This window comes from Staphylococcus sp. FSL W8-0304 (assembly GCF_038006565.1).
Taxonomy (GTDB): Bacteria; Bacillota; Bacilli; order Staphylococcales; family Staphylococcaceae; genus Staphylococcus; species Staphylococcus epidermidis.
In genome coordinates this window covers 2,422,203-2,479,873 of sequence record NZ_JBBOVL010000001.1, presented here as the reverse complement: position 1 = coordinate 2,479,873, position 57,671 = coordinate 2,422,203, and the positions used below count along the sequence as shown (strand labels likewise).

Below are 57,671 nucleotides of genomic sequence, written 5' to 3'. Positions count from 1 at the left end.
ATTAATCAACAAACAAGTCTAAATCCTAATATTGTCTACACTACTTATACAGGGTCAGCGACTCACACAGGACCTCTTGGTAATGAATTACCTAATTCTAGTGAAATTCTTTTGTTGAACTTAACCAGCCGTATTATTGGTAAAGATGCAAACAAAGAAATTAGACCGAATGATGGTGTAGTTCCAGTTATATCATCACAACATCCTTCTAATCAAGCCTTTAAAAAAGTTGATGATCATACACCAGCTACTGATAAAGGTGTTTGGCAAGTGAGACCCGTTCAACATGATTGGGACCATTTAGATTTAGTAGGTATGGATGCATTTGATTTAACACATACAGGTAGAGAATTAGGTCAATTCTATCTAGGTATTATGGATAATATCATGAGAATCGAAGAAGCAGACGGTATTACAAATAAATAAATTTATAGTGTAAGGAAGCCCTCAATAGGGAGGTCACACTGACCTCTATGTTGAGGGCTTTTGTATTATGGTTATTTATTTTTCTCTTCACGTCTCTTTAGGATATATGCACCACCGAGTAAACCCACAGGTATACCAATAAGCGGTGTGACAATGTTACTTAAAATAAATATGATTACAGTTAAACTGAGTACGTTAAACCAATTAATTGTTAAGTTTTTTAAATCCTCATATGATTGTTTGATTAATTCTTTGAATTTCATAATAAAAACCGTCCTTTATTAAAATAATTTTGTGAATTGAGTTACTAAATAGAATGCTTAATCATACGACTCGAGTGTATAAATGAAATCATAGCAAAAATGAAATAAACAATTGTATATATAATCATTACTATGAATATAGGTGACATTGAGACATTTCCTAGAAGTTTCATAAATGCAAGTGCTGCAAATAATGCATGTAATAAAGCAATAAGAAGCGGTAATCCAAAATTAAATGCAATTTTTAATAGTAAACCTTTAGACATATCAGTGTAGGTAAATCCTATACGACGTAATATCTTAAAGTTATCAAGTTCATCCTCAGTTTCATCCATTTGTTTAATGTAAATAATACAACCAGCAGCCATTAAAAATGCTATTCCTAAGAATGATGTTACAAAGATAAGTATGCCATTGCTTTGGTTTATAAATTTCTTATATTCATCGTGCGATACAATATTACGATTAACTTTTGAGGCAATTTTTTCTGCTTTTTTCACATCTTTGTGAGTGTTGAAATTAAAACCGTACATCTTATTAACAATATTGTCAGTTTTTAATGTGTTATATACCTCCGGACTCACCTCAACTATAGGAGCTCCAAATGATAATTGGGATGGATATATTTTAGAGTTATCTTTGTCTTTAACGATAATAGATTGTTTAGATTTTCCTTTAACTGTAATCTTATGATTTAAATGAATATCTATTAATCCTGTTGATGATTGTATATTCGTTATTTTAGCTTCATGACCTTTGAGATGTGAGTTCATCATTAGTGATGTTGTATTAGTAGACATATCAGAACCATTTTTACTCTTCATGACGTGGTCGCTTAATGTTTTTGGATTGATTACTTCATAAGTCCGCTGATGATATTTTAAATTTCCTTGATCTAGTTTATGTTTAAATTGCGCAGCTATTTTATTCTGGCTTATATTAAAATCATCTGGAGAGGTCATTTCTAAAGTTGTATTAGTATTAGATTGTGTAATTGCCGCGAAGCAAAGAATACTAACCGTGAAAGCTGAAATGATAGCAATAACTGTGAGAGACATCGCATTTTTCTTCATTCTGTGCATGATAGATGATGTAAAGACAACGTCTGTGATATTTACACGACCATGTTTAATATGTTTTAGTGTTTTAAAAATAAGTGATACAGAACTTCTAAAGAATAAGAAAGCACCAACAATAGTTAAAAAAAGTATGCTAAAAGGTGTAATCAAAGCAGTTGTTAAGGCTTTAAAAACACCAAACATTTCAGTAGACATATAATATCCAAATACTATCATTATAATTCCTAAAATGCCGCCGATTGCTTCAAACGTAGTTATCCGTTTTTGGGTAGCTTCCGGGGTATAATTGTCTTTCATCAAAGCTAAAATGCTGTGTTTTTTTAAGAAAATGTAATTTTGTATCATTATCAATAAAAAAGCGACAGCTAACATTACGATAGTAATAAGTATAGCTTGGGGTTCAAAGCCAATAGAGATATGTGTGTTTAACTTCATTAATTTAGAAGCGATAACAAGTAAAAGTTTTGAACCAAAAATACCAATTAAAGTGCCTAAAATTCCTGTTACAATAAAAAATACTAGTTGTTCTATATTGAGCATTCTTAGAATATTTCCACGTGTTAAACCTATCAGTTGGTATAAGGCAAACTCTTTTGTACGCCTTTTAATAAATAAATGATTTGCATACATTAAGAAAACAACAATAATGATAAAAAGAATTGTGGCACCAATTGTGGCACCATTTTTAATAATAGTTGAAGAATCTGAGTTATTAATACTATGTGAATATTTTAAAGTTGAGAAACTAAAATAAAGTATAATGCTAATCAATAATGAAAATAGAAACATTCCATAATGCTTAATATTTTTTCTTAAATTTTTAAGGATAAGTTGGTTAAATGTCATGACTGACACCACCTAATGCGGTTTGAAGTTTCATAATTTCTTGGTAAAATGTTTGTTTTGAATCGTTACCCTGGTAGATTTCTGAGTGTATATCACCGTCTTTCAACATAATGACTCTCTCAGCGTAACTAGCGGCTGAAGGATCATGTGTCACCATCATAATGGTTGAATTAAATTGTTTATTCATATCTTCTAGACGGTGTAACAAATCTTGAGCACTTTTAGAATCTAATGCGCCAGTAGGTTCATCTGCGAAAATAATTGTTGGTTTATGGACGAATGCCCGGGCTGCCGCCGTACGTTGTTGCTGACCGCCAGAAATTTCACTTGGATATTTATTTCCCAGGTTATAAATACCTAATGCCTCAGCCACTTCTTTATAATTTTGTTCCATTTCATATTTATGGAATTTTTGTACTGAGAGTGGTAGCATAATATTTTCTTTTACTGTTAATGTGGGTAAAACGCTATAATCTTGAAAAATAAAACCGAGATGTTGTTTTCGAAAATTTGCCACTTCTTTGTGGCTCAGTTTATTAATTTCTTTACCTTCAACTTCTACAGTTCCTCCTGAAATAGTATCTATTGAACTTAACACATTGAGTAAAGTCGTTTTACCTGATCCAGAAGGACCCATGACAGCTACAAATTCCCCTTTTTCAACTGAAAAACTTATATTATTTAAAGCTCGATATTTTTGTTTGTGACCATATACTTTTGATAATTGATTTGCTGTTAAAATAGCCATCCTCTCACTCCTTTAGTTATCTATATTTAAATTGTAGGATGGTTGGGATATCCTTGCCTTTATCTAAACTTACATTTATAGACATGAAACTTACATGTTTGAAAGATACTTGTTTTATAATTTATCAAAATAAATATAAGTGAATGCTTTTGGTTTAATTTTCCGGATTATCCATGGCGCTTAATTTAAACTGAATTTTTAAAAATAAGGTTTTAGTTAATCATTAATAATAATTTAAAAATTGTTTGTTATAATTTATTATGAATTTATGAATGGAGAAAAGGAGTATTAATATGAAAAAAGTATTTATGATCATAAGTATACTTACCATAACTGTTACTTTAAGTGCATGTGGAGGTTCTGGAAAACAAAAAGAGCCATCTAAGGAAAGTCAAAAATCTGATAAATATGATTATGTTTATTATGAAATATTAAATGATGGAGATTCTGAAACGCCAAATGTTGAGATTAAATATAAAGATAAAAAAGGTAAATCACATATAGAAAAAGCTGATTTAGATCACGTGTATGAACATATACTAGGTGATGGTAATAAAAAACCATATATTGTAAAGGATGGGAAGAAAATTCATGTATATCGACCACCATATATGATTTATGGTGATGATGATGTTGAAGGCAAAGCCGTTTCGAAAGATGAAGTTACGAAGTAAAAGAAAGGTGACAAAATGAAACAGCTATTATTTAAAACAAGTTGCGTAATAATGGTACTTCTCACGTCTTCTTTAAGTATTGTCAGTACATATTCTCATGCAACAACGTCAGGAGGAACGAGTAGTTCCAGTTCGGCAAGTTCTAGTTCAAGTAGCAGTGCAGCTTCTGCATCTAGAGGTTCAACTTCTTCAAGTACAAGTATGAGTCGTTCTAGTGCAATAAATGCGTATCGCAATGCACAACAATCTAGTCAGCGTGCTGCCCAACAAGCAACAAAATCAAGTCGTGTAACAGCAACCAAAAATAAAGGACAACAGAGTGTATCAAGCCAAAAAGCACAATCTCGTTCTTTAATGCCGTCTCAAAGACCTTATGATTCAAGTGCACCATATTCATCTCAATATATTGCTACAACTTATTATAATAATTGGTTATTCTATTATATTTTTGCACATTCGTTTTTAAATCAACATGAAAAGAAAAACAGTGTAGATGCTCAGTTTAATATGTTGAAACAACAAATGAAGCCTCATGAGAAACTTTATACTGTTACTGTAAAGACTAAACAAGGAAAGCGTGTCGTTGTTGTACCTAAAAAACAATATGACAAAATTGAAAAAGGAAAACACATTAAAGTTAAAAATGGTGTTGTTCAGTAATCTTTTATGAGCCCATGTAAGCTCAGTGATAAATGACATAAAAACATATCAAGGGAGCCATAATAATGAAGAAAGAAATAATAGAATGGATTGTAGCCATAATCGTTGCAATTGTTATCGTCACACTTGTGCAAAAGTTTTTATTTGCTTCTTATACAGTCAAAGGAGCATCTATGCATCCAACATTTGAAAATCGAGAAAAAGTGATAGTAAGTCGTATAGCAAAAACGCTTGATCATATTGATACAGGAGATGTAGTGATTTTTCATGCTAACGCGAAGCAAGATTATATTAAGCGACTTATTGGTAAACCAGGTGATTCAGTAGAATATAAAAAAGATCAACTATATTTAAACGGTAAAAAAGTAGATGAGCCTTATTTAAGTGAAAATAAAAAACATAAAGTTGGAGAATATCTAACGGAAAACTTTAAGTCTAGAGATCTTAAGGGTACGAATGGCAATATGAAAATTCCTAGTGGTAAATACTTGGTTTTAGGTGATAATCGTCAAAACAGTATTGACAGTCGCATGGATGAAGTAGGTCTTTTAGATAAAAATCAAGTTGTTGGAAAAGTAGTTTTGAGATACTGGCCATTTAATCGGTGGGGCGGTAGTTTTAATCCTGGAACATTTCCTAACTAATTAAATAAAACCCCTTAGTGCATATTTTCAATGACATACGTACTAAGGGGTTTTTTAATGCTTATTCTACTTCAATATGCTTACCGACAGCTTCCCATTTTATAGATACTGTTATGATAATTCCGAGTAAAGGGACAATGGACAAGATTAACATAGTATTCGTTAGACCTACTGCAGCAAGAATGATTGGAAAGACAAAAGTACCTATGATACTACCAGTACGACTTACAGATTCTACAAAGCCAGTAGCTTGTGAACGTAAATGAGTCGGAAATGATAAGGCACCAATTGTTTTTCCTTGAGTACCAGGACCTCCTGAATGGCCAAATAAAAATAATCCAATAAGGAAAGTGTTAAGAAGCATTGGTAGATGATGATAAAAGAGTCCTACACATACCATTGAAAGTAATACAAGTGTGAAGCCTATCATTGTAAGCTTGCGTGTACCTAATTTATAAGTCAATTGAGCACCTAAATATGCGCCTAGAATACCTGCTATATTGACTATAGCAGTACCTAATAATACACCTATTTTATCCTTACTAATAAGATAAGTTGCAATAATAGGTATGTATAAACCGACACCATAGTACTGCATACCTTGTAATGTTGAAATCGCAGTCGCCAGGATAATTCTTTTTATATATCTCGGTTTAAATAAGTCTGTCCAAGAATTATGTGGCGAAGTCACATCAGAATTTAAATCATCTTCAAGCGTTCCCTCTAGGTGGATGTCTTTATGATAATATTTTCTTATAAATTCAGTTGCTTTTTCTAAAGAATAATGATTAATCACCCATGTCGGACTTTCGTGTAAATATTTAATTCGCAAGATGTACAAGACAAAAGCAATAAGTGCACCAAATCCAACTGCATATCTCCACAAATGTGCACCAGCCCCTAGCATAAAGAACGCAGTGACCACTAAAGCAGAAGTAACTATTGCAACATACCAAACGACTTGCCAATAGTTAACATTTCTTCCTTTGTGCTTTAAATTACTTATTTCCGCAATAAAAGTGAAAGCAACTGGACTATCCATTCCAATAGCAAACCCCATTATACAACGACATATTATTAGAATAATTACATTTGGTGCGAGTGCCGCACCAAGAGAGGTTACAGTGAGTGTTAGTAAGGCAATTGATAAAATACGCTTGCGTCCAAACTGATGTGCTAATGTACCACCAAGTAATGCACCAAATAATGCACCAATAGGTAAAGAGGTCATTACTATAGATAGCGTTGATGGTGATAAGTGAAACTGTTGAGTGAGTTGATCAGTCATTGTACCTAAAATAGTAATATCATATGCATCTAAAAATATAGTTCCTAATATTAAGAATAAAACCATCTTAGATGTCGATGTTTGCGCTTCATTGTCTATGAGTCTAAATAAGTCAGTTTTTGATTTAACGAAATCCATATTTTCATCCCTTATTTTCATTTTCTTTTCAATCGTAATCCAAGGTCATTAATTCAATATAAAATTAAGATTAAAAAATTATTAATGTTTTTAAAGATGAGAAGTGATTTGTGGATAACTAGATAGGTAAAAAATAGAAAAGTTGTTATAGCAACGTTTTAAGTTAGGGTGTAATTATCCACAGCAGCTGGATTATATGTGTATAATTTACAGAATTGTGTGACAATCATAGCTGTTTATTTGCTATCAACAGTTTTAAATGTTGGAGATATAGATTGTATGATAAATTACGTTTAATTTATTATTAAAGTTAAAGGTTGTATATTTTTTTATAATTTCAAATAATCTAATTAGAAAATTCTTTTGATTAAATATAATTTGTTGTATTATTTAATGAATGAAAAGCAATTAGATTTTTGTAATAGTTTAGAAAATATTTGGTGTTTGAGAAAGTTTTATTTTTAAAATGAATAAATATATAGAATATCCTCTCAATTGAAACAAATTTTATCACTCGAATTCCTCAAATTTCTTAGGATCTTCTTCAAGAGATTGACTAGATATCATTTTAAACGTATTAGATAATTTCAAAAATTTCTTAACTTAAAGATTTTCTACAGGAGAGTTGTGAAAGAAAAATCATTTAGCTCAATCGCTTTATCTTTGGGTTTGAAAAATTAGATAGAGTTTTTGTATAAAATTGACTATCACTATTTTGAGGTTTCTAGCACTTACAGCTAATAGTCTTCTCTATGATTCATATTTCCAAACAATCCTATAATTTAAGCTTTATTTATGAATACATTTGGTAAATATTAAAAATTTATAGTTAAGACTGTATCGAAATTTGATAAAGATTAATTTAAATATGTGGTGGTTCAATTTATTTTGCAAGATGTTTGTAAAAACCTTGTTTTAACTCTCTTACCAACGAAAATTCTATAGAAAATGTAAAGTTTTTAAGATATCTATAAAAATAAATTACATAATTTTATTATTAAATCATCATTCTTTTAAAGTTTTTATAGAAATAAATAATTATTTAATTTTTCATCTGTTTTGTACTGCTAATTTAGAATTAGTAGCAAAGATTATTAGTTTCTAACCTCCATTATAGAGCATTTTTACTCCTAAAAGTTAAATGCTTTTATACTTTTATAATAAAGCATCTTTAAATTTTATTTATAGAAATAAAAGCCGAAAAATGAAAGGAATTAAAAGTAATTATAAAAATAATTGGGGTAATTTATATTATTATATTAATTTATTTTTTAAAAAGTATTGTTTTGCTTTATTGGATAAATTATGCTTATAAAGTATTTACATAAAAATGTAAATGCAATTTACAAGTAAATATTCAAATTATTTCCTTGTAAAATATTTATTTTAACTGGAGGTATAGTATGAAAAAGAGAAGACAAGAACCAATTAACAAGAGAGTGGATTTTCTATCCAACAAGGTAAACAAGTACTCGATTAGGAAGTTCACAGTAGGTACAGCTTCAATACTCGTGGGTGCTACGTTAATGTTTGGTGCCGCAGACAATGAGGCTAAAGCGGCTGAAGACAATCAATTAGAATCAGCTTCAAAAGAAGAACAGAAAGGTAGTCGTGATTTTGAAGTCGTTCTCTGTCACCTCTTTATCGAAGAATTTCAGTGAACCATTATCTTTATGTCTATTTCCTACAAGTGTATTAATGAGGGTAGACTTACCTGAACCATTTTTCCCAATTAAACCCACTACCTCGCCAGGTTTAACAGAGAATGTGATGTCAGTAAGCTGGAATTCTGAATTCTTATATGATTTATTGAGTTGCTGAACTTCTAATAAGTTTTCCATAATTTACTCCTTTTCTTTAAATTAGTTTTAGGATTTCTGTTCTGATTTATAAAAATTACTGACTTTCAGTAAATATCCCAATGAATTATAGATAAATAAAATGATAAACAAAATTATGCCTAGTGATTGATTCATGCCTGTAGTTATTGAGAATATCCCCAGGGTCATAATTCCTATAAAAAGTAATACAATATTCTGCTGGTGCACTTTATACGAGGAAACGAGTGTGATGTATCGCTCTCCTTCGTCCATAATATTAAATGCTTTTTCAGTGTAACGTTTCTCTCCTAATTTAGGGTATCGAGCATCAAATTTTCTATAAAATATCCCAATCATTATGGATGAAATGATTGTAATAATGAAAGGAATCATTATTAGAGCGATGTGATTCTCAGATGCATTTCCTATGACGGGTATTAAAATTGCAATAAAAGCGACAATTAATTGCATTGTGTAAATAAATCTTACTTTCAATGATTTGATGTATGATTTATTTTCATATGTATCTGCTAAATCATCTGAAATATTTGCGTCAATTTTAGCTTTATAGTGAAGTGACGCATTTTGGACTATAAATAAATACACAGTAAGTATAATATTTATTAATGATGCTACGATGGTTGTATAAAGCACAACTTTAAAGTTAGCGAACTGTGCATAATTAAATAACTTCTCCCAGTTAATAGCTCCTATGATGTATCCGATGATGCCTCCAACTAATCCTCCTAATAAACATAGAAGTGCATACCTTTTTATTTTCAAAAGTCTTCCTCCTCCATAATAAAGATATCTTCAACAGGTTCACCAAAGATTCTTGCAATTTTTATTGCGGTTAATATAGATGGTGTAAAATCGTTGCGTTCTATTAAAGACACCGTTTGTCGTGATATTCCAGCTTTTTTAGCAAGCTCTGTTTGGTTATATCCATCACGGGCTCGTAATTCTTTAAGTCTATTGCGCAAATTGTATCACTTCCTTACATATAAACTATATAATATATTTGTCATTATGACAAGTATATTAGTCAAAATGACAAAAATAATAGACTTTTTAGGGATTGTATAAAATTGATTTTTAGTAATACAAGTTTTAATAAAATTTATTAGTTTTTAAAAAAGAAATACTTTTAACATATAAATAAGACCTCAACTATTAATTTTTTACTTAAATTTAAACAAATGTATTTTGTAAATGCCTTCATTTTGGTAATATATACCTATTGTTGCAAAATATAGGAGGTTAGGGTATTGAGCTTTTATCGTTTTATGAAGAATTTTGAAGGTGAAAAAAGTCATTTTGGAGATTTGTTTGAAGGTATGAAAGATATTAATTTTCCTGAAAACATTACGACTCCAAGGGAAATTATGGAAAAGTTCCAACATTGGTTACAAGAACCTAGTTTACACGATACGATACAAGATGCGATTAAGCAGTATCAAAATAAATAACTTTCATCTATATTAAAAGGTTGTTGAATAAATCAGGGTTTTAGTCAAAATCTTTTAATGTAATTTTTATAAATATACGTTGATAGGATTCATTTTCGGAAAAATAGTGCAAATAAATCAATGATTTCGTGTTTTGAATAAATAATCAAAATAATAGATGATATGTCTCAACTGTTTTTTAACAATGGCGATTGTTTTATACTTATTCATAAAAGTCTATGGGACATCAAGACGATTAAATATGGCTTCTTAATCTATTATCAATGATTTTGGTGATTCTAAAAAACACTTTACCAGTGAATTGATAGGAAAGGTAAGTTTAGATTACTTGCTTCTATTATGAAGCATGGGTGACAAATATAAAGGAAAGTAAGTACTGATTGCATAATAAAATTTAGAAATGTAAATCATCGTAGATATAATAGTAGATGTTAAGGAAATCTTATAAAGATGACTTGTGTTAAGTGGGACGGTTAGACTACCCCGTTTGTATAGACATGAGTATTTCTTTTATGGTTTCCTCTTTTTTTACAACAATGGATTAACTATATTTAGTGAAGTGAGAGTGATTATGAAATTAAAATTGATCATTGCTTAGAAAGAAAGTGATGCATTTGATGATGATAGATCATAATGGAATTTTTCTATGTAAATTTGGTAATATAATGTGGAATGTGTTTACTGCAATTAAAGTATGTAATACTCATTTAAATACAATGAAGGTAAGAGATAAACTCTTAAATAATAGATTTGAATATCCAAATATAATGACAATAAGAAAAGAAGGTTTGCTTCTTCCCTCATTTTTAGAAAAGTATAAGTTATATTAAGGAGATGAATATGACATGTCACGCATAGTATTAGCTGAAGCATATCGAACACCTATAGGCGTGTTTGGTGGTGTATTTAAGGATATACCTGCCTATGAACTAGGTGCAACAGTTATTCGTCAAATTTTAGAACATAGTCAAATAGATCCTAATGAAATCAATGAAGTTATTCTAGGAAACGTATTACAGGCAGGTCAAGGACAAAATCCTGCTCGTATTGCTGCGATTCATGGTGGTGTGCCAGAAGCGGTACCTTCTTTTACTGTAAATAAAGTTTGCGGTTCTGGATTAAAAGCGATTCAACTTGCCTATCAATCTATTGTAGCGGGAGATAATGAGATTGTTATCGCTGGAGGCATGGAAAGTATGTCTCAATCTCCAATGCTTCTTAAAAATAGTCGTTTCGGTTTTAAAATGGGAAATCAAACTTTAGAAGATAGTATGATAGCTGATGGTTTAACTGATAAGTTTAATGATTACCATATGGGTATCACAGCCGAAAATCTAGTTGAACAGTATCAGATTAGTCGTAAAGAACAAGATCAATTTGCATTCGATTCTCAACAAAAAGCATCACGTGCACAACAAGCTGGTGTATTTGATGCTGAAATTGTACCTGTAGAGGTACCACAACGTAAAGGCGACCCCCTAATTATTTCTCAAGATGAAGGCATTAGACCTCAAACGACAATTGATAAGTTAGCACAACTCCGTCCAGCATTTAAAAAAGATGGATCAGTAACTGCTGGTAATGCATCCGGTATCAATGACGGTGCTGCTGCTATGCTCGTTATGACGGAGGACAAAGCGAAAGCATTGGGCTTACAACCTATAGCTGTATTAGATAGTTTTGGTGCGAGTGGTGTGGCGCCTTCAATTATGGGTATTGGTCCAGTTGAAGCGATACATAAAGCTTTAAAACGTTCTAATAAAGTGATAAATGATGTTGATATTTTTGAATTAAACGAAGCTTTTGCAGCGCAATCAATTGCTGTAAACCGTGAGTTGCAATTACCGCAAGATAAAGTCAATGTTAATGGTGGTGCGATTGCACTAGGACATCCGATAGGGGCTTCGGGTGCGCGTACTTTAGTTTCATTATTACATCAATTAAGTGATGCTAAGCCAACAGGTGTGGCATCTTTATGTATCGGTGGCGGTCAAGGTATCGCTACGGTTGTATCTAAATATGAAGTTTAACATTTAGTGGAGCACGGTTTTTATATCATAAAAGTGTGTATTAAAAAAGCTATAAACGAAGTCGTTTTAAAAACTTCGTTTATAGCTTTTTACTTAGTTAGAAAGAGTTCATTGCTATTCAAATATTATGATGATGAACATTGATGGAATAATATCATAGCGGTTGTGCACCACTTGAACCACCACGTGGTTGAGAACGCTAGATGAAAGACATCAATTAAGGTTTTATTGCGAATGCACGAACTGGAAAGCCTGGTGCATCTTTTGGTTTTGGGCTGATTGCATAGATAATTGCACCTCTGGTAGGTAATTGATCTAAATTGGTAAGTAATTCGACTTGGAATGTGTCTTGACCTAAGATATATCTTTCGCCAACAATATCACCATTTTTAGCTGTATCAATTGAGGCATCAGTATCAAATGTTTCGTGACCTATGGATTTAACACCACGTTCTTCAATGAGAAATTTTAATGCATCAAGGCCCCAACCTGGAAGATGTTGATGGCCATCTACATCTTTATTTTCAAATTTTTCTATATCTGGCCAACGTTTTGACCAATCAGTACGTAATGCGACAAAAGTACCTGCTTCAATGCGACCGTGTTGTTGTTCCCAATCTTCTAAATGTTTACGTGATACGATAAAATCTGAATTTTGTGCAGCTTCTTTAGAATAATCTAAAACAATTAATGGTAAAACAAGTTCTTTTAAATCTAATTCTTCTAAATATCTTCTATTTTCAACGAAATGGATTGGAGCATCAATGTGTGTTCCATATTGAGTTACGATACTCCAACGTTGTACATAAAACCCATGATCTTTAACATTGAATAGCGTTGAGACTTCACCTTTTTCAAATTCGCTAAAACGAGGGATATTTGGGTCGAAAGTATGTGTTAAATCGACCCACTGAGCCTCTTTTAAAGTATTTAATTGATTCCAAAGTGGATACTGTGACATTTGCCTCACCTCTAGCTCGTATTATGCTGTTGTTGATTCAGATTCTTGACGTTTCTTTTTAACTGCATTGACTAACACTGTTAATGCATCTTTCACTTCATTTTCTTTACGTGTTTTTAGACCACAGTCTGGGTTAACCCAGAATAGAGAACGATCAATTTGTTGTAATGAACGATTAATTGCAGTAGTAATCTCTTCTTCGGTTGGAATACGTGGACTGTGAATATCGTAAACACCTAATCCAATTCCTAAATCATAATTAATATCTTCGAAATCTTGAATTAAGTCTCCGTGACTACGAGAAGTTTCAATAGAAATAACATCTGCATCTAAATCATGGATAGCATGAATGATTTGTCCAAATTGAGAATAGCACATATGTGTATGAATTTGTGTTTCATCATGCACAGATGATGTCGCTAATTTAAATGAATGTACAGCATCTTCTAAATATTGTTCGTGATATTCAGAGCGTAGAGGTAAGCCTTCACGCAACGCTGGTTCGTCAACTTGAATGACTTTGATACCTGCTTCTTCTAAAGCTAACACTTCTTCATCAATGGCTAAGGCAATTTGATCTTGAACAACCTTTCTAGGTACGTCTACGCGTTCAAATGACCAGTTTAAAATAGTAACTGGACCTGTAAGCATACCTTTTACTGGTTTGTCAGTTAAGCTTTGCGCGTATACTGTTTCTTTTACAGTAAGTGGGGCAGTCCACTTCACATCTCCATATATAACTGGTGGTTTAACTGCACGAGAACCGTAAGACTGTACCCAACCGAATTTTGTTACTAGGAAACCTTGAAGTTTTTCCCCAAAAAATTCAACCATGTCGTTACGCTCAAACTCACCGTGTACAAGTACGTCTAAACCAATATCTTCTTGGATTTTAATCCAACGAGCGATTTCATTTTGTAAAAATTCTTGATACTCAGCATCTGTAATGCGATTATTTTTCCAATCTGCTCTAAATTTACGGATTTCACGAGTTTGAGGGAATGAACCAATCGTAGTCGTAGGTAAATCTGGTAAATTTAGACGTTGGTTTTGTAATTGCTTGCGTTTAGCAAATGGTGATTTACGATGTGTCGGTACACTTTCAAAATCGTATTCAAGATTTTTAAATGATTGGCTTTGGAAGCGTTCATAACGTGCTTTGTAATGTTCATATTTTGACAGGTCATTATCATTGAATAAGCGACGCAATGCATCTAATTCGTCTAACTTTTCAGTAGCAAAACTTAATCCTTCTGCAATAGATTCATCAAGTGTTTCATCATCTAGTGATACTGGAACATGTAGAAGTGATGATGAAGGTTGAATGACTAACTGTTGTGTGTGTTGTTGTAATGTTTCGATTAATTGTTTTTTTGCTTCAATATCAGCCGCCCATACATTTCTGCCATCAATGATTCCTGCATAAAGTGCTTTACTTTGATCGAAATCACCATCTTCAATTTGTTTTAAGTTATAGCCGTTATCGTGTACCAAATCTAATCCTAAACCGCCCACTGGTAATGAACTTAAGAATTTTAAGTGAACACGTTCAAAGTAAGTTTGAATGACGAGATATTTTCCTAAACCTTCATTTGCGAAATAGTCGTATGCTTTTCTAGTAATGTCTTCATAACTTTCGCTGTCATCAGTCACTAGAATAGGCTCGTCAATTTGAATATACTCAGCACCTGCATCTACAAGTGACTGTAAAACTTCTTTATATAAAGGAAGTAATGTTTCAACTTTTTCCTCGAACGATTGATGACCACCTTTTGATAATTTTACAAATGTGATAGGACCAACAATTACAGGATGCGCATTTACATTAATTGATTGTGCATATTTAAAACGTTCTAATAACGTATTTTTTTCAACTTTAGGTTCTACGTTGTCCCATTCAGGTACAATGTAGTGATAGTTGGTGTTAAACCATTTAATAAGTGCACTTGCAACATGCTCTTTGTTACCACGAGCAATATCAAATAATAAATCATCATTGACTTCGCGTCCTTGGAAACGTTCAGGGATAATATTGAACAATAAAGACGTATCTAAAATATGATCATATAAAGAGAAATCCCCAACTGGAATGCTATCAAGATGATAATTTTTCTGAAGTAAAAGATTTTCTTTGTGTAAATCAGTCAGTGTTTGATCTAATTCTGCTTTGTCAATTTTATGTGCCCAATAATTTTCGATTGCTTTTTTCCATTCTCTTTTTCTACCTAATCTTGGGAATCCTAAGTTTGAAGTTTTAATTGTTGTCATAATATTGCCTCCTTGTTGGCAGTGATTGATTTAGAGTATGCTGCGAGTTCCAATGAATAATCTACCTTTTGGAAAGGTGTAATAATGTACAGACCGTTGAAGTATTCATGTACTGTATCAATGAGTTCTTTGGAAAGTCTTAAACTTAATTCTTTAGTCTTTTCTTTATCATCTTTAACAGCTTTGAATTGGTTAAGTACATCGTCTGACATTTTGATGCCAGGCACTTCATTATGTAAGAAAAGTGCGTTGTTATAACTTGCGATTGGCATGATACCTATGAAGAAAGGTGTATTTAAATGTTTTGTTTCTTCATATACTTGAATAATTTTTTCTTTACTATAAACGGGTTGAGTTATGAAATAACTCATGCCACTTGCTACTTTCTTTTCAAGTCGTTTAATGGCTCCATCTAATTTTCGTACGTTAGGATCAAACGCACCAGCGATGTTAAAGTTAGTATGTTTTTTCAGCGCATCGCCGTCAGTGTTAATACCTTTGTTAAATCTTAGTGCAAGTTCTGTAAGGCCTTTTGAGTTCACGTCATAGACATTTGTAGCTCCAGGCAAATGGCCTACTTTAGAAGGATCTCCGGTAATAGCTAGTATTTCATTGACACCAATGAGTGATAAACCTAGGAGATGAGACTGTAATCCTATTAAATTACGGTCACGACATGTTACATGTACAAGAGGCTCAATATCGTAGCGTTGTTTAATTAAACTTGCCGCTGCGATGTTACTCACTCTTACGGTAGCTAATGAATTATCCGCCAATGTAACAGCATCTATGCCAGCTTCATCTAATTTTCCTACATTATCGAAAAATGTATCAGTATCCAAATGTTTAGGTGTATCAAGTTCTACGATGACTGTTGGGCCATTTTTAACTTTAGAAGTAAGGTTTTGTTTAAGAACTCGCGTTTGCTTTTGAGATGAAGCTTTATTAATAGGGATTACCTTTTTATCTTTAACGGGTTTTAAATGTTTAACTGCTGATTTAATATAGCGAATATGTTCAGGTGTTGTACCACAACAACCACCTATCAATCTGACTCCCTCATTAATTAATTCTTGAGCTATATCTCCGAAATATTGAGCATTATCACTATATTTGAATTCACTATTCTCGATATCTAATAAACTAGCGTTTGGATAACACGATAAATACGCATGTTTAGGAAGTTCTATATGTGAAAATGATCGTTGCATATGGTGTGGGCCATGGTGACAATTTAATCCAACTACATTGGCGCCACATTCAACTACGTATTTCAATGCCGCATTAATTTCAGTGCCATCAACTAAGTAATTCGTATTTGAAGCGGTGAGTTGAGCGATGATTGGAATATCGTATTTTTGTCGTGTAGCAGTGACGATGCGAGTTAATTCATCTAAATCGTAATAAGTTTCAAATAGAAGGGCATCTACACCTTCATCAATTAATGTATCGATTTGAAGTTCTGTATGATATTGAATTGTTGAAAGACTGATATCCTCTTGCCGGACGCCTCTGAATCCACCTACCGTTCCAAGTATAATTGTGTCCTCATTTGCTGCATGTTTAGCAATTTGAACTGCAGCTTGGTGAATTTCTTTAACTTTATGTTCAAGACCAAAGGACTTTAATTTTTCAAAGTTAGCACCATACGTATTCGTTTGAATGACGTCTGCACCAGCTTCGATATAAGAACGATGAATCCGCTCGACCTTATCTGGATGAGTAAGATTGTAGGATTCCGGACAAGTATCAAGACCTTCCGAGTAGAATATTGTTCCAATAGCGCCATCAGCTACTAAAACGTTGCTCTTTAATTGGTTCAGTAAATGACTCATTGAAAGCCTCCTTTAAAGCGTAGTTAAAATCTGCGATGAGTTCTTCTGGATTCTCAAGACCTACACTTAAACGGAATAACCCGAAAGTGATGCCACGTTCACGTCTCACATCTTCTGGCACTGCTGCATGAGACATTGTTGCGGGATGTGATAGGATAGTTTCTACACCACCGAGACTCACTGATACAAGTGGTAAAGTAAGAGAATCGACGAACTTTTGTGCTTTAGATTCATCTTTAAGTCGGAAACCTATCACTGCACCTCCAGTTGAAGCTTGCTTGAGATGTGTAGGATTATTTCCTGGGTAATACACCTCAGAAATCTCCTCTCTTTGACTCAAAAATTGAACAAGACGTTCAGCATTATGAACAGATTGTTTAAAACGAACTGGTAATGTTTTAAGATGTTTTGCAAGTGCCCAACTATCATATGCAGAAAGGGCTGTGCCCGTGCCGTTCTGTAATAAGTACAATGCATTTGCAACCTCTCTATTATTAGTAATTGCTGCACCTGCAATTAAATCGCTATGTCCACCTAGAAATTTAGTTGCACTATGAATAACTATGTCAGCGCCTAGTGCTAAAGGTGATTGACCCAAAGGTGTCATAAACGTATTATCAACAGCTAATAGTATCTTATGTTCCTTTGCTAGCGTTGCTACAGCATGAATATCTGTAATTTTGAAAAGTGGATTTGAAGGCGTCTCTACATAGATGAGTTTTGTGTTTGATTGAATAGCTTCAGTGATATGATCTATATGTGTAGCGTTAACTGTAGTAAATTCAATATTGAATCGATTGAGTATTTGTTCAGTTAATCTAAATGTGCCCCCGTAAACATCATCAGGTAAAATAACATGATCCCCTGCGTTTAATGTGAGTAAAACGGCTGAAATTGCAGCAATGCCTGAAGCATAAGCAAATGCATATTTACCACCTTCTAAACGTGCAAGTTTCTCTTCAAGTAAAGTTCGGTTAGGGTTACCACTTCGTGCATAATCATATTGAGTCTCACCGCCTAACACTTTTTGATGGAATGTAGATGAATCGTAAAGTGGCGGGTTAGCTGAGTCGTAGTCTTTACCTCTACGCACATCGAATATTACTTCTGTTTCTTTAGATAAACTCATGAAATCACTCCTACTTTAGAATTCTCTAATGCTTGAATTATGTCAGCTTCTATATCGTTATAGTCTTCTATACCTACGGACAATCTGATGAGATATTCATCAATTCCACGTTTGTCTTTTTCCTCATCTGGCATATCCACGTGTGTTTGTGTATAAGGGAAGGTGATAAATGTTTCTGTACCACCTAAGCTTTCTGCAAATATACAAATTTCTAAATTTTCTAAAAATTTAGCGACGCTATATGCTTGGTTCAGTCTTAAACTAAGCATGCCTGTTCGTCCACTATATAAAACTTCATCAATTGAATCTGACTGGCGACATCGTTGTGCAAGTTTTTGAGCATTTTCTTGGGAACGCTCTATGCGAAGATGTAATGTCTTTAGACCTCTTTGTAAAAGATAACTATCAAGAGGTGATAGAGTTGCTCCAATCATATTATGGAATTGATTCAATTGTTCAGCTAATTGAGCATCCTTAACAGTTACAACTCCAGCTAACACATCGTTATGTCCGCCAATATATTTTGTTGCTGAATGCAGAACGATATCTGCACCTTCTTCGAGTGGTGTCGAAAGATAAGGTGTTAAAAAAGTGTTGTCGATAATTGTTAATAGTTGATGTTTTTTGCTAAGGATATAATATGTTTCTACATCAATTTCAATCATTTGTGGATTTGAGATTGGTTCAATAAATAATGCTCTAGTTTGTGGAGTGATGTTTTTTTCCACTTCTTCATAATTTAAAAAGTCTACATATTTAAACTTCAAACCATATTGTTTTTCGTAAAAATCGAATAACCGAAATGTTCCACCATATAGGTCAAATGCAACGAGAATTTCATCACCTGGTTTGAATATATTACATATTAACTGAATCGCCGCCATACCACTGGAAGTAGCAAATGAAGCAATGCCTTTTTCAAGTTGTGCAAAAGCTTCTTCAAAGGCTGTTCTTGTTGGATTTTTAGTTCGTGTATAATCATAGCCTGTTGATTCACCTAGGTGAGGATGCTGATATGCAGTAGATAAATATATTGGATTGGCAATTGCGCCAGTGTGATCTTGTGTTAAAGCAATTTGAGCTAAATCTGTATCCTTCATAGCTAGCTCCTCCTATTCAGTAAAAATAAAAAAGCTTCCGTCCTTTAGACCCGAATGATTCGGATGTAAAGGACGAAAGCTTAAACTTCGCGGTACCACCTTTGTTTGCTACTTTATTGCTAAAGTAACCTCAATCAGTACGCCATAGTGTTAAAACAGTATACTGAAAATAGCTGATACACAATCTTTTTATCGTAACATCATTAAATAAAACAAAAACTCATTTAATCCATATGTGAATAAATGAGTATTAACGATAAATTGTGACGTATAAAATTTCCAGTACGCCATTTAACATCAATGTTAATACTGTATCGCTATAACGGGCGAACCCGTTGATACCTCATATTGGCATCAACACTCCAAGGCCATTTTCAAACTTTCTTTCAATGCCTTCTCTCAGCGTGTGAAGACTCTCTGTATAAGCAGTGTAAGTTTTACTTTCCTTTTTACAGTGTGTAAAATGCTTTTAAAATTGTTAATACATAGATTACATAGTTTGAATTTATTTGTCAATGATTTTTCTGAAAATTTTGATTTAACAATTAATTTATTATCAGAAATACATCTGAAAATATGTGACGTAATAAGCTTCATATTAAGCCATTAGTATTAATTTGAAAGGCTTGTATTATTGGATTGAACTTTTTTAAAATAAGTAATGAATCAATGAGGATTGATTATTCATTAGAGATACTTAAATTAAGATAGAAAGATGTGGAAAAGAGATGGTATATACAGATGATCAGAGGTTGAAAATGAATAATGATGATAGTGTGCAATTTATTGCACTAGAATTAATTAGACCTAATCCTTATCAGCCACGTAAGACGTTTGAAGAAGAACGACTCAATGATTTAGCTTCATCAATTCAACAACATGGTATATTACAGCCTATTGTATTACGTCAAACTGTTCAAGGTTACTATATTGTTGTGGGTGAGCGACGATTTAGAGCATCTAAGTTGGCGGGATTAACAGAAGTGCCAGCTATTATTAAAGAACTATCTGATGAAGATATGATGGAATTGGCAATTATTGAAAATTTACAGAGAGAAGATTTAAATGCCATTGAAGAAGCAGAAAGTTATAAAAAAATGATGACAGATTTGAATATTACACAACAAGAGGTTGCGAGACGATTAGGTAAGTCACGTCCTTATATTGCCAATATGCTTAGGTTATTACAGTTACCTAAAAATGTTGCTCAAATGGTTCAACACGGGGCGTTATCTAGTGCTCATGGGCGTACGTTATTAACTTTGAAAGACGCCAGTAAAATAAAAAAGACGGCAAAACAAGCCGCTCAGGAGTCTTGGAGTGTAAGGTATTTAGAGGAGTACGTCAATGGTTTAGTCAGTAAAGACATCTCAAGGAAAGTTGACAAAGAGACTAAGGAAAGTAAACCTAAAATGATTCAACAGCAGGAAAGATTTTTAAAAAAGCAATATGGTGCGAAAGTAGATATTTCGACATCTAAAAATGTCGGGAAAATCACGTTTGAATTTAAATCTGAAGCAGAATTCAAACGCTTGATTCGTCAACTTAATAAAGATTATAAGGAATATTAAAAAGTTAGCCTTTATAAATAGAAATAGGAAGCATATACATAGTTTTATAAATATACCTCAAAAGGATAGTATTTTAAAACCATAGACGTATTATCTAAATGAATAAATTAAGTTATAATAAATGAATTATGAAAAAAATGAAAGGGAGGGCATATTTTATATGAATCAACTTAAACATATTTTATCTTCATTGTTCGAACCTTTAACAAAGGTTGAAACATATGAAAATTTAATTACTAAAGTAATAATGATTTTAATTTATATCCTTGTAGCGATTGTTGTTATAGCAATTTTGAATAAGATTATTGAGCAAGCATTTAAAATTCAAAATAAAAGCAAAAAAGGAAATAAAAAACGTTCAAAAACACTGATTTCTCTTGTACAAAACATAGTAAAATATATCGTATGGTTTGTTGTTATCACAACAATTTTAAGTAAGTTTGGTATTAGCGTCGAAGGTATCATCGCTAGTGCTGGAGTTGTAGGTATTGCAGTTGGTTTCGGTGCGCAAACGATAGTAAAAGATATTATTACAGGTTTCTTTATTATCTTTGAAAATCAATTTGATGTGGGTGACTATGTTAAAATCAATAGTTCAGGAACTACGGTAGCAGAAGGTACTGTGAAATCTATTGGTTTAAGATCAACGCGAATTAATACAATTTCGGGAGAACTGACTATTTTACCTAATGGTAGCATGGGGGAAATTACGAACTTTTCAATTACAAATGGGACTGCTATTGTAGAACTACCAGTATCAGTTGATGAAAATATAGATCAAGTTGAAAAGAAACTCAATCGTTTATTTGTTTCTTTACGTAGTAAATATTACTTATTTGTCAGCGATCCAGTTGTTGATGGTATTGATGCGATAGAATCTAATAAGGTTACTATACGAATTTCAGCAGAAACAATTCCTGGTGAAGGATTTTCAGGCGCTCGTATTATTCGTAAGGAAGCTCAAAAAATGTTTAGACAAGAAGGTATTCGCATGCCACAACCAGTCATTTCAAATTATAATGAAGGAAAAAGCTAATCATCATTGGAGGTCATTTCATGACGTCAAAGTATGGAATAAATGATATAGTAGAAATGAAAAAACCACATGCATGTGGAACGAATCGTTTTAAGATCATTAGAATGGGCGCTGATATTCGTATTAAATGTGAACATTGTCAGCGCAGTGTCATGATTCCACGGCAAGTGTTTAATAAGAAAATGAAAAAAGTTCTTGAATCTCATCAAGACAAAGAAAGTTAGGAGAATGAATAATGGCTTTAACAGCAGGTATCGTAGGTTTGCCTAACGTAGGTAAGTCTACCCTATTTAATGCAATTACTAAAGCTGGCGCATTAGCAGCAAACTATCCCTTCGCAACGATTGATCCCAATGTTGGTATCGTTGAAGTGCCAGATTCACGTTTAATAAAATTAGAAGAAATGGTTCAACCTAAAAAAACAATTCCTACAACTTTTGAGTTTACTGATATTGCAGGTATTGTTAAAGGTGCATCTAAGGGCGAAGGTTTAGGAAATAAATTCCTTTCACATATTCGTGAAGTAGATGCTATATGTCAGGTGGTTCGTGCGTTTGACGATGAGAATGTAACACATGTATCAGGGCGTGTTAATCCGCTTGATGACATAGAAGTCATTAATATGGAACTTGTTTTAGCAGATTTAGAATCTGTTGAAAAACGTTTACCGAAAATAGAGAAGATGGCTCGTCAAAAAGATAAAACAGCTGAGATGGAATTACGTATATTAACACAAATTAAAGAAGCGTTAGAAGACGGTAAACCAGTACGCAGTATTGATTTCAATGAGGATGATCAAAAGTGGGTTAATCAAGCTCAGTTATTAACATCTAAGAAAATGTTATACATTGCTAATGTTGGTGAAGATGAAATTGGAGATAAAGATAATGATAAAGTGAAAGCAATTCGTGAATATGCAGCAAACGAAGATTCAGAAGTTATCGTTATTAGTGCAAAAATCGAGGAAGAAATCGCTACATTAGATGATGAAGATAAAGAAATGTTCTTAGAAGATTTAGGCATCGAAGAACCAGGTTTAGACAGACTCATTAGAACAACATATGATTTGTTAGGTTTATCTACTTACTTTACTGCCGGTGTGCAAGAAGTGCGCGCTTGGACATTTAAACAAGGAATGACCGCACCACAATGTGCTGGAATTATTCACACTGATTTTGAACGTGGTTTTATTCGTGCAGAGGTAACAAGCTATGAAGATTATGTACAACATGGTGGCGAAAATGGTGCTAAAGAAGCGGGAAGACAACGTTTAGAAGGTAAAGATTACATCATGCAAGATGGGGATATTGTTCATTTCCGTTTTAATGTTTAACTTAAAGCATGTATTTATATTAATGAGGCACTCTAAAATTAGAAGCAAATTCTAGTTTTAGGGTGTTTTTTTGATAATAAAATTGAAAATTAGGAGATAAATTAGTCAGCATACTACAATGATAATTACTAATGATGCAATCATTTGTAGTTAGGAAATAGAATTATTTATTAATAGAGCAATGAAGCTTTCCATCAAACTTTCATTGCTCTTATGTAAGGATTCCAAATTCTTAAAAAAATGGAATGATTTTGCTTGCTTTAATGATGTCTTGTGTACTAAAAAATTGTTTGCCTTCACCAGTGTATGCGGGTTCGAGAACTAAATTTGCTTTAGCGCAGTATAGCCATTCTGGGTGAATGCCACTATTTAAGATATCTTGAAACTCTTGGAAATCTTTATTCCAATCTAAATTTAATCTCATGAAAAACACCTCATATGTATTTTAGAACAAACGTTCGTTAAAGTGAAGTGTTTTTGTTCGTATGTGTTCGTATTTATGAAGTGAACCAAGACGAATTCACATTTTCGTCAATATAATTTGCATCGACATTTTGATTTAATTCAGGAGAGTAGTAACTATCTGTATATTGCCATAGCACTTTCTCTCGTTTTGGTTCCTCAGCTTGATATGCTGCTAACCAGTAGCCATCATATGAACTGACAGCATTTGATGCATGATTTAACATGAAATTTTCATATGAATAAAAAAGGATCTTCTTGTTTCCAGCAAGCTTTCTCATTTCGTTTGCCCATGCTTGTGTCGCTGTTTCATCATCTCCGGATTTAACGGTTTGTTCTTCATAATCATTAATGTAAAAGGCGGCTTTGGGAGCACGTTGAGATAAAGTTTTAGCTTCATAACGTGCATCTTTTGGACTTTCGTACATGCTATAAGAGTACACGCCGTATTTCATTTTATTTTGTTCTAATAATTCTGCATTTTTTTCAAAAGTCTTATCAACGTATTCTGAACCGTACTGTGCTCTTAAAATAATAAAATCATAATTTTTCTTTAGTTGTTTTATTTGTTCATTAGTTAAAAGTCCTTGCCATTCAGAAATATCTAAGACTCTTTCACCATTATTTGTTTCAGTAATATTAGATTCAGCAGAGAAAGTAGAACGATTTTGTGTTTTATGAGTTTGCTTTTTAGGATGGTCTTTTAAGTATTGTTGATAGCCATACCCCATTGTACCTTTTTCGCTTACAGAAGATGAAGACGCTTGTGCTTGAGTATCTATAAAATTAAGGCTAGTAGCGAAAATTGAAAGTGAAATGATTGAGTAAGAAAATTTCTTTAACATAAACGACTCCTTTATAATGAATTTAATATTAAGTGCAATTATATGAAATATAATTTTGATGTTATTATAACTAAAATGAAGTATCAACTATCTATTAAGTAACATTAATATAATTTGAATATAAAGTAATGTATAACATAAATAGGATGATTGCGTTTGAACAACGAGGGCAGTCTCAGAGGAGTCTTAAACCAATAATATGTATTGATATTTTCAAAAATAAATAATGCTCATCAATATTTAAGGGTAAGATTCATCTGAAATTGATTGTAAAAAGTAAAGCTCTATGCTATAATTCTTTTCTGTGAGTAATGAAAATTATTCCTTGCTTATCACATTAAATATTGATAAGCCGTATAGACCACAAGGAGGTGCAAATAAACTATGAGAACATATGAAATTATGTATATCGTACGTCCTAACATTGAAGAGGATGCTAAAAAAGCGTTAGTTGAACGTTTCAATGGTATCTTAGCTTCAGAAGGATCAGAAGTTTTAGAAGAAAAAGACTGGGGTAAACGTCGCCTAGCTTATGAAATCAATGATTTCAAAGAAGGTTTCTATAACATCGTACGTATTAAAACTGATAACAATAAATCAACTGACGAATTCCAACGTTTAGCTAAGATTAATGATGATATCATTCGTTACATCGTTATTCGTGAAGACCAAGATAAGTAATAATTTAGATGGGGGCGTTTAAATGTTAAATCGAGTTGTATTAGTAGGTCGTCTAACGAAAGATCCAGAATACAGAACCACACCCTCAGGCGTAAGTGTAGCGACATTTACTCTAGCAGTTAATCGTACTTTCACGAATGCTCAAGGGGAACGAGAAGCTGACTTTATTAACTGTGTAGTCTTCCGTAGACAAGCAGAAAATGTAAATAACTACTTGTCTAAAGGTAGTTTAGCTGGCGTTGATGGTCGCATACAATCACGTAGTTATGAAAATCAAGAAGGTCGTCGTATTTTTGTTACTGAAGTCGTATGTGATAGTGTTCAGTTCCTTGAACCTAAAAATGCACAACATGGTGGCCAACGTTCACAGAACAATAATTTCCAAGACTACGGTCAAGGATTTGGTGGTCAGCAATCAGGACAAAATACATCTTACAACAACAATAATTCATCAAACTCAAATCAGTCGGATAATCCGTTTGCAAATGCTAATGGACCGATTGATATCAGTGATGATGATTTACCATTCTAATAATGAACGAATAAAATAAAATGAGTCAAAGGAGGCAGTTAACCATGGCAGGTGGACCAAGAAGAGGCGGACGTCGTCGTAAAAAAGTATGCTATTTCACAGCAAATGGTATTACACACATCGACTATAAAGACACTGAATTATTAAAACGTTTTATCTCAGAACGTGGTAAAATTTTACCACGTCGTGTAACAGGCACTTCAGCGAAATATCAACGTATGTTGACTACAGCTATCAAACGTGCTCGTCATATGGCTTTATTACCATATGTTAAAGAAGAACAATAATATATTATTTATTGTAAAACCCCGTAAGTATAGGCTTACGGGGTTGTTTTTGTGTTTTGGAATATTTAAAAAGGGCAGAAAAAGCAGTGAATTTGAAAGCTAGATTTTTAGATACATATCCTTCGACGATATTTCAGTAATGTTATGAGATTGAATCCCAAAATGAGTTAAGATTATGCGTTGAAAAATGGTTAGGTGCATAACATCTTTAAATATTGATTGATGATAATAGTTTACCATTCCCAAATTTGAAGAGGTTTGTTATGCGTGCCATTTTTCTTGTTAAGTTGAGTAGTTAATTCTTCAATCTCTATATGTCTTTTAGTTCTTAAGTTATATAAAATATGTAAATTTATGTGCCACATCTTCTATTCATGATGAAAGTATCTACGTTGACATCAAGATGTCATTTTATCAATTAGTATACCTATGGGGTTATACTTTGAAGTTGTAGCACCATCATTAACATTTAATGTTTGTAATTTTGTTTTTTATTAGAAAGCATGTTTAGAATAGCTGATAATATAGTACAGATGATTGTAACTATGATTAGTGTCGTTACTACATAGACTTGATTACTTTGAATATTAAAACCTATTTCAAAATGACCTTGTAAGTGTCCTTTTATAAAAAAGTTAAGTGTAATGATAGTGAGAATTGCTAAAAATGAAAGGAAACCTATAACTTGTATAATTTGGTTAATACGTTGAAATTTATTTTTATGTTGCATGTAAAATACCTACTTTAAATATTTTTATAAATAGTTCATTTTAGTCATCTTTAATAGCTTAACATAATAGGATTGAGGTTGATAATAATAAATATTGAAAAAATAAAAACAAAATAGCTTGTATCAGTAAACTAAAAATTCCTACAAAACGTTTAATCATTTTTGACATGGGGTATCTCATACTAGTGAATAAAATATATAAGTAAAGGAGACAATCAATTATGTTTGGATTAATAGGTATGATTATTGTCGGCGGTATCATTGGATGGATCGCAGGTTTAATTTTAGGTAAAGACGTACCAGGAGGTATTCTAGGAAATATTATTGCTGGTATTGTAGGATCATGGGTTGGTACTATGATTTTAGGTGAATGGGGACCACAATTAGGTAAAATTCACATCTTTCCAGCATTATTAGGTTCAATTATTTTAATCTTTATTATTTCATTAATTTTAAAAGCACTAAGAAAAAAATAATAAGTATAGATTAAGTTTAATTTAGGTAGAAAATGTGTTGCTTGATTATTTGAAAGTAATCAATTAACACAATTAAAGCATGTGTGTTTATCTATACGCACGTAACTCAATGATAGATGTTGATGATGTCTAATCGTTTGAGTTACATTAATTATAGTTATCAAAGCATCCAAACCAATAAAAATGGTGTGGGTGCTTTTTTCATGTTATAAAACATAAAAAAGGATGGCGCTGGGTTACGCCATCCAGGAGTATTATGTTCATGAATATAAAAGACTTTGTAGTTACTAAATAACTACAATTTAATATTATCAGATTGCTATTTATCTGACAACATTAAAGGTTTTGATTTTTAAAATTTCCAACAAAATTGAGAAAATTATTACTTTGATTTAAAGGCATCTGTTCGGTTTCATTCGCCATTGGTGATATGTAATAATGAATTGTAAAACGACATCGAGGAGGTTTCTTATGGACGGTTTAATTACATTTATCATTATCACATTATTGATTATTATAGTACCTGGGCCAGATTTCATTATTGTAATGAAAAACACTATTAATTCAAGTAAAATGAATGGTTTTATGGCTGCATTTGGTATTACTACGGGGCATATTTTATACTCTTCATTAGCTATTTTTGGAATTATATACATACTTACGAGTTTACACTTTGTTTTTTTAACAATAAAAATATTGGGTGCTTGTTATCTTATTTATCTCGGAATCAAAAGTATTTTGAGTGCGCACAGTTCTGTTGATTTTAGTAAACAAGCTTTAGCTGATGTCAGAAATGTGAGTTATATCACTTCTTTTAGACAAGGTTTTTTAAGTACAAGTCTTAACCCTAAGGCTTTATTATTTTATGTTAGTATATTCCCGCAGTTCCTTTCTAACGGTAATATACATATGAAATCTGAAGTTGCGTTATTTGCTTTTTCAGTTGTTGTAGTTATATGCTTATGGTTTTTATTTTGTGTATTCATCTTTCAATATATTAAATTATTATTCAGCAGACCGAGATTCAAGGCTATATTTGATTATATTGTAGGGTTTGTTTTAATTGGCTTATCTATTAATTTATTATTAAGTAAAAGTAGCTAAGTCAGAAATGAGGAGACAGAATGGAAATTTATTTAGTGAGGCATGGTGAGTCACAGTCCAATTATGATAATAAACACGGGTATCTATATTTTTGTGGACAGTTAGACGTCCCTTTGACGGAAAGGGGTATAAAAAGCGCTAAAGAACTATCTGTTTATTTTAAAAATAAATACATTGACAATGTATATGTATCAGATTTAAAAAGAACAAGGCAAACGTATGAGGAGCTATTTCCTTATGATATTCCAACAATATATACAAAGACGTTAAGAGAGCGTTCGTTAGGTGTTTTTGAAGGTAAAAATAAAGAAGAAGTTTGTAAAGACAAACGGTTCGAAAAATATTTCCGTGATCCTAATTATAAATACTTTAGACATAGCTTTTCGCAAAAAGCACCACAAGGAGAAAGTTATCAAGATGTCTATGATAGAGTGGTTACTTTCATTGAAAATGAGCTTAATCAACAGCAGAGACGTGTAGTGATAGTTGCGCACCAAGTTGTAATTAGATGTTTTTTCGTCTATTTTAAAATGATAACTAAGGAAGAAGCCTTAACGACGGAAATTCATAATTGCTATCCATATTTAATTAAAGAAGAAATGAAGTTTTGAATACATATATAATCATTTGAGTTGTAAAATTGTAATTGCTGGCTAAATTGATATTAATTCTCTATCAAAAGATATGATTGATGTCTATAAACAACCGTAGCAATATTGTTATATATAATATAGGATTGTGAGTGAAGCCTGGGGCATAGATTATCGATGTCCCAGGCTTTCATAACATACAATCAGTCAAATGATAGAATTAAAAATATACACACATATCAAACCATTTTTTACAAGAGGATGGGGCCCCAACAAAGAGAATTTCACTGAGAAATTCAACAAGCAAAGCAAGTTGGGGATGGGGCCCCAACAAAGAGAATTTCACTGAGAAATTCAACAAGCAAAGCAAGTTGGGGATGGGCCCCAACAAAGAGAATTTCACTGTAAATTCTACCTTTCTTGCCCCTTTATTTGATTAATTTATTTTATCTGAAGTAGATGGGTGCACTGAAAGTGTGACAATAGAACTAACAAGTAATGCAAGTATCGTTAAGGAAGCCATAAGCATAATGACAATTTGTCCCATAATTAAGCTAATGATTACTAAAAACCCCCACATCATCAGTGCACTTATTTGTAATATCGCCGATATGATTCTACATGCAAGATGATTAAATATACCTAATATGAGTGCTGGTAAAGCCATTATAACTATTGTCGTAATGGCTATGAGTACTGTATAAGGTTCGTTATAGTTGATTGTGTGTGGGCCTGTTGGATATTTTGCTAAAACAAGTACTAAGCCGATGGTGGATAGTATTGCTAAGATAATAAATGTTAAACGTATCTTCATAATGATTTTCCTCATTTCTTTTTATTTAGAAAAAATATATATGCTATATTAATTTTATTGTGTAATAAATATATTGAATTGTCAAAATAGCGAAGGCATGTTTCAAAAAGATGGGGTGATGAAATTAACTCGAATATCAAAAACAAGCCCAAAAAAGATGTTAGTACAACATCTTTTTTGGGCAAGTAAAATAATGTGATATAGAAAAAACATTTTGTTTTATTTATTAAATACTTCTGTGTCTATTCCTTTTTTCTTAAGGAAAGTAGTAATTTTATCTTGTTGTTTTTTATTTACATCACCTGAATATTTTGTGGCTACATCAACAACGTTAATTGAATTTTGTGGTTGGTAGTTTAATTTCTCAATGTCTTCATCTACATTTGAAATGGTACTATTTAAAGCGTGAAAATAATTAATTATGCGATCTGTTGGATCTTTATATTCTTCAGGGATGTGATTGTTTTTTATAAATTTTTTGAAATGTAAATCGTTCTTAACTGCTAAATTGGATAACTTGCTAAGACGATCAGCTTGTGATTCTGTGATTTTAGGATTACTATCACTTTGTTTATCTAATTTATGTTGCATGACATACTTATTATCAAGTACATCGCTATTCGCTTGTAAATATTTTTCTAAAGCTTGCTTCATCTCTTTTTCGCTAATTTTTTGTCCCTTTTTGTTTGAAGAAAAGATATCTTTTTCCTTTAAAGTTTTAGCGTTTTTAGGTGCATGAGCGTTGCTGTGATGCTCTTGATTATTGTTATCGTTCGTATTTGAGCATGCTGCAAGTGTTAAAGACAACGCTAGTATCAAGTATGTAATGACTCTCTTTTTCATAGAATTGAGTAACTCCTTTTACGTCTCTATCATTAAACAGTGTTTTAAATTTATACATCTATTAGAGTATCATTTATCGAAAAATATTTGAATATTTTAGAACTACATTTACTGTTAGATATGACTAAGATATGACTAAATTATGGCGGATTATATGAATGATATACCTGTTTCAATAGGCTTTTTTATAATAAAAAACAGAGCTCCAACATGGGAACTCTGTGAAGTTAAAATATTTATGATAAATAACGTTTTAAAAATTAATTTCTAATTATATAATCGAATGCATTAAGTGCGGCATTAGCACCAGCACCCATAGAAATAATAATTTGCTTATTTTTTTGATCGGTAACGTCACCAGCTGCAAAGATACCAGGAACGTTTGTTGCGTTATCGCGATTAATCATAACCTCGCCACGTTCATTTAATTCGACAGCATTTTGCAACCAAGATGTATTAGGAACTAATCCAATCTGTACAAATATTCCATCTAAATTAACTACTTGTGACTCTCCGGTAGTCATATCTTCATAGCTAATACCTGTAACGTAATCGTCACCAATTACTTCTGTTGTTTTAGCACTCGTTTTAATATCAACATTAGGTAGTGAGCGTAAACGTTCTTGTAATACGCTATCAGCTTTTAATTCAGAAGCGTATTCAAATAATGTTACGTGTTTAACGATGCCGGCTAAATCAATAGCTGCTTCTACACCAGAGTTACCACCACCGATGACAGCAACATCTTTATTTTCAAATAAAGGTCCGTCACAGTGAGGGCAGAAAGCCACGCCTTTATTGATTAGACGGTCTTCGCCTGGGATGTTTAGTTTACGCCAACTTGCACCTGTGGAAATGATGACAGTTTTACTTTCTAAAACAGCATCATTTTCTAAAGTTACGCGAATAGCTGAATCTGTTTTTTCGATATTTGTAGCACGAATACCAGTCATTGTATCAATATCATATTGTGCAATATGTTCTGCAAGATTTGATGAGAACTCTGAACCTGTCGTTTCTTTAACAGTGATGAAGTTCTCGATACCAGCAGTATCATTAACTTGACCACCAATTCGATCAGCGACAATACCTGTACGTAGCCCTTTACGTGCTGTATAAATTGCAGCACTACCACTTGCAGGTCCGCCACCAACGATTAACACGTCATAAGGATCTTTATCGTTGAATTCAGAGGCATCTTGCGTGCTTCCTAATTTAGTTAAAATATCTTGAACTGTCATGCGTCCATTACCAAATTCTTGACCATCTAAGAAGACGGCAGGAACTGCCATAATGTTTTCAGATTCTTCACGGAAAACAGCGCCATCAATCATAGTATGAGTAATGTTAGGATTAATAACACTCATTAGGTTTAATGCTTGAACGACGTCAGGACACTTTTGACAAGTAAGACTTACAAAGGTTTCGAAATGAAATGGACCTTCGAGCCCTTTAATTTGATCAATAATGGATTGCTTTTCTTTAGGTGCGCGACCACTCACTTGTAGTATAGCTAATACTAAAGAGTTGAATTCATGGCCTAAAGGTATGCCAGCAAAGGTAATACCTGTTTCTTCACCAGGGCGATTAACTGAAAAACTTGGTGTACGTTTTAAAGATTTTTCAGTTATTGTTATGTGTGCTGACATCTCAGCCATCTCATTTAATAATTCTTTGAGTTCGTTTGATTTATCATCAGAGCCTAGGCTGGCAACGAATTCAACGTCGCCTTCCATAAGCTCAAGTAATTGTTGTAATTGTTGCTTTAAATCAGCATTAAGCATATTTTAATGCCTCCTTAGATTTTACCTACTAAGTCTAAACCAGGTTGTAATGATTCTGAACCTTCTTCCCATTTAGCTGGGCAAACTTCACCTGGATGTTGACGTACATATTGAGCGGCTTTAATTTTGTTAACTAATGTACTTGCGTCACGTCCGATTCCGTCAGCATTGATTTCTGCTGCTTGTACCACACCATCAGGGTCGATAATGAAAGTACCACGTTGTGCTAGACCAGTTTCTTCATCCAACACATCGAAATTGCGAGTGATTGTTTGAGAAGGATCACCAATCATGCTGTATTCTAGTTTGCTGATTGCATCAGAATGGTCATGCCAAGCTTTGTGTACGAAGTGTGTATCTGTTGATACTGAGTACACGTTAACACCTAATTCTTGTAATTTAGCGTATTGATTTTGTAAATCTTCTAATTCAGTAGGGCATACGAATGAGAAGTCAGCAGGATAGAAACATACAACGTTCCAAGAACCTTTAAGATCTTCTTGAGTAACTTCTTTAAACTCATCTTTTTTTGGATCGTAAGCTTGTGCTGTGAAAGGTAAAATTTCTTTGTTAATTAAAGACATAGATAAATTCCTCCTGAAAAGTTAAGTGTTAATTAGAATTACTTAAAAATAATTGTTTGTTTATAATAATTCTAATCTCTTGTTTAGTATTATTACATCTTGGCATTGAATAGTCAACTTTAGAAGTTCTTAAAATCTATGAAAGTATAAAAAAGCTATAATTAAGCCATTTTAAATCCTTCATTAATTAAAGAATAACGAGTGAAAAAAGTTGAAAATCCAATGTGAAACTGAAATTTTCAAATGTGTATGACATTGAATCTCAGTTATCATTCTCAACTATGGTTATTTTATTGATAATGAAGTGTAATTTTATTACTACTTCATATATATAATAACATGTATCATACATGGATTTCCCTTTTTAGCATCTGTATAAAACAGAAAGAGTTATTTCCACAAGTTGTTATGACTTTCTGTGAAAATAACCCTATTAAACTTACTTTATTTATTAACCGAAAATGACACCTTACCGATACCACTATATTCAGCACGGTACGTGCCATATTCTAATTTTAATGGAGATATAAAAGTTCCAGATGAAATGATATCTCCTTTTTTAAGTTGTTTGCCGTGCGTGTGTAGTTTTTTAATTAGCCAATGAATAGCGTTTAAAGGATTTCCGAGTACTTCGGATGATTCTCCTGTGGCGATACATTTATCATCTTTATATAAATTTAAATGTACATTAGCAAATGCATCATTATCAAGGCCGTCTACAGAGTCACCTACTACGACAAGTCCTGTTGCGGTATTATCTGATATTAAATCTGATAAAGTAAAATTTGGAAACCAATTTTTATATCTTGCATCTGGAATTTCAATGCCTGGCGCGATACGGGTATGATATCTAATTGTTTCTAAATCAGCATCATAAGGTAAGTCTTCCTGCACTATAAAGATAATTTCTGGTTCTAGTAATGGTGAAAATAATTCAGAAAGAGAGACTGAGGCACCATCATTAACAATTTGGTTAGATAAGAGTGTTCCATATGCTGGTTCGTTAGTGTTAGCAATTGCTTGCGTTGCCTTGCTAGTCATACTAACTTTATACCCTGTAACAGTCGAACGGTCTTTGAAAGTTAATTGGTCAATTAGTTCTTCTTGTACATGATATGCTTCTTCTTCGTTTAATTGGTAGTTCTCGCTAATGAAATCGATGGGTTTTTTATATCTATAAGCTTTAAATAAAACCTTAGCAACTTCTTTATTTGTTAGTGTCATATTGTATCCCCCTAAATTATCTGAAAATTGATACTTTTATGATAACTTCTAAATATGAAGTGTGCAAATCTATTTAAATATACTTCATTTAGGGTATAAAATAATTAATAACGTAAATTTTGATAGGAGTGGGTATAGTGTCAGATTATGTTTATGAGTTGATGAAACAACATCATTCAGTTAGAAAATTTAAGGATCAACCACTTAGTTCTGAGACGGTAGAAAAATTAGTAGAGGCGGGACAGAGTGCTTCTACATCCAGTTATCTTCAAACTTATTCTATTATTGGTGTTGAAGATCCAAGCATTAAAGCGCGTTTAAAGGAAGTGTCAGGTCAACCTTATGTTTTAGATAATGGTTATTTATTTGTATTTGTTTTAGATTATTATCGTCATCATTTAGTAGATGAAGTTGCGGCGTCAAATATGGAGACATCGTATGGTTCTGCAGAAGGACTATTAGTGGGTACAATAGATGTTGCATTAGTTGCACAAAACATGGCAGTTGCTGCCGAAGATATGGGGTATGGAATTGTTTATTTAGGGTCATTGCGTAATGATGTTGCGCGAGTGCGTGAAATTTTAAATTTACCTGATTATACGTTTCCGTTATTTGGTATGGCAGTTGGTGAACCTTCTGATGAAGAAAATGGGTCACCTAAACCGCGCTTGCCATTTAAACATATTTTTCATAAAGATCAGTATGATGCAAATCATCACCAACAACGTAAAGAATTGGAAGCATACGACCAAGTAGTGAGTGAATATTATAAAGAACGTACCCACGGTGTGCGTACAGAAAATTGGTCACAACAAATAGAAACATTTCTAGGACGTAAAACACGTTTAGATATGTTAGATGAATTGAAAAAAGCAGGATTTATTCAAAGATAAAAAGAACCTGAGACAGAAATACATGTCTCAGGCTGGGTGGGGCGAATTTTAAACACAAATTTTGCCCCGCTCTTTTTATAATTGTATATCGTAATGACCAATGACAACTTATCTTACATTTAATTTGCAGATAAATCGCCGTAATCATTTGAGTCAAATGTTTTTTTGTCCCAATGATTTGTTAAGCGTGCGGTACCTGTTCCAGCTAGCATTGAGTCATTAACGTTAAGTGCTGTACGACCCATATCGATGAGAGGTTCGATAGATATCAGTACTCCTGCTAGAGCAACTGGTAGATTAAGTGTAGATAATACGAGTATTGATGCGAATGTTGCACCGCCACCTACACCTGCAACACCAAATGAACTTATAATAACAACAGCAATAAGTGTAACAACAAATTGGAAGTCAATTTCTACATTTGCTACTGGTGCTACCATAACTGCTAGCATAGCAGGGTAGATTCCTGCACAGCCATTTTGCCCTATGGATAGACCAAAAGTTGCAGAGAAGTTTGCAATTCCCTCAGGTACACCTAAACGTTTTGTTTGCGTTTGAACATTTAATGGTAATGCACCTGCACTTGATCGTGAAGTAAATGCGAAGATTAGTACTTCTATTGTCTTTTTCACGTATTTAAAGGGATTGATACCTAAGACACTCAGTATAATTAAATGGATGATATACATTGTGATTAGAGCTGCGTATGAAGCAATTAAGAATTTACCTAACGTCCAAATTGCAGAAAAATCGCTTGTCGCAAGAGTAGAAGCCATAATAGCTAAAATTCCATAAGGCGTTAATCGTAAAACAAAAGTTACGATAGCCATAACGATAGAATAGATTGCTTCTATACCACGTTTAAGTAAGCTTCCATGTTCCGGTTGTTTTCTTGCAACTCTAAGATAAGCAAAGCCCACAAACGTTGCAAAAATAACAACTGCAATTGTCGAAGTTGTACGTTGTCCTGTGAAATCTAAAAATGGATTGCTTGGGAATACTTCGAGAATTTGTTGTGGTAAAGTGTTTGCAGTTAAATCTTTAGCTTGTTTTGAAATTTCTGTACCACGTGAATGTTCTGCGCTACCTAAATCAATAGACGATGCATCTAAACCAAAGATCAAAGCGTAAAAAATTCCGACGATAGCTGCGATGGCTACAGTACCAATTAAAAACATAAAAATATAAGAACCGATCTTAGCGAATTTTTCACCAATTTGTATTTTGCTAAAAGCGGCAACAATTGAAATGAATATTAGTGGCATGACAATCATTTGTAATAGTGCAACATAACCATCCCCGACAATACTAAACCAGTCTGTTGATTGTTCGAGAGTTTTAGACTCTGCACCATATATGAGGTGTAATACAATGCCAAATACGATACCTATTCCTAAAGCGGTAAAGACGCGTTTAGGGAATGAAACGTGTTTTCTTGCCATAATATTTAACATAACTAGGAAAACAAGTAACACGATGACATTAATTACTGTAAAAAGTATTTCCATATCAATATATAGCTCCTTTTATAATTTTAGTATTCCGACATATGTAATAAGAATAAAGGGGGTTAAGAAGAAATTCAAGTTGTTGATTTATAGTTTTCTGATTCACTTAAAGTTGAATGGTGTGAAGGTGATTACTAGAACAATGAAAAATTGGAAGTTTATGTTTATTAGAAAAGTGAGCAAAGAGGACATAAAGAGATTTACATTAATAAAAAAGACGCGTGCAATCATGCTATAAGAAGACATGATTGCGCGCGTTTTTTATTTAATATTATGAATAGGCATGAGTCAGCTATGAATACAAGTCATTTATAAGTTAAATAGACGTGCAAAGAAACCTTTCTTCTCTTCTTTAGGTTGTTGTTGGTAAGTCGATTGAGAAGAAGGAGTAGCTGATGTTGATTGAGAATGAGAAATTGACTCAGATTTTTCTGAGTTAGATACACTTCCTGATTCTGACAAGAACTCGCTTGTAGACGTACTTTTTGATTTAATTTCCGATTTGCTATTTGTATTACTTTCAGATGTTATCGAGTTAGACTCGGATAGAGATGAACTCATTGAATCATTTACTGATTCAGATTGGCTTAAACTTGCTGTAGTGCTTTGACTTGCGATGTTGCTCTGAGATATTGAAGCGCTATTTGACATTGAATCAAAATGACTGCGTAATTCACTATCTTTTAATTCGTTAGCTTTAGCGATGTCTTTAGATTGTTGTTCTTGTGCTGACTGAATAGCCTCTTGAGAATTTTGGATTGATTTTAAAGACTGGGCATTCGATTCTAATTTTGTTGTAATATCAGTCTGTAATTCTTTAAGTTCCTGTTGTTGGTGATGTACTTGGTTAATCATTTGCCCTAACATTTGACGTTCTTCTCGCATTTTTTGAATTTCAGAACGTAAATCTTCAACGAGTTGTGCTACATTTTGATCAGTTGGTAATTGGCTATCCTCGTCTTTAACAATGACTTGTAAAAAGTCTTTTTCCTTTTCAAGCTCTTCAAATGCTAAATCATAACTATTCGTTTGTTTAACTTTGTTAGCGATATCTGTAAATAATTCGATGTCATCTTCTTTAAAGTCTGTGGCTTCACGACCACGATATTCTGTTTTACTAAGGTGATAGCCTCGTTCCTCTAAATGTTGTACAATTTTTCGGACCTGCTTTTCACTTAGTTCTACACGTTGAGCAAATTCTTTAGTTAACATTGAAAAAGTCCCTTCATATTTTAATTATGTATGGTGACGTTTGTCTTCGGCCAGTGAAACGTCAGTCTTACCTCATATGATAGTTTACCTTTTCTCAATATTGATTTCAAGGTGTTTTAGACAGACTATCTTAAATTCATTTCTTTTAGGAGAGGGTAAATAATTTCTCTTGAAATGCCGTTTGCAAAAACATATTTAAGAATATAATTAGATTTGACGCTTGTGCCATAAATGTCCTTTGTTAATTCAAGATTAGCTTTAATAAATAAATCTACTTTTTGTGGCGTTTCCTTTTGGTTTTGATTTGGATGAATGTAGTCAATGTCGTCCTGCTTTTCAAATTGATTTTCAAAGAGGAATTGACGACGATGTTCTAGTGCGTTTCTGAGCTTGTCATCGATGTCAACAGTCGAGGGTTCTTTTGGAACTTCTAACATGATGAAATTAATATCTCTATTATGAACTTCTTGTGATAAAAGGTTTAATTGTTTTTCTATTGCCTCTAAAGTTAAGGACATTCTTTCATCATGATTGGGGCTTTCTTTTGCGATTAAGTAAATTAAAAATGCAGAATTGGTTGTTGCTTCGTAATGCGCAGTTGCTAAGCTAACTACAGTCTGGTTTTCAATTCCAACGATAAAGGCGTAATCATTTTCTGTTTTATTGTTTTCAAGTGAGCGTTTAAAAATTTTACTATCTTCATCTAAACCAATATCCAATTTATTATCATATAATTTGAGTGCCTCGCTAAATAATGGATCTTTAGCTGATTCTATTACTTTAAATTCCATGTTATATCCTCTCCCTAATATTATTCAATCGTAGCTAATTAGCTTTATTTAATGATAAAAAAAACCATAATGTCTGCTCGACTAAACAAACATTATGGTGCAATGCTTTTATAATGTAGAAATAAAATTATGCTTTAGGCCCTTCAGACTCTGCGGCATAATGAGTAATATCCACTTCTTTATATGCAGCATTATTATCTTCAACTTCATCATGAGAAGAACGATCACTTTTAGCAACAACGAGCATTTTATCGTTTAAAATATCTTGTTTATATCCTTCTAGTTCATTGTCAGTTAAATCATAACGAGATAATACTGCTTCTTCTCCATCTTCACCTGTAAGTAAACGAGACATACGGTCACTAAATGAGCCACTTGTAGCCATTAATGAGATTTGAGAGTTGTGTAAATCATCTAAGTGCAACTTACTTTTACTGATAACAGCTAATTCTGTCTCTAAATAACCTTCAGATTTTTTTTGATTGATGACTTTATATAATTCGTCTTGGTTATTCACTACAGTAATTTTTGCCATGATTATCGCCCCTTTTAAAAATGTTGTCTTACATGGTTATACCCTAGTCTAATTTAATAAAACTATTACACAGATAATTATATAATTTTGTGTTAAAACATTTCAATGATAATTCATCCTTTAATATAACGCTTACACTGAATTTTGATGCTTTTTGAATCGTGAACATCTCTTTAATTATATTGAAAATACAACAAAAATTTGCTATTATCATTAAATAATTTATATGACTCATATAATCTAGAGAATATGGCTTTAGAAGTTTCTACCGTGTCGCCATAAACGACACGACTATGAGTAACAATCCAATACATTAAGAGCAGTTTAAATCGCTAAAGCAACATAAAAGTAAAACGCATTTGGTATAACTGGAAACAAGTGAGGATACACATAAGCCTGTATAAATTGAGTGCAATTGTTTGAGGTTTATCAAATTTAATAAGCGTTTTTAGGACTACGTATGCGTATCTTCTTCTTAATTTGCTTTAAGGCAAAGTATTGCACGTTCACTCATAGATCCTGAAACTATTAATGGTAGTTTGAGGTTTTTTTGTATCTAGGAATCGAATTTGAATTTACTTGAGGAGGTTTTTTGAGTGGAGTCGTTAGGACAAAAAGTCAAAGAAGATGGCGTTGTCATCGATGAGAAAATTTTGAAAGTAGATGGATTTTTAAATCATCAAATTGATGCAAAGTTGATGAATGATGTAGGTAAAACATTTTATGAGTCTTTCAAAGACGCTGGTATTACTAAAATTTTAACTATTGAAGCTTCTGGTATTGCGCCTGCTATTATGGCTTCTTTTCATTTTGATGTTCCTTGTCTATTTGCTAAAAAAGCTAAACCTAGTACTTTGAAAGATGGCTTTTATAGCACGGATATTCATTCATTCACAAAAAATAAAACGAGTACAGTCATTGTATCTGAAGAGTTTTTAGGTCCAGACGATAAAGTACTTATCATTGATGACTTTTTAGCTAATGGCGATGCTTCGCTAGGTCTTAATGACATTGTAAAACAAGCAAATGCGACGACAGTTGGCGTGGGTATTGTGGTTGAAAAAAGTTTCCAAAATGGGCGCCAACGTTTAGAAGATGCAGGCTTATATGTATCTTCACTTTGTAAGGTAGCTTCATTAAAAGGCAATAAGGTAACTCTTTTAGGTGAAGCCTAATGAAAAATTTCATATTAAGTGTGCAACATTTGTTAGCGATGTATGCAGGGGCGATTCTTGTTCCTATTATTGTGGGGACAAGCTTAAAATTTTCAGCTGAAGAAATTGCTTATCTAGTTACGGTTGATATATTTATGTGCGGGGTAGCGACATTTCTTCAAGCGAATAAAGTCACAGGGACTGGATTACCGATTGTACTAGGATGTACGTTTACTGCTGTTGCACCTATGATACTCATCGGTCAAACCAAAGGACTTGATGTTTTATATGGTTCGCTTTTAATATCCGGTATCTTAGTTGTTTTAATTGCGCCTTTTTTCTCTTATTTAGTTAAATTCTTCCCACCTGTTGTAACAGGAAGTGTCGTGACAATTATTGGAATCAATTTAATGCCAGTTGCAATGAATTACTTGGCAGGTGGCGAAGGAGCGAAAAATTATGGCGATACTAAGAATTTAATGTTAGGTGGTATTACACTACTCATTATTCTTATTTTACAAAGATTTACAAAGGGCTTCTTGAAATCAATTGCGATACTTATAGGATTGGCAATAGGTACTGCTTTAGCTGGTATATTTGGAATGGTTGATATCAAACAAGTGGGCGATGCACATTGGTTTGGATTCCCTGTTCCATTCAGATTTTCTGGTTTTGGCTTTGATGTAAGCTCGATACTTGTATTTTTCATTGTTGCAGTTGTAAGTTTAATTGAATCTACTGGTGTCTATCATGCACTGAGTGAAATTACTGGTAGAAAATTAGAAAGAAAAGATTTTCGAAAAGGGTATACTGCGGAAGGTCTAGCAATCATTTTAGGTTCAATATTTAATGCGTTTCCTTACACTGCATATTCCCAAAATGTAGGTCTTGTTTCTTTATCAGGAGCTAAAAAGAACAATGTGATATATGGAATGGTTATTCTTTTACTAATTTGTGGTTGTATACCTAAATTAGGTGCTTTAGCTAATATTATTCCATTGCCGGTTTTAGGTGGGGCAATGATAGCAATGTTTGGAATGGTTATGGCATACGGTGTTAGTATTTTGGGTAACATTAATTTCCAAAATCAAAATAATTTATTAATTATTGCAATTTCAGTAGGGTTAGGTGCTGGTATTAGTGCAGTACCTCAAGCATTTAAAGGATTAGGAGAACAATTTGCTTGGTTAACTCAAAATGGTATAGTGCTTGGCGCAATTTCTGCAATCATCTTAAATTTCTTTTTTAATGGTATAAAGTATAAACAAACCGAAGAAGATGTGAAATAATGTAACTAAGTATAAATAAAATTGGAGGCTGTTTTTAATGTGGGAAAATAAATTTGCTAAAGAATCTTTAACATTTGACGACGTGTTACTCATTCCAGCTGCATCAGATGTTTTACCAAGCGATGTTGACTTAAGTGTCAAATTATCAGATAAGATCAAATTAAACATTCCTGTTATCTCAGCAGGTATGGATACAGTAACTGAATCAAAAATGGCGATTGCTATGGCTCGTCAAGGCGGTTTAGGTGTTATCCATAAGAATATGGGCGTCGAAGAGCAAGCTGATGAGGTACAAAAGGTTAAACGTTCAGAAAATGGTGTTATTTCTAACCCGTTCTTCTTAACACCGGACGAAAGTGTGTATGAGGCTGAAGCATTAATGGGCAAATACCGTATCTCTGGTGTACCTATTGTCGATAATCAAGAGGATCGCAAGTTGATTGGTATTTTAACAAATCGTGATTTACGTTTTATTGAAGATTTTTCAATTAAAATATCAGATGTAATGACGAAAGATGATTTAATAACAGCTCCAGTTGGTACGACTTTAGATGAAGCCGAAGCTATTCTTCAAAAACATAAGATTGAGAAACTTCCATTAGTAGAAAATGGTCGTTTAGAAGGATTAATCACGATTAAAGATATTGAAAAAGTACTTGAATTCCCATATGCAGCTAAAGATGAACATGGTAGATTGTTAGCTGCAGCAGCAATCGGTACGTCTAAAGATACTGAAATTCGTGCACAAAAATTAGTTGAAGCTGGCGTAGATGCGTTAATTATTGATACGGCTCATGGTCATTCTAAAGGCGTTATTAATCAAGTTAAACACATTAAGGAAACATATCCTGAAATTACTGTTGTCGCAGGTAACGTAGCGACTGCAGAGGCAACACGTACTTTATTTGAAGCAGGTGCCGATGTTGTTAAAGTAGGTATTGGTCCAGGGTCAATTTGTACGACACGTGTTGTTGCAGGTGTAGGTGTGCCTCAAATTACAGCAGTTTATGATTGTGCTACAGAAGCCCGTAAGCATGGTAAGGCTATTATTGCTGATGGTGGTATTAAGTTCTCAGGTGATATTATCAAAGCATTAGCTGCTGGTGGTCATGCGGTTATGTTAGGTAGTTTGTTAGCTGGTACAGAAGAAAGTCCTGGTGCAACTGAGGTATTCCAAGGTAGACAATATAAAGTTTATCGCGGTATGGGATCTTTAGGTGCTATGGAAAAAGGTTCAAATGATCGTTACTTCCAAGAAGATAAGACGCCAAGAAAATTTGTTCCTGAAGGTATTGAAGGTCGCACAGCTTATAAAGGACCATTACAAGATACAATCTATCAACTTATGGGTGGCGTTAGAGCTGGTATGGGTTATACTGGTTCAGAAAACCTAAAAAAATTACGTGAAGAAGCACAATTTACACGTATGGGACCAGCTGGCTTAGCTGAAAGTCATCCTCACAATGTTCAAATTACGAAAGAATCACCAAACTATTCTTTCTAGTGTTAAACTTTGAATGATGAATTAATCATTTGTAGGAACGCGCTTAATTCTTAAAACAAAAATGCTTAATGATACGGTAACAATACTTAAAGCTATCATTTAGGGCATTGATAGGCGCGTTTCTCTTACTTTTACATAAAATAAAACAATAAAGGAGATTCATGACTATGGAAATGGCGAAAGAGCAAGAGCTGATTCTTGTTTTAGACTTTGGTAGCCAATATAACCAGTTAATTACGCGTCGTATCCGTGAGATGGGCGTTTATAGTGAATTACATGATCACGAAATTTCTATTGAAGAAATTAAACGAATGAATCCTAAAGGTATCATTCTTTCAGGTGGTCCAAATTCAGTGTATGAAGAGGGGTCATTTACTATAGACTCTGAAATTTATAATTTAGGTATTCCAGTTTTAGGTATTTGTTATGGTATGCAATTAACGACTAAGCTTTTAGGTGGTAAAGTTGAGCGTGCCAATGAGCGTGAATATGGCAAAGCTACAATTAACGCTAAATCAGATGAACTTTTCTTTGGCTTACCTTCTGAACAAACAGTATGGATGAGTCATTCTGATAAAGTAATTGAAATTCCTGAAGGATTTGAAGTAATCGCAGATAGTCCAAGTACTAATTATGCAGCTATTGAAGATAAAACACGTCGTATTTACGGTGTACAATTCCATCCAGAAGTACGTCACACTGAATATGGGAACGACTTACTAAGAAACTTCGTTCGCCGTGTTTGTAATTGTACAGGGGAATGGACGATGGAGAATTTCATTGAAATTGAAATTGAGAAAATTCGTCAACAAGTAGGTAATCGTAAAGTATTATGTGCAATGAGTGGTGGAGTAGATTCATCCGTAGTTGCTGTACTTTTACATAAGGCAATCGGCGACCAACTAACATGTATTTTTGTGGACCATGGTCTTTTACGTAAAGGTGAAGGTGACATGGTCATGGAGCAATTCGGTGAAGGTTTTGATATGAATATTATTCGTGTTAATGCTCAAGAACGCTTCATGAGTAAACTAAAAGGTGTTTCTGATCCAGAACGTAAACGTAAAATCATTGGTAACGAGTTTGTATATGTCTTTGATGACGAAGCTGCGAAATTAACAGATGTAGATTTCTTAGCTCAAGGTACGTTATATACGGATGTGATTGAATCAGGTACTAAGACAGCTCAAACAATTAAATCTCACCACAATGTAGGTGGATTACCTGAAGACATGGAATTTGAACTTATTGAACCGATCAATACATTATTCAAAGATGAAGTGCGTGCATTAGGAATAGAATTAGGTATACCTGAACACTTAGTTTGGAGACAACCATTCCCAGGACCTGGATTAGGTATCCGTGTACTTGGAGAAATTACTGAAGATAAGCTTAAAATTGTTCGTGAATCAGATGCGATTTTACGTGAAGTGATTCGTGAGGAAGGTCTTGAAAGAGACATCTGGCAATACTTTACAGTACTTCCAGGTATTCAATCGGTCGGTGTCATGGGAGACTACCGTACGTATGATCATACTGTAGGTATTCGTGCGGTAACATCCATCGATGGCATGACTAGTGACTTTGCTAGAATTGATTGGGAAGTCTTACAAAAGATTTCAAGTCGAATTGTCAATGAGGTGGACCACGTTAATCGCGTTGTCTATGACATTACCTCTAAGCCACCAAGTACAATTGAGTGGGAATAGAATATATATAAATATTAAACCCTTTAACCGCAATGGTTAGAGGGTTGTTTTTGTATTTTCGAAGTTGGAAAAAGCGTAAAAATATTATTGATGAAAATGTATTAGGTATTAATGAATAACTATTTTTATTAACCAATTCAGCTAATGGTGACGGAAACTAAGGAAATTGTTATAAAACGTAGTGAATATAAGGAAAACCCACAAAATGGTAAAGTGCAACTTGTTTATAATGAATATGTATAGCTAGTAGAAGGCCAAACTAAGCCAAGTGATTGTTTGAAAGTTCGTGATGATATGCTTGGGTAGTATCATAAACTATTTACTGAGAGAAAAGATTTTACAGGTGATACTCCGGTAATTGTTAATATTGGTGAATGGGGTGAAGGCGATGAAGAAGATACACAGAGAGAGCTAGATAAAATAAAAGAAAACTATCCTAATAGAACTATGATTGTTGATGATATACCGTTAGGCGACTAAATAGAGCCTATCTGATAATATTCAGATGGTCATTTTTTGGTTTTTAATTGCGGGGTTATTTTGTTATTATTTAAATTAATTAATAAATTATAATTTAAAAGGAGTGATAATATGTTGAAAAATGTTAAATATCCTCATGCTAAGATATTATTTGATATTGTAGGCATTATTTCAAGTATTAGTATTTTATTATTAATAGCTTTTAATTTATATTTAAAATTCGAAAGTAATGGAAATGTAGAGATAGGAGTTAAGTGGAACGAGAGTAGTTTATATATAGGACTTACTTTGTTAGTTTTTATCATTTTGTGCGCCATTATCTCTTATGTTCTTAAGTTTATTAAAAGGAATTAAATTAAAAATAAAAGGAGAACGGTAATTGGATAAAGTTAATTACTTTTTAAAAGCATTGGTATTAGCATTTATGATTCGTTGTACAATGAACTATTTACTTCCGTCACCTGAAAAATTATTGTTTAGATTTTTAGATGGACTTACTTTTGGTGTTTTATTATGGTTTTTAATATTTTGGTTTATTGGATTTTTTAAAAAGTATTCAAAAAAATAAATTGCTCAATTATGTCTATTTTAAAATTGTTAAGGGTTCAGAGACTCGTTGTCAATAAAGCAATTGGAATAAATAAATCTTATATATATTAATTTAATTCCAATTATAAATAAATATAAAAGGTCGATTTTATCGGTTTATAATGTTATTTTAATTCATATACATAATATATATATATAAGGAGATGTTGAATTTGAAAAAATTATTAACTTCGACAGTGGCAATTTCAGTTTTGCTGAGTACCTTTAACCAGTCTTTTGTATCAGCAGATGAAACAAATCCGAAAAATAACGAGCAGCAGCAATTATCAGATGTAACGAAAGGAGAAAGATTAAGTGCTTCTCAACAAAAAGAAATTGATAAAGATTTTGTAGAGAGTGGTTGGCAAAAGAAAAAAACAGTTGATGGTTCAACTATTTATACTATGGATGATGCAACGATGATTGCAAAAATGAAAGAAAATGCAACGGTTGAACAAAGAAAGCAAATTGAAAAAATAGAAAAAGAACAGCCATCAGAATCATTTAGGGCTAAGAAAGGTGTAAATTCATTTAAAATTTCAAAAAATGGTAATTTCACGTTAAAAATGAATAAAACAGTAACATTAATGGTCGCTGGCGGTGGAGGATCTGTTGCTGGTTCGTTAGTTGCTTTGATTCCAGGCGTAGGTTGGAGTATTGCTGGTGCGTTAGCTTCAACTTTAGTAGGGATATTTGCAGGAGAGACTATTAAAGGAGGAGTAGAAGTTAAAGGTTTAATTCGTAATACTCAACCTAAAGTTCTTGTATATAGTTGGAAGTATCAATAAAAAGAGAGGTCTTATTATGTTGATATACTTAAAAAGCACATTTCTTAATTTGGATAGTGTTCTTCTTGGAGTAAGTATTTTTATCTCAGTTTTTTTAAGTTCTCTTATTATAAAAAACTCGAATGCTAATACTTCATTAAGGGTAATACTTGTTTCAGTGTTTTCCTTAATTTTATTTATAATAATATATGGAGTATTAAAATTGTTGTTTTCTAATTAGTTTATATATAGATGTTACTATTTTGAAACGAGTGAAAACGAGTTTCTTCTAGTCTTGATACTATATAGAAATCATACAGAGATGAAAAAGAAATGTAAATATGACGTATAAACTTTTTACAAACACAAAAGTAAGCGTTTTCTATTTACATTTAGAGCCATTTATAAGATAATAAACGCAGCTACTGAAATTTACTACTCAAAATCGAGTATCCTTTAAATTGACTGTATCCGTTGGGTGCAGTTTTTTTAACTTGTCAAAACTTGACATTTCATAAAGTTACAAACAGATTTAAAAGTACGCTTGTAACCAGTACCTTAAAATAGGTAAGTGGTTTGATATTAGAATAAAGGGTGCCTCAAATTAGGGGTACCTTTTTGTGTATAACCGAACCCAATGTGGTTTCGTTAAATGTGTCCGTAAGTGGACGTATTATCTACTTAGCTTAATATCCTCAAATTTGGGGATATTGATTTATACACAGCCCAAATGTGGATTCAATAATAGAACTGAATAGCTCTATATATTTACTCGGCTCAAATGTGAGCTCAGTGATAGAATTGAATAGCTATACACATTCAATATGCTCAAATGTGAGTGTAATAATTAATACAAAGGCTGACGCATTAAGTTAGTGCATTAGAAAACGAAAATATTCGTTCTCTAAAATTAAGCTGAATACAGACGAAATGTCGGCACTAGTAGATATATCAGAACGGTTATTCAGAAAACGACAATATCTGTTTTCTAATTTCTGAAAAGCTGAATGTGGCTTGTCTAACTTATATATTTATGTAGTGAGAAATAAAATTTTGAAGTATTTTAGTTCATGAGCTGATGTAACAATTTGTGACGGTAGCTACATGAGTAATTTGATAAAGAGTGTAGGGAAACACGACGCCCTTTGTTAGTTGATCTAAGTGGGGAATAAACGAAACGCTTCCTTATTCATGAGGTCGTGAAAAGTTACTTCATAGATGAATTATAACCTAGCAACCGCTTCGATATATAAGCACATTCACGATTTAAGCATATGTTAATACATGAGTGCAGTCCTAAATTAGGATTGCAGCATTTATCAGCTTGTTTATTTGAGGGCGATGAAGAAGATACACAGAGAGCAACAGATAAAATAAATGAAAACTATCCTAATAGAACAATGATTGTTGATGATATACCGTTAGAGGATTAAATAGAGCCTATCTGAAAATATTCAGATGGGCATTTTTGATTTTAATTGTGATATTATTTTATTAGTATTTAAATTGATTAATAAATGATAATCTAAAAGGGATAAGATTAAAAAATAATAGGAGAATGGTAATTGGACAAAGTTAATTACTTTTTAAAAGCTTTAGTATTGGTAATTATGGTTCGTTGTACCATGAATTATTTACTTCCGTCACCTGATACAATAACTTTTAAAATTTTAGATGGGCTTGCTTTTGGTGTTTTAACTGTATTTTTAATTAATTGGATTATTGGAATTTTTAAGAAGTATTCACAAAAATAAATCGCTCATTTATGTTGATTTTGAAATTGTTAAGAATTCTAAATATCGATATCAATAAAGCAATTGGAATAAAGCATCTATGATTATTTGAAAACATAAGTTACAATATATTCAAAAATATTTTTGAATGAGGTGTAATTATGATTCAGACTATTGTAACTGCTGCTATTCTGTATATTGCGACAGCAGTAGATTTATTAGTGATTTTGTTAATATTTTTTGCTAAAGCAAAGACTAAAAAGGAATATCGAGATATTTATATTGGTCAATATGTAGGATCTGTGACATTGATTGTCGTAAGTTTATTCTTTGCCTTTGTCTTAAATTATGTTCCTGAAAAATGGATATTAGGATTATTAGGGTTAATACCGATTTATTTAGGAATTAAAGTGGCTATTTATGATGATTGTGAAGGAGAAAAGAGAGCTAAAAAAGAATTGAATGAAAAAGGGTTGTCTAAATTAGTTGGTACGGTTGCAATTGTTACGATAGCAAGTTGTGGTGCTGATAATATTGGTTTATTTGTTCCGTATTTTGTGACATTAAGTGTTACTAATTTATTCATTACTTTGTTTGTCTTTTTAATTTTAATTTTCTTCTTGGTATTTACTGCACAAAAATTAGCTAATATTCCAGGAGTTGGAGAAATTGTTGAGAAATTTAGCCGTTGGATTATGGCTGTTATTTATATAGCTTTAGGTTTATTTATTATTATAGAAAATGACACTATTCAAACAATTTTAGGATTTATATTTTAATTTAGGGTGTGATTTCATATGAGTTATGAAAATGCTTGTGATGTGATCTGTGTACATGAGGATAAAGTTAACAATGCTTTAAGTTTTTTAGAAGATGATAAATCTAAGAAATTACTTAACATTTTAGAAAAAATTTGTGATGAGAAGAAATTGAAAATTATATTATCTTTGATTAAAGAAGATGAGTTGTGTGTTTGTGATATTTCTTTGATATTGAAAATGAGTGTTGCTTCAACTTCACATCATTTAAGACTTTTATATAAAAATGAGGTACTTGGTTTTTATAAAGAGGGAAAAATGGCATATTATTTTATTAAAGACGATGAAATAAGAGAATTTTTCTCTAAAAATCAGGAGGGTTTTTGAAGCGAGTTGAAAACGAGTTTCCTCTTGCTTTGATATTATACAGAAATAATACTAAAATAAAAAAATAAATGTAAGTGTGATTTATAAACACAAAAGTAGATGTTTAACATTTACAATTATAGTTTTCTTAAAGATAATGAACGTATCTACTGAAATGTACTACTCAAAATTGAGTATCCTTTAAATGACTGTATCCGCTAGATGTAGTCTTTTTAACTTGTCAAAACTTGACATTTCATAAAGTTACAAACAGACTTAAAAGTACGCTTGTAACCAGTACCTTAAAATAGGGAAGTGGTTTGATAAAAGAATAAAGGGTGCCCCAAATTAGGGGTGCCTTTTAATATCCTCAAATTTGGGTATATTGGTTTATACTCAGCTCAAAATTGAGCTCAGTAAAGCTATATATATATATTTAACTGGCTCAAATGTGAGCTCGTTAATTAATAATACAAATGCTGACGCACTAAGTCAGTGCATTAGAAAACGACTATATCCGTTCTCTAAATTCTGAAAAGCTGAATGTGGCTTGTCTAACTTATATATTTACGTTGTGAGAAATACAATTTTGAAGTATTTTAGTGCATGAGCTTACGTAACAATTTGTGACGTTAGCTACATAAGTATTCGATAAAGAGAGTAGGGAAACACGACGCCCTTTGTAATGTGGTCTAAGTGGGGAATAAACGAAATGCTTCCTTATTCATGGTGTCGTGAAACGCTACCCCATGTGTAGCAGCTTGCGACGTTAGTAAGTGAATACAGCAAACCGCTTCGATACATAGATACATTACCAATTTAGATATGTGTTATTACACGGGTGTAGTCCTAATTTAGGATTGCAGCATTTATCAGCTTGTTGATTTAGCGATATGGTTAAAGGTTTTGTGTTTTGTTGATCCCTTAAATAAATAGACAGATTACTAAATTGGAGTTTTTTAAATGAGCTCTTTAATGTTTAAAAAAAGAATTAAGTGGTATAGTTAACTAGTAATAACCTTTATATATTTAGCCAATGGCATTGGCTCGAGGTAGTTGCTAGTACTCATTCTGACCTTTTAGCATCTATAATTTTAATTATATTCTTGTTAGGAGTGGTAAAGATGAGCGATAGTGAAACTTTAAGACAAATATGCACGCCAATTTTACAAAACAGTATTAGTGATTGTTTTGAGTGCATAGCCTCTGCCTTTAGCTAAGTATATAAGGGATTAAAAATTCACACACTGCCAAGTTAAATATATCTTTTCAAACGTCACTTACGAGTGGCGTTTTTATTTTAAATAAGTGCTATGTGGCATCGGGAATAAGAAAATGAATATAAATTCGATTGTTAAAATCAATAAAATGCTTATTTAATTTATAGCAACATTATGATATATGTAAGAGTGAACAGAATTTTATTACATATTAAAAAGGTGGTTTTCGTGTGAGCATTAAAGAAATATGGAGATATTTAGTAAACAAGAAATGGAAAGCTGACGATGTATGTTATTTAGTATTTTACATATTCTTAGCAAGCATATTTACAACTCCTTTATTAGGTGTTCCTATAGGCGTATTAGTTTATTTGTACTTTAATGAAGAGCTGTTTAAGTAGTGTTCTTATTAAATAAATAACTTCTATATTAAATTCTACACCACTATAAGTGGCATTTTTGTAATTTAAGACGCTGAGAGACGCATTCTAAAGCATTGAGAGAATCGACTAACAATTTTACAGTTGAGATAGTTTATTAAACAAAAGAGGTAAACTATATTGAATATATACGATGCTATTCTATTAGGTATATTGTTTATAATCATATATTCTGTTATTAATACACTTTTATACAATATGAATTATAGAAGAATGAACCGTAATAAAAACTTGAATAGAAAAATGATAATGATTAATTTAATATTACATGGAGTAATTGCATTGTTCATGGTTAGTGTAGCTATATATTTATCTTACTTTAAATAAGGATAAAAAATAGTATATGTATGAAACATAGGCAAAAGCATTAAATAGTTAGCATACGGGCAAGTTAAATAAATCGTTTTTGTTTTGAATACGTTATTTAAAAATTAATAGCAATCTATAAAAAAGAAGTATCTATAAAACTCTAATATGACAACGTATATAAATAGTAGAAAATACATGTAAAAATTACATATCATCGAGTGGGAATAACAAAATAATCATTTTAAAAGCTAGAAACACTAAAACAAAAGTATTTCTAGCTTTTTTATGTGATATGGGTTTATAATTGCATATTTTAGTTTCGTTTTGAACATTTTAATAAGAGAATCAACTTTATTAAGAAATCGATTTGATAATGTTTTGTTCAAGCGCATTAAAAAAATCAAATGTATATAATAGAGATTGATTAATCATCGAACTAAATGACTCGCTTGCTACAATTTTTACTATTTAACTTTATTTAATTTAATAAATATTTTCTATTTTTCAAAAAATTCTCCTCAAAGGTATATTTTTTTGGTACTATGTATTTTATAGTTGTTTTCTAAAAAATCTGAAAATTTTAAATAAATGGGGGAATGTTTGATATGGATTTACTTATAGGTACTTTATTTTTAATTTTAGTTTTAGTTATTTTTACTCTATTTACATACAAGGCACCTAGTGGGATGAAAGCGATGGGTGCTTTAGCGAATGCGGCAATTGCTTCGTTCTTAGTTGAAGCTTTCAATAAATATGTGGGTGGACAAGTATTTGGTATTAAATTCTTAGAAGAATTAGGAGATGCTGCTGGAGGTTTAGGAGGTGTGGCTGCAGCTGGATTAACCGCATTAGCGATTGGCGTATCCCCAGTTTATGCACTTGTTATTGGGGCAGCTTGTGGAGGTATGGATTTATTACCAGGATTTTTCGCTGGGTATATTGTAGGTTATATGATGAAATATACAGAAAAATATGTGCCAGACGGTATTGATTTAATTGGTTCAATTGTTATACTTGCGCCCATTGCTCGATTAATTGCTACTGGATTGACGCCAGTAGTTAATAACACGTTAATTAAAATTGGGGATATTATACAAAGTAGTACTGACACTAACCCGTTGATTATGGGAATTGTATTGGGAGGTATTATTACAGTAGTAGGTACTGCTCCATTAAGTTCAATGGCTCTCACTGCATTGCTTGGTTTAACGGGTGTGCCTATGGCCATAGGTGCCATGGCCGCATTTAGTTCCGCGTTTATGAATAGTGCATTGTTCCATCGTTTGAAATTGGGAGACCGTAAATCAACCATTTCAGTTGGAATCGAACCGCTTTCTCAAGCTGATATTGTTTCCGCTAATCCTATTCCTATTTATGTCACTAATTTCTTTGGTGGGGCAATTGCCGGTATTATAATTGCATGGTCAGGTATGATTAATAATGCAACTGGCACTGCTACACCTATTGCAGGTTTTTTAGTGATGTTTGGTTTTAATAGTTTAACGAAAGTGATTATCTATGGTGTGGTTATGGCGATTATAGGAACTATTGCTGGTATTGTAGGGTCTATTGTTTTCAAAAAGTACCCCATTATTACTAAAAAGCAAATGTTAGAACGGGACACAACGACATAACTGAGTATACAATGATGAGCGCTAAGACTAGGCGATTTGAAAATTGATCAAATTCATAGATGATTTCACGATTATGTGAATACATAAAATGAACAGAATATTTTCTATTCAAAGTTGGAGAAAATATTTTTGTTAATATGTATGCGTGCAACTCTTAAATATTAGAAGAAATGTAGTTGAACAAAATAATATCACACCATTTATTTGACACTTGAGTATGAAAAATATACAGTTAGGCAAATTTAGTATGTTGAAGCATAAACGTTTTATAATAAAAGTGTTAAAAAAGTATTGAGAGGAGATGTAGATTATGAACGATTCAATTCAATTCGTAATACAATTTCTCAACTTTTTAAATAGTGTGCTAGTCAACGGTGAATCTAAAAAATAGAAAAGTAGCCACTCCATTGAGGAGTGGTTTTATTGTATTAATTTGCAATAATCCCGAAAATGATTAGTTTAAATTAATGAAAGTGTGTCTAAATGTATTAATAAATAAAAAAAAGGAGGAAATTATGAAGAATGTAAGCCCCTTTATTTACGTTAAGGACGTAGATAAATCTTTATGTTATTACAAAGATGTATTTAATGCTCAAACAGAAATACTTATGGGTAAAGATGGTCGAACTTATCATGCCCAACTTATTATTGGCGATGAAACGTTCGTTCATTTCTCCGATACGTTTCATAAGCATCCCGTTTCTAAAAATCCTCATCTTATTATTGAATGTGATTCATTAGAAGAGTTGGAGCGTGTCTATAAAAGATTAATTGATGATGGTGGTCATGCTAAAGTGAAACTCAATAAAACTTTTTTTAATGCCTATCATGCAGAGGTAAAAGACCATCTCAATGGTATCATTTGGGTATTTAATTACTTTTTAGATGAACATATATAATTGTAATATTTTAATCTTAGTTAGTTGGAAATTTATAATGATTCCAACTAGCTTTTTTTATTTAATAACGTTTATTCGATTTTTAAAAAATTGAGTATTGATAAAAGAAGGAACTTTCTATAGAATGTAAAACGTAATAATTACTATTTACAAAAGAGAGGGTTCTTGAAATGGCGAAAATACCTGTAACTGTATTAAGTGGATATTTAGGGTCGGGCAAAACGACATTGCTTAATCATATATTAAAAAATAGAGAAGGGCGTCGCATTGCTGTTATAGTCAATGATATGAGTGAAGTTAATATTGATAAGGATTTAGTAGCACAAGGTGGCGGCTTATCTAGAACAGATGAGAAATTAGTAGAACTTTCTAATGGATGTATATGTTGTACTTTAAGAGACGATTTGTTACGAGAAGTCGAGCGCTTAGTTCACAAAGGGGGTATCGACCAAATTGTCATTGAATCAACAGGGATATCTGAGCCTGTGCCGGTAGCTCAAACGTTCTCATACATAGATGAAGAATTAGGTATTGATTTAACCTCTATATGTCGATTAGATACAATGGTGACGGTTGTAGATGCGAATCGCTTTGTTAATGATATTCGTAGTGAAGATTTATTGGCAGACCGTGATGAAAGTGTTGATGATGAAGATGAGCGTACTATTGCTGACTTACTCATTGATCAAGTAGAATTTTGTGATGTGATGATTATCAATAAAATCGATTTGATTAGCGACGAAGCTTTAGAAAAATTAGAAAATGTATTACGTGCATTGCAACCCGAAGCTAAAATGATTAAAACAGTAAATGCTAAAGTGGAATTATCAGATGTACTTAATACGCAATTATTTGATTTTGAGAAGGCAAGTGAGTCAGCTGGGTGGATCAAAGAATTAACAGCTGGAGGACATGCGACACATACGCCGGAAACAGAAGAGTATGGGATTACATCATTTGCTTATACTAGACGATTACCATTTCATGCAAAAAGATTTCATCAATGGCTAGAACAAATGCCAGAAAATATTGTAAGAACAAAAGGGATTGTATGGCTAGCGCAGTATAATGATGTAGCGTGTTTATTATCACAGGCTGGTTCATCTTGTAATATTCACCCCGTTACATACTGGGTGGCAACAATGAGTGAGCGTCAGCAGGAAGCTATTTTGGAAGCACGTCAAGATGTAGCAGAAGATTGGGATATCGAATATGGAGATCGTCAAACGCAATTTGTAATTATTGGTACGGATTTAGATCAAGAAAAAATTTCCCGGGAATTAGATGCATGTTTAATTCGTAGTGATGAGATTGATGAAGATTGGCGATTGCTAGATAGTCCGTATCAGTGGACTTATGATCAAAGAATGTAGCTGATTGATTCATCATTTTAAAGGAAAATGTAATACGAATGAATATACTGTGCTGTTTCACGTGAAAAATAAAGTGGACAAGTGCCTCTGAATTTAGAGACGCTTGCCCACTTAAATAATGAAACCTAAAATATTAATATCGACGCATTTTTAAAATCAGTTATTAGTTGCAAAAAATTTCTACGGGCGAAGATGTGATATGACTCGTGCCTTACTATTTTGCAGTTGAAAATAACATTTAAACGATTGCAAATGGTGTGGTAAAGATAAGTAAGGCAAAAAAGTTAATAAAAAATAGGATGATGTTTAACGTCTTATTACCTTTAAACATTGCTATAATATTAATAATAATTGAGATAACAAAGATAATTGCTCCTGGGAAATACCAAAAGTTAAAGTCAGTGTTGTTATAGATGTTCGTAAACATGGTTGTAAAACATATAAAAATACTAATGAGCGTGACAATAATTGATAATAAGCTGGAAATTGAACCTTTCTTCATTTTGTCCATCCTTTCGATGTCGTTATTTACCAAATGAATCAATAGTCATCGTTGTTTTAATAAACGTGATGCCGTGTTTACCATTATAAGTAAAAATATATTCATTACAATAGTTTATTTTGAAAAGTTATCCAATAATGAAGAGAAGTAAATGTTGGGTGGTTAAAGGTGTTTAAGCGAGCTGAAAATAAATAGACATAAAAAACCACCATCGTAAAAGATGGTGGCTATGTAGAATGTAGACTATTTTTTGAATTTTTTAACGATGTCTACGATAGTTTTAACGACTTCGATGATAGTTGATACGATGCTCATGTTCATGACCTCCTTTCAAAAGGGAAATGTATTTAGAGATGGTTGTTGAATATTCAAAAGCTAACTTATAAAATACTTAACTTTTAAATATTATTTTTGAGTAAATTGATCAATTAAGCCTTTAACAATTTCAACAATTTTAGCGATTACATCTGCCATTTAAATGACCTCCCTTACTAATTTGTTATCTATAGTGTAACTGGAATTTGAATTAAATATGTGCATAGTCCCTAAATTAAAATATCAATGTCTTAAGTGAATGATTTATGTTTTTCACTCAACAGTGAGTTATTCCTAAGTGTTATTTTGTCTTTATACTGTTTACATAAGCTTTACAAAAGGATCTTTGAGTAATTAAGCTTTCAATAATCATTACTATATGATTAATTCAGTCTTATTTTGAGAAGCGTAACCATTGACACTCTTGCTCATTTAAAATATATTAATAGTATTATTCGAAAAGGTAATAACTAAGTCTTGCTTTAGCAATTTTAGGTTGAGTAACCTTGATTGATAGAGGGGAAAGAGTTCTTACTTTACTACAAAATGATATAGGCAGCTTATTTAAATAAAGTGTACGATTTATTTATACTCCGTAAGATTTATATACATATTGAGGATAAAAGTGCGAAACACTTGAGTTAAATTGAAGCCTACAATAGTTTAAATTCTTTCATTATGACATATATGAAAGGTTGGCTATTGTAGGCTTTTTGTTATGTTTTAAATATTTTTTGAGATGGAGGATACGCAATGTTAAGTTCAGAGTTTGTTTTGTTTATGTTTTTTATCACACTTGTCATTGCTATACTGAGTGGATTAATATTTTTGAATCATCAAGTACCCATTCAATATATTAAATTTCATATATATTTACTTGTTTTACCTATCATTGCGGGATTAAGTGGATTAATATTTTTCGGTGAAAGGGTGAATGTTGGACCTTTTGTAGTTGATCATCTTACTTGGTTGATGATGACATTTATTTTGACTTTAGGCTTTATCATTCAAAAGTTTTCTATGCGTTATTTAATTGGTGACATGCATTACCGTAAATATTTTCCGTTTCTTACACTAATTACTGCATTTGCTTCATTGGCATGGTTAAGTGGAGACTTAAGGTTAATGACCATGTTTTGGGGGGCAACATTATTTGTGTTAACACGTCTCATTAAAGTTAACAAATTATGGAAGGTACCTAGGGAAGCGGCAAGAATTTCAGCTTGGTCATTTACATTGGCATGGTTCTCGCTATTGATTGCTGTCATTTTATTGTATATCGCTACAGGAGATTGGTATATTCATTCGAATATGTCAGATGATAATGCAATCAATTATGGAATGCGTCTCTGTATCAATTTACTTATTGTTCTAGCAGTGATTATTCCGGCGGCACAATTTCCATTTCAAGGCTGGCT

60 protein-coding genes, 4 pseudogenes and 1 riboswitch (2 of these 65 cut by a window edge) are annotated in these 57,671 nt (G+C 32.5%); of the genes and pseudogenes, 34 read left to right on the top strand and 30 right to left on the bottom strand.

All coding sequences use genetic code 11. The annotated features are described in order from the left end of the window. Positions 1-426: the end of a YSIRK-targeted triacylglycerol lipase gene (lip, locus tag NST35_RS11835; RefSeq protein WP_002470516.1), read on the top strand. It extends 1,620 nt beyond the left edge of the window; 426 of the gene's 2,046 nt are visible here — the last part of the coding sequence; its start codon lies off the left edge, out of view; its stop codon occupies positions 424-426. Between the two features lie 71 nt (positions 427-497). Here lip and NST35_RS11830 read toward each other — a convergent pair whose 3' ends face one another. From NST35_RS11830 to NST35_RS11820, 3 genes are read right to left on the bottom strand one after another with little or no spacing between them, the layout of a single operon-like run. Beyond that, the gene (locus tag NST35_RS11830; RefSeq protein ID WP_001831751.1) at positions 498-689 is read right to left on the bottom strand and encodes a VraH family peptide resistance protein; all 192 of its coding nucleotides are present in this window, start codon (positions 687-689) and stop codon (positions 498-500) included. A 44-nt stretch (positions 690-733) separates the two neighbouring features. Beyond that, the gene (locus NST35_RS11825; RefSeq protein ID WP_001832519.1) at positions 734-2,614 is read right to left on the bottom strand and encodes an FtsX-like permease family protein; all 1,881 of its coding nucleotides are present in this window, start codon (positions 2,612-2,614) and stop codon (positions 734-736) included. Beyond that, a complete protein-coding gene (locus NST35_RS11820; RefSeq protein WP_001831790.1) occupies positions 2,604-3,362 on the bottom strand; it encodes an ABC transporter ATP-binding protein in 759 nt (252 codons plus the stop codon). Before NST35_RS11820 ends, NST35_RS11825 begins: the two co-directional genes overlap by 11 nt. Positions 3,363-3,655: 293 nt before the next feature. On the opposite strand from NST35_RS11820, the gene NST35_RS11815 reads away from it, so the two are divergent. The 3 genes from NST35_RS11815 to lepB all read left to right on the top strand — a co-directional run bounded on the left by NST35_RS11815 (position 3,656) and on the right by lepB (position 5,340). Beyond that, positions 3,656-4,036, top strand: coding sequence for an LptM family lipoprotein (locus tag NST35_RS11815; protein ID WP_001831755.1), 381 nt, complete (start codon positions 3,656-3,658; stop codon positions 4,034-4,036). Between the two features lie 15 nt (positions 4,037-4,051). After that, positions 4,052-4,696, top strand: a complete 645-nt coding sequence (locus NST35_RS11810) for a hypothetical protein (RefSeq protein ID WP_002486180.1) — start codon at positions 4,052-4,054, stop codon at positions 4,694-4,696. Positions 4,697-4,761: 65 nt separating this feature from the next. Continuing rightward, positions 4,762-5,340, top strand: a complete 579-nt coding sequence (gene lepB, locus NST35_RS11805) for a signal peptidase I (protein WP_001831808.1) — start codon at positions 4,762-4,764, stop codon at positions 5,338-5,340. A 61-nt stretch (positions 5,341-5,401) separates the two neighbouring features. Here the strand turns inward: lepB and NST35_RS11800 are convergent, their stop codons facing one another. After that, positions 5,402-6,766 (bottom strand): MFS transporter, encoded by a 1,365-nt coding sequence (locus NST35_RS11800; RefSeq protein ID WP_001831773.1) that lies wholly within the window; start codon positions 6,764-6,766, stop codon positions 5,402-5,404. Between the two features lie 1,403 nt (positions 6,767-8,169). Here NST35_RS11800 and NST35_RS11795 point away from each other — a divergent pair. Then, positions 8,170-8,388: pseudogene (locus NST35_RS11795) on the top strand (YSIRK-type signal peptide-containing protein); the annotation flags it as partial. Here the strand turns inward: NST35_RS11795 and NST35_RS11790 are convergent. From NST35_RS11790 to NST35_RS11780, 3 genes and pseudogenes are all read right to left on the bottom strand, one after another. Continuing rightward, positions 8,383-8,607, bottom strand: a pseudogene (locus NST35_RS11790) (ATP-binding cassette domain-containing protein); the annotation flags it as partial. The pseudogenes NST35_RS11795 and NST35_RS11790 overlap by 6 nt on opposite strands. A 27-nt stretch (positions 8,608-8,634) precedes the next feature. Then, a complete protein-coding gene (locus NST35_RS11785) occupies positions 8,635-9,369 on the bottom strand; it encodes a DUF3169 family protein (protein ID WP_002437234.1) in 735 nt (244 codons plus the stop codon). Further along, complete coding sequence (locus NST35_RS11780; protein ID WP_001831346.1) at positions 9,366-9,569, bottom strand: helix-turn-helix transcriptional regulator; 204 nt, start codon at positions 9,567-9,569, stop codon at positions 9,366-9,368. Before NST35_RS11780 ends, NST35_RS11785 begins: the two co-directional genes overlap by 4 nt. Positions 9,570-9,854: 285 nt before the next feature. Between NST35_RS11780 and NST35_RS11775 the strand changes: the two genes are divergently transcribed. The 3 genes from NST35_RS11775 (at position 9,855) to NST35_RS11765 (ending at position 12,085) form a co-directional block, all read left to right on the top strand. Next, the gene (locus NST35_RS11775) at positions 9,855-10,055 is read left to right on the top strand and encodes a sterile alpha motif-like domain-containing protein (RefSeq protein WP_001831332.1); all 201 of its coding nucleotides are present in this window, start codon (positions 9,855-9,857) and stop codon (positions 10,053-10,055) included. A 617-nt stretch (positions 10,056-10,672) separates the two neighbouring features. Continuing rightward, positions 10,673-10,885, top strand: a complete 213-nt coding sequence (locus NST35_RS11770; protein ID WP_002456823.1) for a hypothetical protein — start codon at positions 10,673-10,675, stop codon at positions 10,883-10,885. 15 nt (positions 10,886-10,900) lie between these two features. Further along, entirely contained in the window at positions 10,901-12,085 is a 1,185-nt protein-coding gene (locus NST35_RS11765) for an acetyl-CoA C-acetyltransferase (RefSeq protein ID WP_001831350.1), read from the top strand. 217 nt (positions 12,086-12,302) lie between these two features. Here the strand turns inward: NST35_RS11765 and NST35_RS11760 are convergent, their stop codons facing one another. Genes NST35_RS11760 through NST35_RS11740 form a run of 5 tightly spaced genes read right to left on the bottom strand, consistent with a single transcriptional unit; the run spans position 12,303 to position 19,378 of the window. Continuing rightward, positions 12,303-13,046 carry a cyclase family protein gene (locus tag NST35_RS11760; RefSeq protein WP_001831362.1) on the bottom strand — a complete coding sequence of 248 codons (744 nt, stop codon included), beginning with the start codon at positions 13,044-13,046 and terminating at the stop codon, positions 12,303-12,305. 21 nt (positions 13,047-13,067) lie between these two features. Beyond that, positions 13,068-15,314: a 5-methyltetrahydropteroyltriglutamate--homocysteine S-methyltransferase gene (gene metE, locus NST35_RS11755; RefSeq protein ID WP_002486187.1), complete on the bottom strand. Its 2,247-nt coding sequence runs from the start codon at positions 15,312-15,314 to the stop codon at positions 13,068-13,070. Next, the gene (locus NST35_RS11750; protein ID WP_002437221.1) at positions 15,311-17,149 is read right to left on the bottom strand and encodes a bifunctional homocysteine S-methyltransferase/methylenetetrahydrofolate reductase; all 1,839 of its coding nucleotides are present in this window, start codon (positions 17,147-17,149) and stop codon (positions 15,311-15,313) included. The genes metE and NST35_RS11750 overlap by 4 nt, the downstream gene beginning before the upstream one ends. Beyond that, positions 17,103-18,278 carry a cystathionine beta-lyase MetC gene (gene metC / locus NST35_RS11745; protein WP_002437219.1) on the bottom strand — a complete coding sequence of 392 codons (1,176 nt, stop codon included), beginning with the start codon at positions 18,276-18,278 and terminating at the stop codon, positions 17,103-17,105. Before metC ends, NST35_RS11750 begins: the two co-directional genes overlap by 47 nt. Next, the gene (locus tag NST35_RS11740) at positions 18,275-19,378 is read right to left on the bottom strand and encodes a PLP-dependent transferase (RefSeq protein WP_002486191.1); all 1,104 of its coding nucleotides are present in this window, start codon (positions 19,376-19,378) and stop codon (positions 18,275-18,277) included. The genes metC and NST35_RS11740 overlap by 4 nt, the downstream gene beginning before the upstream one ends. 728 nt (positions 19,379-20,106) lie before the next feature. Between NST35_RS11740 and NST35_RS11735 the strand changes: the two genes are divergently transcribed. From NST35_RS11735 to ychF, 4 genes are all read left to right on the top strand, one after another. Further along, positions 20,107-20,949 (top strand): ParB/RepB/Spo0J family partition protein, encoded by an 843-nt coding sequence (locus tag NST35_RS11735; RefSeq protein ID WP_002486174.1) that lies wholly within the window; start codon positions 20,107-20,109, stop codon positions 20,947-20,949. 160 nt (positions 20,950-21,109) lie between these two features. Beyond that, complete coding sequence (locus NST35_RS11730; protein WP_002468622.1) at positions 21,110-21,985, top strand: mechanosensitive ion channel family protein; 876 nt, start codon at positions 21,110-21,112, stop codon at positions 21,983-21,985. Between the two features lie 20 nt (positions 21,986-22,005). Next, positions 22,006-22,209, top strand: a complete 204-nt coding sequence (locus NST35_RS11725) for a DUF951 domain-containing protein (protein ID WP_001831361.1) — start codon at positions 22,006-22,008, stop codon at positions 22,207-22,209. A gap of 11 nt (positions 22,210-22,220) precedes the next feature. Then, the gene (gene ychF / locus NST35_RS11720) at positions 22,221-23,318 is read left to right on the top strand and encodes a redox-regulated ATPase YchF (RefSeq protein WP_001831336.1); all 1,098 of its coding nucleotides are present in this window, start codon (positions 22,221-22,223) and stop codon (positions 23,316-23,318) included. Positions 23,319-23,550: 232 nt separating this feature from the next. Here the strand turns inward: ychF and NST35_RS11715 are convergent, their stop codons facing one another. Then, on the bottom strand, positions 23,551-23,742 hold the full coding sequence (locus NST35_RS11715; RefSeq protein ID WP_001831355.1) for a hypothetical protein: 192 nt from the start codon (positions 23,740-23,742) through the stop codon (positions 23,551-23,553). A 73-nt stretch (positions 23,743-23,815) separates the two neighbouring features. After that, positions 23,816-24,625, bottom strand: coding sequence for a GH25 family lysozyme (locus NST35_RS11710; protein WP_001831342.1), 810 nt, complete (start codon positions 24,623-24,625; stop codon positions 23,816-23,818). 384 nt (positions 24,626-25,009) lie between these two features. On the opposite strand from NST35_RS11710, the gene rpsF reads away from it, so the two are divergent. The 3 genes from rpsF to rpsR are packed head-to-tail and all read left to right on the top strand — an operon-like array spanning position 25,010 to position 26,125. Then, entirely contained in the window at positions 25,010-25,306 is a 297-nt protein-coding gene (gene rpsF, locus NST35_RS11705) for a 30S ribosomal protein S6 (protein WP_001831345.1), read from the top strand. Between the two features lie 22 nt (positions 25,307-25,328). Next, a complete protein-coding gene (gene ssb / locus NST35_RS11700; RefSeq protein ID WP_001831333.1) occupies positions 25,329-25,838 on the top strand; it encodes a single-stranded DNA-binding protein in 510 nt (169 codons plus the stop codon). 44 nt (positions 25,839-25,882) lie between these two features. Continuing rightward, entirely contained in the window at positions 25,883-26,125 is a 243-nt protein-coding gene (rpsR, locus tag NST35_RS11695) for a 30S ribosomal protein S18 (protein ID WP_001831354.1), read from the top strand. Between the two features lie 183 nt (positions 26,126-26,308). Here the strand turns inward: rpsR and NST35_RS11690 are convergent. Beyond that, a pseudogene (locus tag NST35_RS11690) lies at positions 26,309-26,481 on the bottom strand (XRE family transcriptional regulator); the annotation flags it as partial. Positions 26,482-26,594: 113 nt separating this feature from the next. Continuing rightward, on the bottom strand, positions 26,595-26,855 hold the full coding sequence (locus NST35_RS11685; RefSeq protein WP_001830921.1) for a hypothetical protein: 261 nt from the start codon (positions 26,853-26,855) through the stop codon (positions 26,595-26,597). Positions 26,856-27,076: 221 nt separating this feature from the next. On the opposite strand from NST35_RS11685, the gene NST35_RS11680 reads away from it, so the two are divergent. After that, the gene (locus NST35_RS11680) at positions 27,077-27,331 is read left to right on the top strand and encodes a GlsB/YeaQ/YmgE family stress response membrane protein (RefSeq protein ID WP_001832461.1); all 255 of its coding nucleotides are present in this window, start codon (positions 27,077-27,079) and stop codon (positions 27,329-27,331) included. A 219-nt stretch (positions 27,332-27,550) separates the two neighbouring features. Here NST35_RS11680 and NST35_RS12560 read toward each other — a convergent pair. Beyond that, positions 27,551-27,640 (bottom strand): annotated as a pseudogene (locus tag NST35_RS12560) (hypothetical protein); the annotation flags it as partial. 162 nt (positions 27,641-27,802) lie between these two features. Here NST35_RS12560 and NST35_RS11675 point away from each other — a divergent pair. Both NST35_RS11675 and NST35_RS11670 read left to right on the top strand, forming a co-directional pair. Then, on the top strand, positions 27,803-28,435 hold the full coding sequence (locus NST35_RS11675; protein WP_001830914.1) for a LysE family translocator: 633 nt from the start codon (positions 27,803-27,805) through the stop codon (positions 28,433-28,435). A 20-nt stretch (positions 28,436-28,455) separates the two neighbouring features. Further along, complete coding sequence (locus NST35_RS11670) at positions 28,456-29,046, top strand: histidine phosphatase family protein (protein ID WP_002456826.1); 591 nt, start codon at positions 28,456-28,458, stop codon at positions 29,044-29,046. A 415-nt stretch (positions 29,047-29,461) separates the two neighbouring features. Here NST35_RS11670 and NST35_RS11665 read toward each other — a convergent pair whose 3' ends face one another. The 5 genes from NST35_RS11665 to NST35_RS11645 form a co-directional block, all read right to left on the bottom strand. Continuing rightward, a complete protein-coding gene (locus NST35_RS11665) occupies positions 29,462-29,839 on the bottom strand; it encodes a hypothetical protein (RefSeq protein ID WP_002437185.1) in 378 nt (125 codons plus the stop codon). Between the two features lie 219 nt (positions 29,840-30,058). After that, positions 30,059-30,682 carry an NDxxF motif lipoprotein gene (locus NST35_RS11660; protein WP_002456828.1) on the bottom strand — a complete coding sequence of 208 codons (624 nt, stop codon included), beginning with the start codon at positions 30,680-30,682 and terminating at the stop codon, positions 30,059-30,061. A 260-nt stretch (positions 30,683-30,942) separates the two neighbouring features. Next, on the bottom strand, positions 30,943-32,466 hold the full coding sequence (gene ahpF, locus NST35_RS11655; RefSeq protein ID WP_002437172.1) for an alkyl hydroperoxide reductase subunit F: 1,524 nt from the start codon (positions 32,464-32,466) through the stop codon (positions 30,943-30,945). A gap of 14 nt (positions 32,467-32,480) precedes the next feature. Then, positions 32,481-33,050 (bottom strand): alkyl hydroperoxide reductase subunit C, encoded by a 570-nt coding sequence (ahpC, locus tag NST35_RS11650; protein ID WP_340747311.1) that lies wholly within the window; start codon positions 33,048-33,050, stop codon positions 32,481-32,483. A gap of 444 nt (positions 33,051-33,494) precedes the next feature. Then, the gene (locus NST35_RS11645) at positions 33,495-34,274 is read right to left on the bottom strand and encodes a 2-keto-4-pentenoate hydratase (protein ID WP_002458605.1); all 780 of its coding nucleotides are present in this window, start codon (positions 34,272-34,274) and stop codon (positions 33,495-33,497) included. A gap of 137 nt (positions 34,275-34,411) precedes the next feature. Here NST35_RS11645 and NST35_RS11640 point away from each other — a divergent pair, with 137 nt between their 5' ends. Next, positions 34,412-35,167, top strand: coding sequence for an NADPH-dependent oxidoreductase (locus NST35_RS11640; protein WP_002458604.1), 756 nt, complete (start codon positions 34,412-34,414; stop codon positions 35,165-35,167). 119 nt (positions 35,168-35,286) lie between these two features. Here the strand turns inward: NST35_RS11640 and NST35_RS11635 are convergent, their stop codons facing one another. From NST35_RS11635 to NST35_RS11620, 4 genes are all read right to left on the bottom strand, one after another. Further along, the gene (locus NST35_RS11635) at positions 35,287-36,675 is read right to left on the bottom strand and encodes an L-cystine transporter (protein WP_002458603.1); all 1,389 of its coding nucleotides are present in this window, start codon (positions 36,673-36,675) and stop codon (positions 35,287-35,289) included. A gap of 309 nt (positions 36,676-36,984) precedes the next feature. Continuing rightward, positions 36,985-37,887, bottom strand: a complete 903-nt coding sequence (locus NST35_RS11630) for a hypothetical protein (RefSeq protein ID WP_002458602.1) — start codon at positions 37,885-37,887, stop codon at positions 36,985-36,987. A gap of 125 nt (positions 37,888-38,012) precedes the next feature. After that, the gene (locus tag NST35_RS11625) at positions 38,013-38,678 is read right to left on the bottom strand and encodes a hypothetical protein (RefSeq protein ID WP_002458601.1); all 666 of its coding nucleotides are present in this window, start codon (positions 38,676-38,678) and stop codon (positions 38,013-38,015) included. 127 nt (positions 38,679-38,805) lie between these two features. Then, positions 38,806-39,213, bottom strand: coding sequence for a general stress protein (locus NST35_RS11620; protein ID WP_002458600.1), 408 nt, complete (start codon positions 39,211-39,213; stop codon positions 38,806-38,808). Positions 39,214-39,424: 211 nt separating this feature from the next. Then, positions 39,425-39,527: riboswitch (purine riboswitch) on the top strand. 282 nt (positions 39,528-39,809) lie between these two features. Here NST35_RS11620 and xpt point away from each other — a divergent pair. The 11 genes from xpt (at position 39,810) to NST35_RS11560 (ending at position 51,182) form a co-directional block, all read left to right on the top strand. After that, positions 39,810-40,388: a xanthine phosphoribosyltransferase gene (xpt, locus tag NST35_RS11615; RefSeq protein ID WP_002447704.1), complete on the top strand. Its 579-nt coding sequence runs from the start codon at positions 39,810-39,812 to the stop codon at positions 40,386-40,388. Next, positions 40,388-41,656 carry a xanthine permease PbuX gene (pbuX, locus tag NST35_RS11610; protein WP_340747310.1) on the top strand — a complete coding sequence of 423 codons (1,269 nt, stop codon included), beginning with the start codon at positions 40,388-40,390 and terminating at the stop codon, positions 41,654-41,656. Before xpt ends, pbuX begins: the two co-directional genes overlap by 1 nt. Before the next feature lie 37 nt (positions 41,657-41,693). After that, a complete protein-coding gene (gene guaB / locus NST35_RS11605; protein WP_002458599.1) occupies positions 41,694-43,160 on the top strand; it encodes an IMP dehydrogenase in 1,467 nt (488 codons plus the stop codon). A gap of 167 nt (positions 43,161-43,327) precedes the next feature. Then, positions 43,328-44,869, top strand: a complete 1,542-nt coding sequence (gene guaA / locus NST35_RS11600) for a glutamine-hydrolyzing GMP synthase (RefSeq protein ID WP_002458598.1) — start codon at positions 43,328-43,330, stop codon at positions 44,867-44,869. An 859-nt stretch (positions 44,870-45,728) separates the two neighbouring features. Then, positions 45,729-45,917, top strand: a complete 189-nt coding sequence (locus NST35_RS11590) for a hypothetical protein (RefSeq protein ID WP_002458597.1) — start codon at positions 45,729-45,731, stop codon at positions 45,915-45,917. A gap of 193 nt (positions 45,918-46,110) precedes the next feature. After that, complete coding sequence (locus NST35_RS11585; RefSeq protein WP_002458596.1) at positions 46,111-46,725, top strand: hypothetical protein; 615 nt, start codon at positions 46,111-46,113, stop codon at positions 46,723-46,725. A gap of 1,253 nt (positions 46,726-47,978) precedes the next feature. Beyond that, the gene (locus tag NST35_RS11580; protein WP_032604562.1) at positions 47,979-48,137 is read left to right on the top strand and encodes a hypothetical protein; all 159 of its coding nucleotides are present in this window, start codon (positions 47,979-47,981) and stop codon (positions 48,135-48,137) included. A gap of 132 nt (positions 48,138-48,269) precedes the next feature. Beyond that, entirely contained in the window at positions 48,270-48,458 is a 189-nt protein-coding gene (locus NST35_RS11575; RefSeq protein WP_002458594.1) for a hypothetical protein, read from the top strand. Positions 48,459-48,598: 140 nt separating this feature from the next. Beyond that, on the top strand, positions 48,599-49,216 hold the full coding sequence (locus NST35_RS11570; RefSeq protein WP_002447710.1) for a CadD family cadmium resistance transporter: 618 nt from the start codon (positions 48,599-48,601) through the stop codon (positions 49,214-49,216). Positions 49,217-49,234: 18 nt separating this feature from the next. Next, the gene (locus NST35_RS11565; protein ID WP_002458593.1) at positions 49,235-49,582 is read left to right on the top strand and encodes an ArsR/SmtB family transcription factor; all 348 of its coding nucleotides are present in this window, start codon (positions 49,235-49,237) and stop codon (positions 49,580-49,582) included. Positions 49,583-51,011: 1,429 nt separating this feature from the next. Next, positions 51,012-51,182 (top strand): VraH family peptide resistance protein, encoded by a 171-nt coding sequence (locus tag NST35_RS11560; protein ID WP_002458592.1) that lies wholly within the window; start codon positions 51,012-51,014, stop codon positions 51,180-51,182. A 928-nt stretch (positions 51,183-52,110) separates the two neighbouring features. On the opposite strand, the gene NST35_RS11555 is transcribed toward NST35_RS11560, so the two are convergent. Further along, positions 52,111-52,227 carry a hypothetical protein gene (locus tag NST35_RS11555; RefSeq protein ID WP_371091744.1) on the bottom strand — a complete coding sequence of 39 codons (117 nt, stop codon included), beginning with the start codon at positions 52,225-52,227 and terminating at the stop codon, positions 52,111-52,113. Between NST35_RS11555 and NST35_RS11550 the strand changes: the two genes are divergently transcribed. From NST35_RS11550 to NST35_RS11540, 3 genes are all read left to right on the top strand, one after another. Continuing rightward, complete coding sequence (locus NST35_RS11550; RefSeq protein WP_227532539.1) at positions 52,181-53,164, top strand: PTS sugar transporter subunit IIC; 984 nt, start codon at positions 52,181-52,183, stop codon at positions 53,162-53,164. The two genes, NST35_RS11555 and NST35_RS11550, sit on opposite strands and share 47 nt — an antisense overlap. Positions 53,165-53,679: 515 nt before the next feature. Then, complete coding sequence (locus NST35_RS11545) at positions 53,680-54,063, top strand: VOC family protein (RefSeq protein WP_002447716.1); 384 nt, start codon at positions 53,680-53,682, stop codon at positions 54,061-54,063. A 170-nt stretch (positions 54,064-54,233) separates the two neighbouring features. Then, positions 54,234-55,436 carry a GTP-binding protein gene (locus NST35_RS11540; RefSeq protein ID WP_002458590.1) on the top strand — a complete coding sequence of 401 codons (1,203 nt, stop codon included), beginning with the start codon at positions 54,234-54,236 and terminating at the stop codon, positions 55,434-55,436. 238 nt (positions 55,437-55,674) lie between these two features. Here the strand turns inward: NST35_RS11540 and NST35_RS11535 are convergent, their stop codons facing one another. From NST35_RS11535 to NST35_RS12555, 3 genes are all read right to left on the bottom strand, one after another. After that, the gene (locus NST35_RS11535) at positions 55,675-55,938 is read right to left on the bottom strand and encodes a hypothetical protein (protein ID WP_002486472.1); all 264 of its coding nucleotides are present in this window, start codon (positions 55,936-55,938) and stop codon (positions 55,675-55,677) included. A gap of 243 nt (positions 55,939-56,181) precedes the next feature. Further along, the gene (locus NST35_RS11530) at positions 56,182-56,253 is read right to left on the bottom strand and encodes a phenol-soluble modulin PSM-delta (protein ID WP_087587975.1); all 72 of its coding nucleotides are present in this window, start codon (positions 56,251-56,253) and stop codon (positions 56,182-56,184) included. Positions 56,254-56,343: 90 nt separating this feature from the next. After that, positions 56,344-56,412 (bottom strand): alpha-1/alpha-2 family phenol-soluble modulin, encoded by a 69-nt coding sequence (locus tag NST35_RS12555; protein WP_096824640.1) that lies wholly within the window; start codon positions 56,410-56,412, stop codon positions 56,344-56,346. Positions 56,413-57,006: 594 nt separating this feature from the next. Between NST35_RS12555 and NST35_RS11525 the strand changes: the two genes are divergently transcribed. Further along, positions 57,007-57,671 carry the 5' end (the start) of an NADH dehydrogenase subunit 5 gene (locus NST35_RS11525; protein WP_002458589.1) on the top strand. It continues 832 nt past the right edge of the window, so the window shows 665 of its 1,497 coding nt (coding positions 1-665); it begins with the start codon at positions 57,007-57,009; its stop codon lies off the right edge, out of view.

What these genes read in the sequence shown, in the direction of transcription:
- NST35_RS11830 (WP_001831751.1), bottom strand. Translation starts at nt 689, where the DNA reads ATGAAATTCAAAGAATTAATCAAACAATCATATGAGGATTTAAAAAAC.
- NST35_RS11825 (WP_001832519.1), bottom strand. Translation starts at nt 2,614, where the DNA reads ATGACATTTAACCAACTTATCCTTAAAAATTTAAGAAAAAATATTAAG.
- NST35_RS11820 (WP_001831790.1), bottom strand. Translation starts at nt 3,362, where the DNA reads ATGGCTATTTTAACAGCAAATCAATTATCAAAAGTATATGGTCACAAA.
- NST35_RS11815 (WP_001831755.1), top strand. Translation starts at nt 3,656, where the DNA reads ATGAAAAAAGTATTTATGATCATAAGTATACTTACCATAACTGTTACT.
- NST35_RS11810 (WP_002486180.1), top strand. Translation starts at nt 4,052, where the DNA reads ATGAAACAGCTATTATTTAAAACAAGTTGCGTAATAATGGTACTTCTC.
- lepB (WP_001831808.1), top strand. Translation starts at nt 4,762, where the DNA reads ATGAAGAAAGAAATAATAGAATGGATTGTAGCCATAATCGTTGCAATT.
- NST35_RS11800 (WP_001831773.1), bottom strand. Translation starts at nt 6,766, where the DNA reads ATGGATTTCGTTAAATCAAAAACTGACTTATTTAGACTCATAGACAAT.
- NST35_RS11770 (WP_002456823.1), top strand. Translation starts at nt 10,673, where the DNA reads ATGATGATAGATCATAATGGAATTTTTCTATGTAAATTTGGTAATATA.
- NST35_RS11765 (WP_001831350.1), top strand. Translation starts at nt 10,901, where the DNA reads ATGTCACGCATAGTATTAGCTGAAGCATATCGAACACCTATAGGCGTG.
- NST35_RS11760 (WP_001831362.1), bottom strand. Translation starts at nt 13,046, where the DNA reads ATGTCACAGTATCCACTTTGGAATCAATTAAATACTTTAAAAGAGGCT.
- metE (WP_002486187.1), bottom strand. Translation starts at nt 15,314, where the DNA reads ATGACAACAATTAAAACTTCAAACTTAGGATTCCCAAGATTAGGTAGA.
- NST35_RS11750 (WP_002437221.1), bottom strand. Translation starts at nt 17,149, where the DNA reads ATGAGTCATTTACTGAACCAATTAAAGAGCAACGTTTTAGTAGCTGAT.
- metC (WP_002437219.1), bottom strand. Translation starts at nt 18,278, where the DNA reads ATGAGTTTATCTAAAGAAACAGAAGTAATATTCGATGTGCGTAGAGGT.
- NST35_RS11740 (WP_002486191.1), bottom strand. Translation starts at nt 19,378, where the DNA reads ATGAAGGATACAGATTTAGCTCAAATTGCTTTAACACAAGATCACACT.
- NST35_RS11735 (WP_002486174.1), top strand. Translation starts at nt 20,107, where the DNA reads ATGGTATATACAGATGATCAGAGGTTGAAAATGAATAATGATGATAGT.
- NST35_RS11730 (WP_002468622.1), top strand. Translation starts at nt 21,110, where the DNA reads ATGAATCAACTTAAACATATTTTATCTTCATTGTTCGAACCTTTAACA.
- NST35_RS11725 (WP_001831361.1), top strand. Translation starts at nt 22,006, where the DNA reads ATGACGTCAAAGTATGGAATAAATGATATAGTAGAAATGAAAAAACCA.
- ychF (WP_001831336.1), top strand. Translation starts at nt 22,221, where the DNA reads ATGGCTTTAACAGCAGGTATCGTAGGTTTGCCTAACGTAGGTAAGTCT.
- NST35_RS11715 (WP_001831355.1), bottom strand. Translation starts at nt 23,742, where the DNA reads ATGAGATTAAATTTAGATTGGAATAAAGATTTCCAAGAGTTTCAAGAT.
- NST35_RS11710 (WP_001831342.1), bottom strand. Translation starts at nt 24,625, where the DNA reads ATGTTAAAGAAATTTTCTTACTCAATCATTTCACTTTCAATTTTCGCT.
- rpsF (WP_001831345.1), top strand. Translation starts at nt 25,010, where the DNA reads ATGAGAACATATGAAATTATGTATATCGTACGTCCTAACATTGAAGAG.
- ssb (WP_001831333.1), top strand. Translation starts at nt 25,329, where the DNA reads ATGTTAAATCGAGTTGTATTAGTAGGTCGTCTAACGAAAGATCCAGAA.
- rpsR (WP_001831354.1), top strand. Translation starts at nt 25,883, where the DNA reads ATGGCAGGTGGACCAAGAAGAGGCGGACGTCGTCGTAAAAAAGTATGC.
- NST35_RS11685 (WP_001830921.1), bottom strand. Translation starts at nt 26,855, where the DNA reads ATGCAACATAAAAATAAATTTCAACGTATTAACCAAATTATACAAGTT.
- NST35_RS11680 (WP_001832461.1), top strand. Translation starts at nt 27,077, where the DNA reads ATGTTTGGATTAATAGGTATGATTATTGTCGGCGGTATCATTGGATGG.
- NST35_RS11675 (WP_001830914.1), top strand. Translation starts at nt 27,803, where the DNA reads ATGGACGGTTTAATTACATTTATCATTATCACATTATTGATTATTATA.
- NST35_RS11670 (WP_002456826.1), top strand. Translation starts at nt 28,456, where the DNA reads ATGGAAATTTATTTAGTGAGGCATGGTGAGTCACAGTCCAATTATGAT.
- NST35_RS11665 (WP_002437185.1), bottom strand. Translation starts at nt 29,839, where the DNA reads ATGAAGATACGTTTAACATTTATTATCTTAGCAATACTATCCACCATC.
- NST35_RS11660 (WP_002456828.1), bottom strand. Translation starts at nt 30,682, where the DNA reads ATGAAAAAGAGAGTCATTACATACTTGATACTAGCGTTGTCTTTAACA.
- ahpF (WP_002437172.1), bottom strand. Translation starts at nt 32,466, where the DNA reads ATGCTTAATGCTGATTTAAAGCAACAATTACAACAATTACTTGAGCTT.
- ahpC (WP_340747311.1), bottom strand. Translation starts at nt 33,050, where the DNA reads ATGTCTTTAATTAACAAAGAAATTTTACCTTTCACAGCACAAGCTTAC.
- NST35_RS11645 (WP_002458605.1), bottom strand. Translation starts at nt 34,274, where the DNA reads ATGACACTAACAAATAAAGAAGTTGCTAAGGTTTTATTTAAAGCTTAT.
- NST35_RS11635 (WP_002458603.1), bottom strand. Translation starts at nt 36,675, where the DNA reads ATGGAAATACTTTTTACAGTAATTAATGTCATCGTGTTACTTGTTTTC.
- NST35_RS11630 (WP_002458602.1), bottom strand. Translation starts at nt 37,887, where the DNA reads ATGTTAACTAAAGAATTTGCTCAACGTGTAGAACTAAGTGAAAAGCAG.
- NST35_RS11625 (WP_002458601.1), bottom strand. Translation starts at nt 38,678, where the DNA reads ATGGAATTTAAAGTAATAGAATCAGCTAAAGATCCATTATTTAGCGAG.
- NST35_RS11620 (WP_002458600.1), bottom strand. Translation starts at nt 39,213, where the DNA reads ATGGCAAAAATTACTGTAGTGAATAACCAAGACGAATTATATAAAGTC.
- pbuX (WP_340747310.1), top strand. Translation starts at nt 40,388, where the DNA reads ATGAAAAATTTCATATTAAGTGTGCAACATTTGTTAGCGATGTATGCA.
- guaB (WP_002458599.1), top strand. Translation starts at nt 41,694, where the DNA reads ATGTGGGAAAATAAATTTGCTAAAGAATCTTTAACATTTGACGACGTG.
- guaA (WP_002458598.1), top strand. Translation starts at nt 43,328, where the DNA reads ATGGAAATGGCGAAAGAGCAAGAGCTGATTCTTGTTTTAGACTTTGGT.
- NST35_RS11580 (WP_032604562.1), top strand. Translation starts at nt 47,979, where the DNA reads ATGTTAATACATGAGTGCAGTCCTAAATTAGGATTGCAGCATTTATCA.
- NST35_RS11570 (WP_002447710.1), top strand. Translation starts at nt 48,599, where the DNA reads ATGATTCAGACTATTGTAACTGCTGCTATTCTGTATATTGCGACAGCA.
- NST35_RS11565 (WP_002458593.1), top strand. Translation starts at nt 49,235, where the DNA reads ATGAGTTATGAAAATGCTTGTGATGTGATCTGTGTACATGAGGATAAA.
- NST35_RS11545 (WP_002447716.1), top strand. Translation starts at nt 53,680, where the DNA reads ATGAAGAATGTAAGCCCCTTTATTTACGTTAAGGACGTAGATAAATCT.
- NST35_RS11540 (WP_002458590.1), top strand. Translation starts at nt 54,234, where the DNA reads ATGGCGAAAATACCTGTAACTGTATTAAGTGGATATTTAGGGTCGGGC.
- NST35_RS11535 (WP_002486472.1), bottom strand. Translation starts at nt 55,938, where the DNA reads ATGAAGAAAGGTTCAATTTCCAGCTTATTATCAATTATTGTCACGCTC.